This window comes from Micromonospora sp. NPDC005707, from assembly GCF_040631005.1.
Classification (GTDB): Bacteria; Actinomycetota; Actinomycetes; order Mycobacteriales; family Micromonosporaceae; genus Micromonospora.
The window spans coordinates 112,382-168,300 of the sequence record NZ_JBEXYR010000011.1 but is presented as its reverse complement, the minus strand read 5'-3'; the positions used below and the strand labels follow the sequence as shown (position 1 = coordinate 168,300).

The following is a 55,919-nucleotide window of genomic DNA, read 5'->3' as shown; positions in this document are numbered from 1 at the left end:
CCCGCCGGCTCACCGCCACCTCGAACGCGGTGCCCTGGGGGGTGTAGCGGAAGACGTTGCCGATCACCGCGTCCAGCGCCGCGGCCAGCTCGGCCCGGGGGACCGGCACCGGGATCCGCAGCTGCGCGCCGACCACCCGGTGCGGCCGGTTCTGGTCGCCGGCCAGGGCCGACCAGAAGACCATCCGGTCCCGGACCACCTCGCTGACGTCGCAGGTCGCCGGCCCGGTCTCCTGGCTGACCGCCTTGCGGGTCGTCGTGATCAGCTGGTCGACCTCGCCCTCCAGCGTCACGATGGCCTGCCGGATCCGCCGGATGCCGCGGCGGCGGTCCAGCTCCGCCTCGCTGAACGTGCCGATGCTGGTGTCGTCGGACTCCAGCGCCTCGGCGTCCAGCCGCAGCGCGGTCAGCGGCGTCCGCAGCCGGTGCGACAGGTCGGCGACGAGTTCCCGCTCGTCGGCGCGGAGCGCGACCAGCCGCTCCGCCATCCGGTTGAACGCGTGCCCGGCCTCGGCCAGCTCCCGCGGCCCGGTCGGCTCGACCCGCACGCCCAGCTCGCCGTCGCCGACCGCGAGGGCCGCCTTCACCAGCTCGCCGGTCGCGTCGACGGCCCGGGCGGCCACCCGGTCGACCACGATCACCGCGGCGCCGACCAGCGCCAGCGCCACCGCGAGCAGCAGCAGCCACCGCCCACCGCCGCCGGCGTCGAGCACCTCGTCGGGAACGAAGACCTCCACCACGGCGACCCGGTCGCCGAGCACCACCGGGTCCAGCCGGAGGACGCCACCGGGCACGTCGGTGACCACCGAACGCCGCTCGGCGGCGGCCCGGTCCAGCGCCGCCGCGTCGGCGCGGCCCGCGCTCTCGTCGACCCCGATCCCGTGTACGACGGGCCGCAGCGCCGCGTCGTCGTCGCTGGCCGCCACGGCCCGCCGGACGATCTCCGGGTCGGTGCTGACCGCGAGCGCCCCGGTGACCAGCGCGCTGCGCCGGGCCGCGTCGGCCAGCTTCTCCTCCCGCGCCTGGTCGGACAGGGTGATCCCGAGCGGGATGAGGAAGGCGAGCGCGACGAGGCTGCACATGCCGGCCGTGAGCCAGGCCAGCGCCGGCCTCAGTCCGGCGCCACCAGCCGGAAGCCGACCCCCCGCACGGTGCGCAGGTAGCGCGGCTTCGCCGCGGACTCGCCCATTTTGCGGCGGAGCCAGTAGAGGTGAACGTCGATGGTCTGGTCCTCGCCGACCGAGGGCTGCCGCCATACCTCCTCCAAGAGTTCCCGCCGGGACACTACCCGGCCGGGACGTGCGGCGAGATACGCCAGCAGGTCGAATTCCTTGCGGGTCAGGGCCAGGGGTTCGCCGTCCAGCACGGCGCTGCGCTCGCCCACGTCCACCCGCAGGCCGCCGACCGTGTGCACGGCCGGCTGGACGGTCCGGCTGGCCCGGCCGGCCCGGCGCAGCACGGTGGTGATCCGCGCGTCCAGGTGGGCGCCGGTGAAGGGCTTGACCATGTAGTCGTCGGCGCCCGCCCGGAGCAGCCGAACCACCGACTGCTCGTCGTCGCGGGCGGTCGCGATGATGATCGGCACGTCGGTGATGCCGCGCAGCATGCGCAGCGCGTCGGAGCCGTCCAGGTCGGGCAGGCCGAGGTCGAGCACCACCAGGTCGGGAGTCTCGGCGGCGACCCGGCGCAGCGCGTCCAGCGCCGTGCCGACGGCGTGCACCGCGTGTCCCCGGTCGGTGAGGGACCGCAGCATCGCGCCGCGGACGACGTGATCGTCTTCGACCAGGAGGACGGTTGCCACGTCAGCACCGTACTCGGCGTGGCAAGTTGATCGCGTTGCGGCAGTCCCGCGAACCGGGCAAGCTGGGACGACGATGACGTTCACTCTCTTCCCCGACACCCGCCTCACGCTCGCGCGCGACGCGCTGGCCGGCCTGTCCGTCGGCGACGCCCTCGGCGCGCGGTTCTTCGTGCCGGGCAGCGCGGTCGCCGCCTGGGCCGACGCGCTGCCGCCCGGCCCGTGGCCGTGGAGCGACGACACCGAGATGGCCTGCTCGGTGCTCACCGTGCTGGCCGCGCACGGTCGGGTGGACCGGGACGCCCTCGCGCTCGCCTTCGCGGCCCACTACGACCCGGCCCGCCGCTACGGCGCCGGCGCCGTGGAACTGCTCGAACTGATCCGCGCCGGCACGCCGTGGCCGGTGGCCGCCGCGTCCGCCTTCGACGGGCAGGGCTCCTGCGGCAACGGCGCGGCCATGCGGGTGGCCCCACTCGGCGCCTGGTACGCGGACTCCACCCGGCGCGCCGCCGACCAGGCCCGCGCCTCCGCCGAGGTGACCCACGCCCACCCCGAGGGGATCGCCGGGGCGGTCGCCGTGGCGGTGGCCGCCTCGCTGGCCGCCCGGGCCCGGCTGGACGGGGACCGGCCCGAGCCGGCCCGGCTGCTCACCGTGGTGGCCGGCGCCCTCGACCCGGCCGGCGAGGTGCACCGGGGCGTACGCCGGGCCGCCGCGCTGCTCGGCCACCCGGCCGGCGAGGTCGCCGAGACACTGGGCAACGGCTCCCGGGTGACCGCGCAGGACACCGTCCCCTTCACCCTCTGGGTCGCCGCCACCCACCTGCACGACTATCCGGCGGCGATCCGCGCCTGCGTGCAGGCGGGCGGGGACGTGGACACCACGGCGGCGATCGTCGGCGGCGTGGTGGCCGCCCACACCGGGGTCGGCACGCCGGGCGGTGTCCCGGACGGCTGGCTCGCCGCCCGTGAACCCCTCCCGCCCTGGCTCGCCGCCCCCGCCTGACCTCCTCACGCACCCCGCCGGTCGTCGCCAGGGCCCGCTCGCCGCGTTCGCCGCCAGCGGCGCGCCCGTGCGGTTCGCGCGGGCCGAGCTCCACGCGGCCGTGTCGGCTTCGGATCTTGGCGAGTTGTCGTTCGTTCCGAACGGTAGGTCGCCAAGATCGCCGGGCGTGGCGCGCTCAGCGGGAGGCCGTGGAGGTCAGGGGTGCGGTTTCGGCGGTGGTGGAGTGGGGTTCGGCGGGGTCTTCCTCGGGGGCGTCGTTGTCGGTCGGGGTGGGGGAGTCGGGCGGGAGGGTGAGGGTGTCGCGCTTCCGGCGGCTGAGCAGCCAGCCGATCGCCGCGCCGCCGGCCAGCCCGGCGAGCAGCCCGCCGCCCAGCAGCAGGTCCGCGCTCGGTCCGCCGTCGTCGGCCCGTGCCGCGGCGGCCGCCTCGGCCGGCGCCTCGGCGACCGGTTCGCCGTGGCCGGCGTGCGCGGCGGCGCCCGCCAGCGAGGGCAGCAGGGTGACCGTCGGGGCGGGGTGTGCGCCGCCGGGCGGATCGGCCCAGCGGACCACGGTGCCGTCGGCGTAGGTCTGGATCACCGTGAAGGTGAGCTTGTCGGTGGCCGGCATCGGACCCATGCCGAGCGACAGCCGGGCCGGCCCGCCCGAGCCGCCGGGCATCCGGATCCAGGCCACCGAGTCGGTCACCTGGTTCAGCTCGGAGGAGTGGATGCCCGCGACCGGCTGGTCCAGGGTGCGGGTGGTGATGGTGGGCGCCCAGTCGGGCACGGAGAGCGGGTAGACCTCGCCGATCGGGGCGTCCGCGGGCATCCGCAGCTCGATCCGGCTGGTCCGGCTGCCGGCCCGCTCCTCGGGCAGCACCACGGCCAGTTCGATGGCGTCGCCCTGGTGCACCTGGGCGGGTGAGGTCGTGAGGGTCACCTCGGCGGCGCTCGCGGCGCCGGGCCAGCCCAGCGTGCCGCCGACCGTGGCGGCCAGCAGCGCGGTCGCCCACCACCGGCCCCGACGGGTCATCGTCATGGTCGTCCCCATCCGTGTCGACACGGCCGGCAACCGGCTCCGGCCTCACCCGGTAGTTCGGGCGGGAAGGCGGAAAGGTTCAACGCCGGACGGAACTGATCGGCCGGGGGAGCGCGGCGTCGCCGACGGCGCGGGTCCGGGCGACCGATAGCATCGCAGGAGCCGGTACCCGGCACCCTTCGAACCCGTTCGACGGAGCCGGTACCCGGCACCTTCGAGCCCGTTCGACGACAGGAGTCACCGTGTCCGCACCCCGTACCCCCGTCGTGGCCGACCCCGTCGTCGTCGCCGCCGGGACGACGGCGGCCGACGCGGTGGCCGCGGCCGGGCTGCCGATGAGCGGCCCGAAGGCCATCGTGGTGGTCCGCGACCCGCAGGGCGTGCTCCGCGACCTCGACTGGAAGCCGGCCGAGGAGATCGCTGTCGAGCCGGTGGCCCTCGACACCCCGGACGGGCTGAACGTGCTGCGCCACTCCACCGCGCACGTGCTGGCCCAGGCCGTGCAGGACGTGTTCCCCGAGGCCAAGCTCGGCATCGGCCCGCCCATCGAGAACGGCTTCTACTACGACTTCCAGGTGGCCAAGCCGTTCCAGCCGGACGACCTGGCGAAGCTCGAGAAGCGGATGCAGGAGATCGTCAAGTCCGGCCAGCGGTTCCGCCGGCGCCGCTTCAGCAGCCTCGACGAGGCGCGCGGCGAGCTGGCCGCCGAGCCGTTCAAGATGGAGCTCATCGAGGTCAAGGGTGAGGGGCTGGACTCCTCCGAGCTGATGGAGGTGGGCGGCGGCGAGCTGACCATCTACGACAACCTCGCCGCCAACGAGGACAAGGTCTGCTGGTCGGACCTGTGCCGCGGCCCGCACCTGCCGAACACCCGGCTGATCGGCGCGTTCAAGCTCATGCGCTCGGCCGCCGCCTACTGGCGGGGCTCGGAGAAGAACCCCCAGCTCCAGCGGGTCTACGGCACGGCGTGGCCGACCCGGGACGAGCTCAAGGCGTACCTGCGGTTGCTGGAGGAGGCCGCCCGGCGCGACCACCGCAAGCTCGGCGCGGACCTGGACCTGTTCAGCTTCCCCGACGAGATCGGTTCCGGCCTGGCGGTCTTCCACCCCAAGGGCGGTGTGCTCAAGCGGGTGATGGAGGACTACGTCCGCACCCGCCACATCGAGGAGGGCTTCCAGTACGTCGGGACCCCGCACATCTCGAAGGAGGGCCTGTTCCACACCTCGGGCCACCTGCCGTACTACGCCGACGGGATGTACCCGCCCATGGAGCTCGAGGGCGCGGACTACTACCTCAAGGCCATGAACTGCCCCATGCACAACCTGATCTACCGGTCGCGCGGGCGGTCCTACCGCGAGCTGCCCATGCGGCTGTTCGAGTTCGGCTCGGTCTACCGCTACGAGAAGTCGGGCGTGGTCCACGGGCTGACCCGGGTGCGCGGCCTGACCCAGGACGACTCCCACTCCTACTGCACCCGGGAGCAGGCCCCGGCCGAGATCAAGCACCTGCTCAACTTCGTGCTGAGCCTGCTGAAGGACTTCGGCATCGACGACTTCTACCTGGAGCTGTCGACCCGCGACGAGGCCCGGCTCGACAAGTTCGTCGGGTCCGACGAGGACTGGGCGACGGCCACCGCGGTGCTGGAGCAGTGCGCCCGGGAGACCGGGCTGGACCTGGTGCCGGATCCGGGCGGCGCGGCCTTCTACGGCCCGAAGATCTCCGTCCAGGCCAAGGACGCCATCGGCCGCACCTGGCAGCTGTCGACCATCCAGTACGACTTCAACCAGCCGAAGGGCTTCGGGCTGGAGTACCAGGCGGCCGACGGCACGCGGCAGCAGCCCGTGATGATCCACTGCGCCAAGTTCGGGTCGATCGAGCGGTTCATCGGGGTGCTCACCGAGCACTACGCGGGCGCGTTCCCGGCGTGGCTCGCCCCGGTGCAGGTGGTCGGCATCCCGATCCGCGAGGACCACACCGACTACCTCCAGGACTTCGTCACCACCCTGCGCAAGCAGGGCATCCGCGCCGAGGTCGACGCCGGTGACGACCGGATGCAGAAGAAGATCCGCAACGCCCAGCAGCAGAAGATCCCGTTCATGGTGATCGCCGGTGACGACGACGTGGCCGCCGGCACGGTCTCCTTCCGCTACCGCGACGGGTCGCAGCGCAACGGCGTGCCGATCGAGGAGGCGGTGGCCCACGTGCGGGACGTCGCCGAGTCCCGCACCAACTCCGGCCCGTCGGCGGAGGGCACGCCCAACACCTGAGCCACCCGTCCCCCACCCGGCCGGTCCGGCCGGGTGGGAGACGGCCCGGTGACCGTAGGATCGGCGTGTGACTGGGGCGGAACGGCACTTCGACGGCGCCGGCAGCGGCGGCGAGAACGGTCTGGCGGACGGGCTGGAGCGGCTCTGGACGCCGCACCGGATGACCTACATCTCGGGCGGGGACCGGCCCGAGGGCGGCTACGAGAAGCCGACCGGCTGCCCGTTCTGCCTCGCCCCCGGCCGGCCGCCGGACGAGAGCCTGGTGGTGGCCCGGGGCGAGCACGTCTTCGCGGTGCTCAACCTCTACCCCTACAACCCGGGGCACCTCCTGGTCTGCCCCTACCGGCACGTGGCCGACTACACCGAGCTGGACGCGCCGGAGACGGCCGAGCTGGCCGCGTTCACCAAGGACGCCATGCGGGTGGTCCGGCACGTCTCCAGCGCGCACGGGTTCAACCTGGGCATGAACCAGGGCGGCGTCGCCGGCGCGGGCATCGCCGCGCACCTGCACCAGCACGTGGTGCCGCGCTGGGGCGGCGACGCGAACTTCATGCCGGTGATCGGCCGCACCAAGGTGCTGCCGCAACTGCTCGCCGACACCCGGGACCTGTTCGCCAAGGCCTGGCCGGCCTGACGGCCGGGGGCGGCCCCGGTCCGACCCCGGCAGTACGATCTTGGGCATGGCCCTGCTGCACCGCGCCGAACTGCGCCCCTCGAAGCTCGACCTGCTCGCCGCCTGGCTGCCCGGCCGGCCCTGGTTCACCGGCGACCCGGGTGCGGAGATCACCCGCGTGGCGGCCTACCGGTTCGACGACCCGGCCGGCGAGGTCGGCATCGAGACCATGCTGGTCCGGGCCGGCGACGGGCCGGTCCTCCAGGTGCCGCTCACCTACCGGGCCGCGCCGCTGCCCGGCGCCGAGCGGTGGCTGGTCGGCACCACCGACCACTCCGTGCTCGGCCCGCGCTGGGTGTACGACGCCTGCGGCGACCCGGTCTACCCGCCGGCCCTGGCCGCCGCCGTCCTCGCCGACGCCGGCCAGGCGGAGGAGTACTTCGAGGTCGACGGCCGGCGCGAGGTGCGCACCGCGAGCATGACCCTCGCCGGCACCCGGTCCGGGAACCCGTCGGCCTTCGACCTGGTCGACGAGGTGGTCGACGGCGACCCGACCCTGATCCGCGCCGGTGGCGCGGAGCTGGCCCTGGTCCGCCGGCCGGCCCCGGCCGACGCCCCGGCGCCCGCCCGGCTGACCGGCTCCTGGTCCGGGCAGGCCGACCCGGTGCTGCTGGCGTACGCCCGCTGACCGTCCGCCGGCCGGCCCGGCACCCGGGGTGAGGAAGCGGCCCACGGGTCCGGGGAAGGTGGCAGGATGCGGCGATGGCAGTCAGCACGCGGCCGTTGGGCCGCAGCGGCATCGCGGTCAGCGCCCTCGGCATGGGCTGCTGGGCGATCAGCGGCCCGTGGGCCGAGGGCGCCCGGCCGCTGGGCTGGGGCGCCGTGGACGACGCGGAGTCGATCCGGGCGGTCCGCCGCGCCCTCGACCTCGGGGTGACGCTCTTCGACACCGCCGACACGTACGGCGCCGGGCACGGCGAGCGGATCCTCGGCCGGGCCCTCGCCGGCCGGCGCGACGAGGCGGTGATCGCCACGAAGTGGGGCTACACGTTCGACGAGCGGGCCCGGCAGGCCACCGGGGAGGATGCCTCACCGGAGTACCTGCGGCGGGCGGTCGTCGACTCGCTGCGCCGGCTGGACACCGACCGGATCGACCTCTACCAGCTGCACCTCGCCGACCTCCCGGTGCCCCGGGCCGAGGCGCTGATCGGCACCCTGGAGGACCTGGTCGCCGACGGCCTGATCCGCGCGTACGGCTGGAGCACCGACCGGGCCGACCGGGCGGCGGCCTTCGCCCAGGTCGCGCGGGGCGCCGCCGCCGTGCAGCACGGCCTGTCGGTGCTCCGGGACGCCCCGGCCATGCTGGCCGCCTGCGAGAAGCACGACCTGGCCAGCCTGGCCCGGGGGCCGCTCGGGATGGGGCTGCTCACCGGCAAGTACACCCCGGAGTCCACGCTGCCCCGCGACGACGTGCGCGGGAACGCGCCGAACTGGCTGGAGTGGTTCCGCGGCGGCCGGCCCGCCCCGGAGTGGCTGCGCAGGGTCGCCGCCGTCCGGGGCGCGCTGACCGCGGACGGCCGGACCCTGGCCCAGGGCGCGCTCGGCTGGATCTGGGCGCGCAGCGGCCGGGCCGTGCCGATTCCCGGCGCCCGCACGGTCGCCCAGGTGGAGGAGAACGCCGCCGCGCTGGACCGCGGCCCGCTCGCCCCCGACCAGTTCGCCGAGGTGGAGCGCCAGCTCGCCGCCCTGCGCGCGGCGGCCATGCGCGACGCCGACCGCCCGCACTGGTCGATGCCGCCGGTGCCCGCGGCCCGCCCCTGACCCGCCGGGTCAGGCGCGGTTGCCGGCCTCCTTGCGGACCTGCTCGGCGAGGTGGGCGGGCATCGGCTCGTAGCGGGCGAACTCGCGGCGGAAGGTGCCGGTGCCGGCGGTCATCGAGCGCAGCTCGACCGCGTAGCGCAGCAGCTCGGTGGCGGGGACCTCGGCCTTGACCAGGGTGCGCCCCTCGGCGTCCGGGTCGGGCTCGGTGCCGAGCACCCGGCCGCGCCGGCCGGACAGGTCGCCCATCACCGCGCCCACCGACGAGTCGGGCACCCGGACGGTCACCTCGTCGACCGGCTCCAGCAGCGTGGGCTGCCCCTTCTCGGCGGCGTCCCGCAGGGCGAGGGCGCCAGCGGTCTGGAACGCCGCGTCGGAGGAGTCGACGCTGTGCGCCTTGCCGTCGAAGAGGGTCACCCGCAGGTCCACCACCGGGTAGCCGCCGACCAGGCCGCGATCCATCTGCGCCCGGACGCCCTTCTCCACCGACGGGATGTAGTTGTGCGGCACCGCGCCGCCGACCACCTTGTCCACGAACTCGAAGCCGGCGCCCCGGGGCAGCGGCGTGACCTCGATGTCGCAGACCGCGTACTGGCCGTGGCCGCCGGACTGCTTGACGTGCCGGCCGTGGCCCCTGGCGGCGGCCGTGAACGTCTCGCGCAGCTCCACCCGGACCGGCTCGGTCTCCAGCTCCACCCCGCCGGCGCGCAGCCGGTCGAGCACCACGTCGGCGTGCGCCTCGCCCATGCACCAGAGCACCAGCTGGTGGGTCTCGGCGTTGCGGTCCAGCCGCAGGGTCGGGTCGCCGGCGACCAGCCGGGCCAGGTTGCGGGCCAGGGCGTCCTCGTCGGCCCGGCTCTTCGCCACGATGGCCACCGGCAGCAGCGGCTCCGGCATCTCCCACGGGGCGATGAGCAGCGGCTCCTCCTTGGCGGAGATGGTGTCGCCGGTCTCCGCGCTGCCCGACTTGGTGATCGCGCAGATGTCACCGGCCACCGCGGTGGTCACCTCCCGCAGCGTCGCGCCGAGCGGGCTGTAGATGTGGCCGACCCGCTCGTCGGCGTCGTGGTCGGGGTGGCCGCGCTCGGCCATGCCGTGACCGGACACGTGGACCGCCTGGTCGGGGCGGAGCGTGCCGGAGAAGACCCGGACCAGCGAGACCCGCCCGACGTGCCGGTCCACCGTCGTCTTGACGACCTCGGCGACCAGCGGGCCGTCGGGGTCGCAGGCCAGCGGCGGCCGGGGCGAGCCGTCCACCCCGGTGACCGCGGGCAGCTCGTGCTCCAGCGGTGACGGGAACGCCGCCACCAGCCCGTCCAGCAGCGCGTCCAGCCCGACGCCGGTCTCCGCGCAGACCGGCACCACCGGGTAGAAGTGGCCGCGGGCGACCGCCGTCTCCAGGTCGGTGATGAGCACCTCGGTGTCGATCTCCTCGCCGCCGAGGTAGCGGTCCATGAGGGTCTCGTCCTCGCTCTCCGCGATGATCCCCTCGATCAGCTCGTTGCGGGACTCCAGGATGGCCGGCAGGTGCTCCGGGTCCGGCTCGCGTACCGCCGCCGGCAGGCCCTGGGAGTAGTCGAACACCCGCCGCGTGATCAGCCCCATGAGGCCGGCGACCGACTCGCCGTCGTCGCCCAGCATCGGCAGGTAGAGGGGGAGCACGTTGTCGCCGAAGACCCGCTGGCAGAGGGCCACCGCCTCGTCGAAGTCGGCGCGCGGGTGGTCCAGCCGGGTCACCGCGACGGCGCGGGGCATGTCCACCGCGGCGCACTCCTCCCAGAGCGCGGCCGTGGCGGCGTCCATGCCGTCGACGGCGGAGACCACGAACAGCGCCGCGTCGGCGGCCCGCAGCCCGGCGCGCAGCTCGCCGACGAAGTCGCCGTACCCGGGGGTGTCCAGGAGGTTGACCTTGACGTCGCGGTGCAGCAGCGGGGCACAGGCCAGGCTCACCGAGCGCTGCTGGCGCACGGCGGCGGGATCATGGTCGCAGACGGTGGTGCCCTCGGTGACGTTGCCGGCCCGGCCGATCGTGCCGCTGGCCGCGAGCAGCGCCTCGACCAGAGTCGTCTTGCCCGCTCCGGAGTGCCCGACGAGCACCACGTTGCGAACCCTGCCGGGCTCGGTCACCACCGGCGCGCCGCCGGTGACACCCTTCTCCTGATTCTTCTGCGCCATCGCGGCGCACCTCCCTCAACCGGTGGTGGTGGCGACCGCCGCGCGCGACGGGGAAGCGGCCCGGGCGGGCACCGCGGCGATATCTTCCGGTGATCTCCTGGACGACGGGTAGGCGGACGGGTGATCCGGTGAGCTGGCTCACCTCCCACGCTCGATCTCACACCTGTAACCGGGCCGACACAAGAGCGCCAGGCGGGTCGGGACGACCGGCTGTGTCCCCGACCGCTGCCGGCCGTTATCGTGGGACCCCCATGGCGAAGATCTTCCAAGTGACGGCCCGCGCGGGCATGACCCGCGTCGTGGAGCCGGTCGCGCGCGGCCTGCTCCGCGCCGGTGTGTCCCCCAACGCGGTCACCGTGACCGGCACCGTCGGCGTGCTCGTCGGCGCGCTCGGCTTCGGCGCCCGCGGTCACCTGGTCGCCGGTGCGCTGATCGTCACGGTCTTCGCGCTCACCGACCTGCTCGACGGCACGATGGCCCGGATGAGCGGCGGCTCCACCCGGTTCGGGGCCTTCCTCGACTCGAGCATGGACCGGATCGCCGACAGCGCCGTCTTCGGCGCGGTCGCCTACTGGCTGGCCAGCCAGCACGACCACTCCGGGGTGGCCGCCGCGCTGCTCTGCCTGGCCGCCGGTGGCCTGGTCTCCTACGTCAAGGCCCGCGCGGAGGGGCTCGGGATGACCTGCAACGTGGGCATCGCCGAGCGCACCGAGCGGCTGCTGATCGTCGGGGTGGGCGGCCTGCTCACCGGCCTCGGCGTCCGGCCGGCCCTGGAGATCGCGCTCTGGCTGCTCGCCGCCGTCTCGATCTTCACGGTCGGGCAGCGGATGGCCCACGTGTACCGGCAGGCGCAGCTGGTCGGCCGGGAGTGAACCTCACCGAGGCGGGCTACGTCGCCGGCTGGCGGCTGGTCCGCGCGCTGCCCCGGCCCGTGGTGGCCGCCGCCTTCCGGGCCGGCGCCGACCGCGCCCACCGCGGCAACGGCCGGGGTACGCGCCGGCTGCGCGCCAACCTGCGCCGGGTGGTCGGCCCCGACCTGCCCGAGGCGGAGCTGGACCGGCTGGTCCGCGACGGCCTGCGGTCGTACGCCCGGTACTGGCTGGATGCGTTCCGCCTGCCGAGCCTGAGCCGGCGCGAGATCCTCGCCGGGTTCCACCTCGACGGCCAGGAGAAGCTCGCCGCCGACGTGGCGGCCGGCCGGGGCGCCGTGGTCGCCCTGCCGCACGCCGGCAACTGGGACGCCGCCGGCGCCTGGGTGGCGGCCACCGGCTGGCCGATCACCACGGTCGCCGAGCGGCTCAAGCCGGAGGGCCTCTACGAGCGCTTCCTCGCCTTCCGGCAGGGCCTCGGCATGGAGATCCTGCCCACCTCCGGCGGCGACCGGCCGGCGTTCGACGTGCTGGTGGACCGGCTGCGAGCGGGCGCCGTGGTGCCGCTGCTCGCCGACCGGGACCTCTCCGCCCGCGGCGTGGACGTGGAGTTCTTCGGCGGCCGGACCCGGATGCCGCCCGGCCCGGCCCTGCTGGCCATCCGCACCGGCGCGCCGCTCTACGTGGCCTCGCTGTGGTACGAGCCGGACGGCCCCCGTGCCGCCCTGGAGGGCCCGCTGGAGCTGCCCGAGGAGGGCAGCGCCCCGCTGGACGCCCGGGTGCGCGCGGTGACCCAGCGGATTGCCGACGGTCTGGCGGCGGGCATCGCCCGGCATCCGGAAGACTGGCACATGTTGCAGCGGATGTGGCTGGACCAGCGCGCCGACGGCAGCGTGTCGCAGTCGCCGGCCACCACCGGGACGATCTGAGGGAGCGGGGCGCAATGCGGATCGGCATCGTGTGCCCGTACTCCTTCGACGTCCCGGGCGGGGTGCAGAACCACGTCATGGACCTGGCCGAGGCGCTGCTCGGGCTCGGCCACGAGGTGAGCGTGCTGGCCCCGGCCGACGAGGACGCGGCGCTGCCGCCGTACGTCGTGTCGGCCGGGCGGGCGGTGCCGCTGCCGTACAACGGCTCGGTGGCCCGGATCGCCTTCGGCCCGGTCTCCACGGCCCGGGTGCGGCGCTGGATCACCCGGGGCGACTTCGACGTGCTGCACGTGCACGAGCCGCTGACCCCCAGCCTGTCGATGCTGGCCGTGCTCTGCGCGCGGGGCCCGGTGGTGGCCACCTTCCACACGGCCATGACCCGGTCGCGGGTGCTGTCCGCCGCGCAGGGGGTGCTCCAGATCCTGCTCGAACGGATCACCGCCCGGATCGCGGTGAGCGCGCTGGCCCGCAAGGTCCAGGTCGAGCACATGGACGGCGGCGCCGTGGAGATCCCCAACGGGGTGGCGGTGGCGAAGTTCGCCGGCGTCGAGCCGTTGCCCGGCTGGCCGGGGGAGTGCGCGCCGGCCAGCGGCGGCACGCTCGGCTTCCTGGGCCGGTTCACCGAGCCGCGCAAGGGCTTCCCGATCCTGCGCGACGCCTTCGTGGCGCTCGCCCCGCACCGCCCGGGCCTGCGCCTGCTGGTCGCCGGGCCGGGCGACGCCGAGGACCTCTACGGGCAGTTCCCGGCCGACCTGCGGGACCGGGTGACCTTCCTCGGCATGGTTTCCGAGGCCGACAAACCTCGCATGCTGCGCAGCCTGCACCTCTACGTCGCACCGAACACCGGCGGGGAGTCCTTCGGGATGATCCTCACCGAGGCGCTCGCCGCCGGCACCACCGTGGTGGCCAGCGACCTGGACGCGTTCCGCCGCGTGCTGGACGGCGGGCGGGCCGGCCGGCTCTTCCCGACCGGGGACGCGGCGGCCCTGCGTACCGCCCTGGTGGACCTGCTCGACGACGCGGGGCAGCGGGCCGGGCTGACCGCAGCCGGCGACCAGGTGGTCGCGAATTTCGACTGGCCCGTGGTTGCCCGGCGCGTTCTGGAGGTATACGCAGCGGCGATCGAGGCCACCGACGGCCGGGTCATGGACCAGGAATGGGCGGGGCTGGGCTGAACCCGGTGGCCGGTGGGGCCGCTGTGACGAGCGCGTCGACCGGTGCCCGCGCCGGCCGGGCGGGATGAGGAGCAGCACTACGATGCCGGGCATGTGGTGGGTGGTGGGCGCGGCCCTGGTGCTCGGGCTGGTCTCGGCGTACCTGATCTGGACCGCCGGCCGGGTCGAGCGGCTGCAGGCCCGCGCGGAGTCGGCGGCCCGGGCGCTCGACGCGCACCTGCTGCGGCGCGCGGCGGCCGCCGCCGTGCTGGCCGAGCAGCGCTACGGCGTGGAGCTGTACTCGGCCGCCCGGATCGCCCTGGACGCCGTGGGGGAGGAGCGGGAGGCCGCGGAGAACGACCTCACCCGGCAGCTGCGCACGGTGGAGCTGGACCCGGCGGACCCGGCCTGTGAGGCGGTGATCGCGGCCAGCCGGCGGCTGGCCCTGGCCCGGCAGGTGCACACCGACCTGGTCCGCGACGCCCGGGCGGCCCGCGGCCGCCCGCTGGTACGCCTGCTCCGCATGGGACGTGGGCGGGAGTGGCCCCGCTACTTCGACGTCGACGACCCCACGCTCACCCCGCGGGCGGACGTCACCACGGGCTGAGCGGCCAGGGCCCCGACCCCCGGTGACGCCGACCACAGAGCAGGCCACCGGGGGTCTGATTGGCTGTCGGACCGGCGTTGACCCCGTCGTAGCCTTTCCCCAGCCACCCCCGAGCACGTCCAAGGAGCGATGACCCGTGCCCGAATCCACCTCCCCGAACACCGACGCCAACCCCGTCGTCGGCACCGCCCGCGTCAAGCGGGGGATGGCCGAGATGCTCAAGGGCGGCGTGATCATGGACGTGGTCACCCCCGAGCAGGCCAAGATCGCCGAGGACGCCGGCGCCGTCGCCGTCATGGCGCTGGAGCGGGTGCCCGCCGACATCCGCGCCCAGGGCGGCGTCTCCCGGATGAGCGACCCGGACATGATCGACGGCATCATCAGCGCCGTCTCCATCCCGGTGATGGCCAAGGCCCGGATCGGCCACTTCGTCGAGGCGCAGGTCCTCCAGTCCCTCGGCGTCGACTACGTCGACGAGTCCGAGGTGCTGACCCCGGCCGACTACGAGAACCACATCGACAAGTGGGCGTTCACCGTCCCCTTCGTGTGCGGCGCGACCAACCTGGGCGAGGCGCTGCGCCGGATCACCGAGGGCGCCGCCATGATCCGCTCGAAGGGCGAGGCCGGCACCGGCGACGTCTCCAACGCCACCACCCACATGCGGAAGATCCGCAAGGAGATCCGCCGGCTCCAGACGCTGCCGGCCGACGAGCTGTTCGTGGCCGCCAAGGAGCTCCAGGCGCCGTACGAGCTGGTCAAGGAGATCGCCGAGACCGGCAAGCTGCCGGTCGTGCTGTTCACCGCGGGCGGCATCGCCACCCCGGCCGACGCGGCCATGATGATGCAGCTCGGCGCCGAGGGCGTCTTCGTCGGCTCCGGCATCTTCAAGTCGGGCAACCCGGCCCAGCGCGCCGCCGCGATCGTGAAGGCCACCACCTTCCACGACGACCCGGACGTGCTGGCCAAGGTCTCCCGCGGCCTGGGCGAGGCGATGGTCGGCATCAACGTCGACGAGATCCCGCAGCCCCACCGCCTGGCCGAGCGCGGCTGGTGACGGTGACCGGACGGGGCCCGGCCGGGCCCCGTCCGCCGAGCGAGAGGAGCGGGGAGTGACCACACCCGTCATCGGTGTGCTCGCCCTCCAGGGCGACGTGCGCGAGCACCTCGCCGCCCTGGCCGGCGCCGGCGCGGACGCCCGTCCGGTGCGCCGCCCGGCCGAGCTGGACGCGGTCGACGGCCTGGTGATTCCGGGCGGCGAGTCGACCACCATGAGCAAGCTCGCCGACATCTTCGAGATGCGCGAGCCGATCGACAAGCGGATCGCCGGCGGCATGCCGGTCTACGGGTCCTGCGCCGGCATGATCATGCTGGCCGCCGAGGTGCTCGACGGCCGACCCGACCAGCGCGGCTTCGCCGGCATCGAGATGACCGTCCGGCGCAACGCGTTCGGCCGGCAGGTCGACTCGTTCGAGGCGCCCGTGGAGATCACCGGGGTCGCGGGCGAGCCGTTCCACGCGGTCTTCATCCGGGCCCCCTGGGTCGAGCGGGTCGGCGCGGGCGTCGAGGTGCTCGGCCGGGTCACCGACGACGACTCCAGGTCGCCGCGCGGCGTCCGACGCGCCGAGCCGGAGTCGTCGTCCGGGCCGGCCGCCGACCGGATCGTCGCGGTGCGGCAGGGCCACCTGCTGGCCACCTCCTTCCACCCGGAACTCACCGGCGACCTGCGGTTGCACCGCTACTTCGTGGATCTCGTCCGGGCCGCCGCCTGACCGCACGCGGCGCCGCCCCGGGTGCGGGTGTGACATGCGGGGACGCCGCCTCGGTAGGATTGCGGCGGTTCGGCAGGGCTCACCGCCCGCCGCCGCCCCCCAGCCGACCGCCCGGCGGTCCCGGTTCGGCGCGGGCGCGGACAGTCGACGCAGGCGTGGGTCAACAGACGGAGGTATGAGATGTCCGGCCACTCAAAGTGGGCGACCACCAAGCACAAGAAGGCCGTCATCGACGCCAAGCGCGGCAAGATGTTCGCCAAGCTGATCAAGAACGTCGAGGTGGCGGCCCGCACCGGCGGCGGGGACCCCGCCGGTAACCCGACCCTCTACGACGCCATCCAGAAGGCGAAGAAGAGCTCGGTGCCGAACGACAACATCGACCGCGCCGTCAAGCGCGGCTCCGGCCTGGAGGCCGGCGGCGCCGACTGGCAGACCATCATGTACGAGGGCTACGGCCCGAACGGCGTGGCGATGCTGATCGAGTGCCTCACGGACAACCGCAACCGGGCGGCGACCGAGGTGCGCACCGCGCTCACCCGCAACGGCGGCTCGCTCGCCGACGCCGGCTCCGTGTCGTACATGTTCTCCCGCAAGGGCGTGGTGATCGTCCCCAAGGAGGGCACCACCGAGGACGACGTCATGATGGCCGTGCTCGACGCGGGCGCCGAGGAGGTCAACGACCTCGGTGAGGCGTTCGAGGTGGTCTCCGAGCCGACCGACCTCATCCCGGTCCGCACCGCCCTGCAGGACGCCGGCATCGAGTACGAGTCGGCCGAGTCCTCCCTCATCCCCAGCGTCAACGTGCCGCTGGACGAGGAGGGCGCGCGCAAGATCTTCAAGCTGATCGACGTCCTCGAGGACTGCGACGACGTGCAGAACGTCTACGCCAACTTCGACGTCTCCGACGAGGTCATGGCCGCCGTCGGCTGACGGCCCCGACGGGTGGTCTCGCGCCGGGCGATCGTGTCGCCCGGCGCGAGATCCGTTCCACGGCTGCCGCGCTCAGGCCACGGTCTCCCGCGACCGCCAGGCCGTACGGATCGACGTGCGGCCGTTGGTGCGCAGCAGCGCGCCCTCGTAGACGCGGGCCCCGGCGAGCAGGAAGCCGGCGGCCGCCGCCAGCAGCAGGACGAGCGCCACCGCCGGCTCCCAGGCGGCCGCGTCCCCGGTGAACAGCCGCAGCGGCATGGCCGTCGGCGCCGAGAACGGCAGGTAGGACAGCACCCGCATGGCGGTCGTGTTGTCGTGCAGGAAGATCACCGCGAAGAACGGCAGCATGACGGTGAGCTGCACCGGCATCGACACGCCACCGATGTCCTCGAGCCGGTTGACCAGCGCGCCGGCCGCCGCCCACATGGCCGCGATCAGCACGAAGCCCAGCAGGAAGAACGGGACGAACCAGCCGATCGCCGGTGCCAGCAGGGAGAGCAGCCCGGTGTCGTCGCCGAACGTCATGCCGGCCACCGCGACGAGCGCGACCAGGGCGATCTGACCGAGGGCGAGGAGCGTGCCGGCGACGAGCTTGCCGGCGAGCAGCGCCCGTACCGGCACCGCGGCGACCAGGATCTCGACGATCCGCGTCTGCTTCTCCTCGATGATGCTCTGCGCGATCTGCACGCCGAAGCCCTGCGACGTCACGAAGAAGATGAACGCGAACGCGAACGGCACCAGGAAGGCCACCGCCGGGTCCACGGCGTCCGGGTTCAGCAGCCGGACCTGGGGTCGCGTGCTCAGCGCGGCCACCACGTCGTCCGGCGCGTCGTCCATCGCGAGCACGGTCGGGCCGGCGACGACCGCGGCGTCCACGTCACCGTCGTGGACGGCCTGCTCGGCGGCCCGGTCGTCGGGCACGACCCGCACCTTGAGGCCGGCGGCCCGCAGCGGCTCGGCGGCCTGCGCGGTCACGGCCACGCTCGACGGGCCGCCGGCCAGCACCGCCGGCAGGATGGTTCCCGCCGCGGCGAGCAGCAGGAAGAACACGGTGCTGATCAGGAAGGTCCGGTCGCGCAGCTTGACCCGGATCTCGCGGGCCGCGACCAGGCGGGTGGCCTGCAGGGTGTTCACTGGGCGACCTCTCGGAAGATCTCGGTGAGGGAGGGGCGGACCGGGCGGAACGCGCGGACCGGGCCGCGGGCCAGGGCCGCCCGCAGGACGGGTTGCTCGTCGGCGTCGGTGGCGAGGTCGAACACGGCGCGGGCGCCGTCCAGGTCGACGAGGGTCACCCCGGGCTGGTCGCGCAGCCAGCCGGCGTCGGTCTCCACCACCAGCTCGAACCGGGGCGCGGTGTACGTCCGCCGCAGCTGCTCCCGATCACCGGCGGCCCGGATCACCCCGTCCGCGATGATCACCAGGTCGTCGCAGAGCCGCTCCACCACGTCGAGCTGATGGCTGGAGAAGAGCACCGGGACACCGGCGGCGGCCCGCTCGCGCAGCACCCCGACGACGGTGTCGACGGCCAGCGGGTCGAGGCCGGAGAACGGCTCGTCCAGCACCAGCACCTCGGGCTCGTGCACCAGCGCGGCGGCGATCTGGGCGCGCTGCTGGTTGCCCAGCGAGAGGGTCTCCAGCAGGTCGTCGCCACGCTCGGCGAGACCCACCTGCTCCAGCAGGGCGTCCGTGGCGCGCCGGGCCGCCGCGGGAGCCATCCCGTGCAGCAGGCCCAGGTAGGTCACCTGTTCCCGGACGCTCATCTTGGGGTAGAGGCCACGTTCCTCCGGCATGTAGCCGAAGCGCCGGCGGGCCTCCCCGGTCAGCGGCGCACCCTGCCAGGTCACCCGGCCGGCGTCGGCGGCGAGGACGCCGAGGATGATCCGCATGGTGGTGGTCTTGCCGGCGCCGTTGCCGCCCACGAAGCCGGTCATCCGGCCGGCCGCCACGTCGAAGGACACGTTCCTGAGCACCTGACGGTCGCCGAAACTTCGGTCGACGCCGTCGAGGCGGAGCACATCGGTCACGGCGACCACGCTAGAGCCGCGATCTTGGGCTGCCGTCCGTCCCGGGGTGGAGATCCGGCGTCCCCCCGACGGCGGAGCCGGTCACCCGCCGGGCCGCACCACCCCCTGCTCGTACGCGAAGACCACCGCCTGGACCCGGTCGCGCAGGCCCAGTTTGGCGAGCACCCGGCTCACGTGGGTCTTCACCGTGGCCTCCCCGAGGTGCAGCTGGGCGGCGATCTCGGCGTTGCTCGCGCCCCGGGCGAGCAGGACGAGGACCTCCCGCTCCCGGGGGGTGAGCTCGTCGAGCGGCGCGCCACCCGCCGCCACGCCACCCACCGCCACGCCACCCGCCGCCACGCCACCCGCCCATGTGCCGCCCGGCCGGGCGAAGGTGGCGATCACGCGCCGGGTCAGTTCCGGGGCGAGCAGCGCGTCACCCCGGGCCAGGACCCGGATCGCCTCGACGAGCGCCTCCGGGGTGCCGTTCTTCAGCAGGAAGCCGCTGGCGCCGGCCTGGAGGGCGGCGAACAGGTAGTCGTCCCGGTCGAACGTGGTGAGGATGAGGACGGCCGGCGTGCCGGGGGAGCCCGGCGCGGTGATCTGCCGGGTCGCCTCCAGCCCGTTCATGCCGGGCATCTCCACGTCCATCAGCACGACGTCCGGGTGCAGCGCCCGGGTCATGCTCACCGCGCGCTCGCCGTCGGCCGCCTCGCCGACCACCGCCAGGTCGTCCTCCACCTCGAGGATGACGCGGAACCCGGTACGCACCAGGTGCTGGTCGTCGGCGAGCAGGACCCGGATCGGCCGGTCCACGTCGGGCCCGGTCATGCCGCCTCCGCCAGGGCGACCGCCAGCGGGAGGCGGGCGCGGACGCGCCAGCCGCCGCCGGCCCGGGGGCCCGCCTCCAGCTCGCCGCCGTGGGTGGCGACCCGTTCGCGCATGCCGACCAGGCCAAGCCCGTCGGCGTTCGCCGGGTGGGTGGACCGTCCGTCGTCGGTCACGTCGACCTCGACCTCCCTGGCCAGGTAGCGGATCCGCACGTCGAGCGCGCCCGCGCCGGTCGCGTGTCTGAGCACGTTCGTCACGGCCTCCTGGACGATGCGGTACGCCGCCTGGGACACCGACTCCGGCAGCGGCACCGGGTCGCCGTACACCCCGAGGGTGGCCCGCAGCCCGGCGTCGCGCGCCCGCTCCACGACCGCGGCGACCCGGTCGATCCCGGCAGGCGGCCCGCCGGGATCGGGGGCGTTGTCACCCGCGCGGAGCACGCCGAGCATGCGGCGCAGCTCGTCGACCGCCGTGCGGGCGGTGTCCTCGATCGCGGTCAACGCCGTCCGGGCCTTGGCCTGGTCCTTGTCGAAGACCCGCCGCGCCGCCGACGCCTGCACCCCCATCACCGACACGTGGTGGGCGACCACGTCGTGCAGCTCGCGGGCGATCCGCACCCGTTCGCCGATCACCGCCCGCCCGCGCGCCTCGGCCTGGGAGCGGCGCAGCTCCTCCGCCCGCTGTATCAGCTCGTGCTGGCGGCGGGCGGCCAGCCACGCGGTCTCCCCGAAGAAGTACGCGAAACCGAAGACGAGCCCGTTGACCAGCACCCCGGTCACGATGGCCGCGAGCACCGGCGGCACCGGGCCGGCCGCGCGGGCGAACGCGTCCGGCGGGATGCTGCCGATGCTGACGGCGTAGTACACGCCGAGCCAGGCGAACATCGTGGCGATGATCCCGATGCGCAACCGGCGGGCCAGCCTGCGGTCCGGCCCCCAGGCGCCGAGCGAGTACAGCGCGGCGAACAGGGACCAGGCGGAGAGCTGCGTCTCCGGGGCGGAGCGGGCCTGGGCGGCGATGAAGGCGGCCGACACGACGAGGGTGGTGGTGGCCGGGAACCGCCGTCGCCAGATCAGCGGCAGCGTCACCGCGACGGTCCAGAAGACCTGCTCCGGCCAGGACGGCGGCGGACCGAGCAGGAACGCGCCGGTGCTGTGGGTCAGGGTGAGGCTCAGCAGGGCCAGCACGGTCACGGCCAGCCCGCCGTAGAGGTCGAGGCGCAGGTGCTCCGGTGCGGGCGTGGGCCGGCGCCAGGTGTCGGCCGTCGTGGTGGTCACCTGACCAAGACTCTCATCCCGCCGGCCGTCGATGCCCAGGTCCGGACCCGGCGGCCGGGAAACCGGGCTGACCGGCCGGCCGCCGCGCCCGTACCCTGCCGGCATGCTCGTTCCCGACCTGCCGCTGCGTACCGACCGCCTGCTGCTGCGCGCCTTCACCCCCGACGACCTGGCCGTCGTCCGCGACTACCGCGGCCGCCCGGAGGTGACCCGGTTCCTCTACCACGAGCCCTACGACGACGCCGCCGCCCGGGCGGCGGTGGACCGGATGGTGCGGCGCACCGCGCTGCGCGCGCCGGGCGACGTGCTCAACCTGGCCGTCGTCCTGCCGGAGACCGGGGAGTTCGTCGGCGACGTGCTGCTCAGCTGGACCAGCGGGGAGCATCGGCAGGGCGAGATCGGCTACGTCGCCCACCCCGACCACACCGGCCGGGGGTACGTCACCGAGGCGGCCCGGGAGATGCTGCGGCTCGGCTTCGACGGCCTCGGGCTGCACCGGATCGTCGGCCGGCTCGACGCCCGCAACACCGCCTCGGCCCGGGTGCTGGAGCGCCTCGGCATGCGCCGCGAGGCGGACCTGCGGGAGAACGAGTTCGTCAAGGGCGAGTGGACCGACGAGGCCGTGTACGCCCTGCTCGCCCGGGAGTGGCGGGCCCGACCCGCCGACGCCTGAACCGGTGCGGCCCGACACCCGGGGGTATCGGGCCGCACCGGCCGGCGGGATCAGTGCCGGTTGCGGTATGCCCTGATCGCGCTGTCGACGACGTGCCAGACCACGACCAGGACGGTGCCGGTCACCACGATCGTGGCGACGCTGTTCAGGTTCTCCGCGCGTCCGAGCCACTCGAAGCGGTTGACGAAGTCGGGGTTGAGCAGCCGGTCGGTCGACATCAGCCAGATGACCGGCACCGCGAACGCCAGGTCGAGCACCACGTTCACGGCGACCAGCGGCCACGTCCACCGCCCGGCCCGGTACTTGGCGACCTCCAGGCCGATGGTGGCGACGAGCACGGCGATGAGGAACGGCAGCCAGAAGCTCCACAGCGCCGGGTCGAGGATCGGCAGGTTGTCGTCGCCGCCGCCGGGCACGAACGAGTGGAAGTGCTGGATCGGCAGGTAGGCGATGACCAGCACCAGCCAGCCGATCGCGGCGGTGACGTCGACCAGGGTGATCTGCCGGTTGGCCTGCACGTCGGGGAGCTGGTCGACGTTCCACGCCGGCAGGTTCAGCGACGTGTTGGTCCGCTCGAGCACCGCGAAGACCAGCGTGACCCAGAAGGCGATCTGGACCGCGACCTCCAGGGCGGTGGCGACGCCGGCGCCGACCGCGCCGCCGGGATTCTTCCCGTCGGTGGCCTCCAGCAGGCCGACGATGATCCCCACGGTGGCCGGGACGAAGCTGAGCAGCACCTTCATCAGCCGCTCCCAGGCCAGGTAGTAGGTCGGGCCGATGAGCTGGAGGCGCCGGTCGGCGTAGCGGGCGGCGAGCTGCGCCGGGTTGCCCAGCTCGGTGAGGACCTCGCGTTCGGCGGTGTCGGCGTCCCGGCCGTCGGCGCGGCGGCCGTCGATCATGTCCTCGATCGAGCCGCGCAGCTCGGTCTCGATCTCGGCGCGCCGGGCGGCCGGCACCGTCCGGAGGGTGGCGGCGAGGTAACGGTCGGTCAGGGAGCTCATCGGCCCACTCCTTCGATCAGCTGGGTGACGGACGTGTGCACCGCGGTCAGGTCGTCGAGGAGGCGGCCCAGCACCGCTTCGCCGTCGTCACTGGTGCGGTAGAACTTGCGCGGCCGGCTCTCCTCGGTGTTCCACTCGCTGGTGAGCAGCCCCTGCTCCTCCAACCGTCGGAGCAGGGGATAGAGGGTGTTGGCGTCGACCGGAAAGCCGTGGGTGGCCAGGCGTTGCAACAGCGCGTAGCCGTAGTCGGGCCGGCGCAGGGCGACCAGGCTGGCCACCACGACGGTGCCGCGTCGTAGCTCCTGGAGATGGGTCCGAAGGATCTCGTCGCTGACCATGCGACACACGATAGTGTGTGTCACACACTATGCGCAAGCGGCACAGCATCGTGCTCGCCCGCACCATCGGTTCGGAGAGACCCCGGCCACCCTCGGCGCGGACGGTGGAGCCGGCCAGATCACCTCGGTAGGGTGGGTCCGGTCGACTCCGACGCAGCCTTGATCCACACCCCGGGGGGCGCCACGCATGGGCGATTCGTTCGCGCATCTGCACGTACACACCGAGTACTCGATGCTCGACGGGGCGGCCCGGCTCAAGGACCTCTTCGCCGAGGCCGCGCGGCTCGGGATGCCGGCGGTGGCGATCACCGACCACGGCAACATGCACGGCGCGAACGACTTCTACAAGCAGGCCATGGCCGCCGGCGTGAAGCCGATCCTCGGCGTCGAGGCGTACGTGGCGCCGGAGTCGCGCTTCCACAAGCAGCGGGTCAAGTGGGGCCGGCCGGAGCAGAAGAGCGACGACGTCTCCGGCAACGGCGCCATCACCCACATGACGATGTGGGCGGCGAACCGGGACGGCCTGCACAACCTGTTCAAACTCAACTCCCGTGCCTCCATGGAGGGCCACTACGTCAAGTGGCCCCGGATGGACATGGAGCTGATCGCCGAGCACGCCGAGGGCATCATGGCCACCACCGGCTGCCCCTCCGGCGCCGTGCAGACCCGGCTGCGGCTCGGGCAGTTCGACGAGGCGCTCAAGGTCGCCGCCGCCTACCAGGACATCTTCGGCAAGGACAACTACTTCCTGGAGATCATGGACCACGGCCTCGACATCGAGCGCCGGGTCCGGGACGGGCTCACCGAGATCGCCCGCAAGCTCGACATCCCGCCGGTGGTCACCAACGACTCGCACTACACGCACGAGGCGCAGGCCGAGGCGCACGACGTCCTGCTCTGCGTGCAGACCGGCAGCAACGTCGCCGACCCCAACCGGTTCCGCTTCGAGGGCGGCGGCTACTTCGTCAAGTCCGCCGAGCAGATGCGCGGCGTCGACTCGTCCGAGCTGTGGCAGCAGGGTTGCCGCAACACCCTCCTGGTGGCCGAGAAGGTAGACCCGGCCGGGATGTTCGAGTTCCACAACCTCATGCCGCGGTTCCCGATCCCCGAGGGCGAGACCGAGGAGTCCTGGTTCCGCAAGGAGACCTTCGCGGGCCTGGCCCGCCGCTTCCCGAACGGCATCCCCGAGGGCCACGTCGTCCAGGCGGAGTACGAGCTGGGCGTCATCATCCAGATGGGCTTCCCGTCCTACTTCCTCGTGGTCGCCGACTTCATCCAGTGGGCGAAGAGCCAGGGCATCGCCGTCGGCCCGGGCCGGGGGTCGGCCGCCGGCTCGCTGGTCGCGTACGCCCTGGGCATCACCGACCTGGACCCGATCCCGCACGGCCTGATCTTCGAGCGGTTCCTCAACCCCGAGCGCATCTCGATGCCGGACGTCGACATCGACTTCGACGAGCGCCGGCGCGGTGAGGTGATCCGCTACGTCACCGACAAGTGGGGCGAGGACAAGGTCGCGCAGATCGCCACCTTCGGCACCATCAAGGCGAAGGCCGCGATCAAGGACTCGGCGCGGGTGCTCGGCTACCCGTACGCGGTGGGCGACCGGATCACCAAGGCGATGCCCCCGGCCGTGATGGGCAAGGACATCCCGCTGTCCGGCATCTTCGACCCGAAGCACCCGCGCTACGCGGAGGCGGGCGAGATCCGCGGCCTCTACGAGTCCGACCCGGACGTCAAGAAGGTCATCGAGACGGCGAAGGGCATCGAGGGCCTGATCCGGCAGACCGGCGTGCACGCCGCCGGCGTCATCATGTCCGCCGAGCCGATCATCGAGCACATCCCGCTGATGCGGCGCGACGCCGACGGCGTCATCATCACGCAGTTCGACTACCCGACCTGCGAGTCGCTCGGGCTGCTGAAGATGGACTTCCTCGGCCTGCGCAACCTCACGATCATCGACGACGCGGTCAAGAACATCCAGCTCAACCACGGCAAGGAGCTGGACCTGCTGGGCCTGCCGCTGGACGACAAGGCGGCCTACGACCTGCTGGCCCGCGGCGACACGCTCGGCGTGTTCCAGCTCGACGGCGGGCCGATGCGCTCGCTGCTGCGGCTCATGAAGCCGGACAACTTCGAGGACATCTCCGCCGTGCTGGCGCTCTACCGGCCCGGCCCCATGGGCGTGGACTCGCACACCAACTACGCGCTGCGCAAGAACGGGCTCCAGGAGATCACTCCGATCCACCCGGAGCTGGAGGAGCCGCTGCGGGAGATCCTCGCACCCACCTACGGCCTGATCGTCTACCAGGAGCAGGTGCAGCGCGCCGCGCAGATCCTCGCCGGCTACACCCTCGGCCAGGCCGACCTGCTCCGCCGCGCCATGGGCAAGAAGAAGAAGGAGATCCTCGACAAGGAGTTCGTCCCGTTCCGGGACGGCTGCCGCGAGCGCGGCTACTCCGACGAGGCCATCCAGGCCGTGTGGGACGTCCTCGTCCCGTTCGCCGGCTACGCGTTCAACAAGGCGCACTCCGCCGCCTACGGCCTGGTGTCGTACTGGACCGCGTACCTCAAGGCGCACTACCCGGCGGAATACATGGCGGCGCTGCTCACCTCCGTCGGCGACGACAAGGACAAGATGGCGCTCTACCTCTCCGAGTGTCGCCGGATGCGCATCCAGGTCCTCCCGCCGGACGTCAACACCTCGGCCGGGCCGTTCACCCCGGTCGGCGAGGACATCCGGTTCGGCCTGGCCGCCGTGCGCAACGTCGGCGCGAACGTGGTGGCGGCGATCATGCGGTGCCGCGAGGAGAAGGGCGACTACGCCGACTTCTACGACTTCCTGTCCAAGGTGGACGCGGTGGCCTGCAACAAGAAGACCATCGAATCGCTGATCAAGGCGGGCGCCTTCGACTCGCTGCGGCACAGCCGCAAGGGTCTGCTCGCCGTGCACGCCGACGCCATCGACGCGTACGCCGACGTCAAGCGCAAGGAGGCCGTCGGCCAGTACGACCTGTTCGGCGCCGGCTTCGGCGACGTGGACACCGGCGGCAGCACCACGGTGATGCCGGTCATCGGCGAGAGCGAGTGGGACAAGCGGGACAAGCTCGCCTTCGAGCGCGAGATGCTCGGCCTGTACGTCTCCGACCACCCGCTCTTCGGCCTGGAGCACGTGCTCGGCGCGGCGGCGGACACCACCATCACGGCGCTCTCCGAGGAGGGCAGCGTTCCCGACGGCGCGGTGGTCACCCTGGCCGGCATCCTCTCCGGGGTGCAGCGCCGGGTCACCAAGCAGGGCCGGGCCTGGGCGTCAGCCACCCTGGAGGACCTGGCCGGCGGGGTGGAGACGCTGTTCTTCCCGAACACCTACGAGGTGATCGGGCAGTACATCGCCGAGGACGCCATCGTCGTGGTGAAGGGCCGGGTGGACCGCCGCGACGACACCCCGCGGATCATGGCGATGGACATGCAGATGCCCGACATCAGCAGCAACCCGGCGAACAAACCGGTCACCCTCACCATCCCGGTGCACCGCTGCACGCCGCCGCTGGTGGAGAAGCTCAAGGAGACCCTGGTGCTGCATCCGGGCGACACCGAGGTGCACGTCAAGCTGCTCAACGGCGGCAAGACGACCACGCTGCGCCTGGGCCCGTTCCGGGTGGCGGCCACGACCGCGCTGATGGGTGACCTGAAGAGCGTCCTCGGCCCGGCCAACGTGAGCTGACCCGCCGCGGCGGGCCAGCTCAGGGCCGGTGGCCGCCCAGCACGTCGGCGGCGGCGTCGGAGGTCTCCAGCACCACGGTGTGGTAGCTCTCGATGCGCGACAGGATCGCGTCGCGGGGGCCGTCGCGCCACGCGTCGCTGCCGTAGAAGGCCGACTCCTGCTCGTCCCGCACCGCCAGGGCCGCCCGATCCACCCCCGTCGTCAGGTCGGCCGGTACTCCACCTCGGGGCGGCCCGGCGTCCCGTAACGGGGGGCGCGGACCGCGCGGTCGGCGGAGACCAGGTACTCCAGGTAGCGCCGGGCGGTCACCCGGGAGATCCCGGTGCGCCGGCCGACCTCGGTGGCGGACAGGCCGCCGTCGCCCAGGGCGGCCAGCACGGTGTGCAGGGTCTGCTCGTCCAGGCCCTTGGGCAGGGTGTGCCGGGTCGCCCCGCGCAGGGTGGCGAACATCCGGTCCACCTCGTGCTGGGCGCCCACCTCGCCGTCGGCGAGGGCCTGCCGCCGGTACTCGGCGTACCGCTCCAGCTTGTCGCGGAACGCGGCGAAGGTGAACGGCTTGAGCAGGTAGTGGGTCACCCCGAGGGACACCGCGGTGCGGACCACGGCGAGGTCCCGCGCCGAGGTCACCGCCAGCACGTCGACGCTGCTGCCCGCCGCCCGCAGGGCCCGGCACACGTCCAGGCCGTGCAGGTCGGGCAGGCGGAAGTCGAGCAGGACCAGGTCCACGTCCGTGCCGCCGCGCTGGCGCAGCGCCGCCATCGCGTCCCGCGCGGTGTGCGCCACGCCGACCACCACGAAGCCCGGAACCCGTTCGGTGTACGCCTTGTGCGCCTCGGCCAGCAGCGGCTCGTCCTCGACCACCAGCACCCGGACGTCGCTCATCGGGCCACCCGCGGGACCGGCAGCCGGACGGTGAACAGGGTCTCCCCGTCGTCGGTGCGGGCCACCTCCGCGGCGCCGCCGTGCCGGCGGACCACCTGCCCGACCAGCGCCAGGCCGAGGCCCCGGCCGGCGCTCTTGGTGGACCAGCCGCGCCGGAACGCGTCCGCCACCCGGTCCGGGTCCAGCCCGGGGCCGCTGTCGCCGACCCGGACCACCAGCTTGTCGTCGACCGTGCCGACGAAGACCCGGACCCGGCGCGGCGGCGGGGCGCCGGCGACCGCCTCGAGGGCGTTGTCGACCAGGTTGCCGACCACGGTGAGCAGGTCGGTGCTGGGCAGCGGGCTGTCGTCGAGCCTGCAGTCCGGCTCGACCACGAGGTCCACGCCGCGCTCGCCGGCCTGCGCCGACTTGCCGAGCAGCAGGGCGGCCAGCGCCGGTTCGGTCACCGCACCGACCACCCGGTCGGTGAGCTGCTGGGCGAGCGCCAGGTCGCGGGTGCCCAGCCGGACCGCCTCGTCGGTGCGGCCCAGCTCCACCAGGGTGAGCACGGTGTGCAGCCGGTTCGCCGACTCGTGGGTCTGCGCCTGCAGCGCCTCGGTGAGGGCGCGGACCGAGTCCAGCTCGCTCGCGAGGTTGCGCAGCTCGGTCTGGTCGCGCAGGGTCAGCACGGTGCCGAGCACGGCGCCCTCGAAGCGGGTGGTCCGCTGGTTGGCCACCAGCACCCGGTCGCCGGCCAGGACCGGCTCGTCGTGCGCGTCCCGGCCGGAGGCGAGCAGCTCGGCCACCGCGGGCGGCAGGTCGATCCCGCTGACCGGCCGGTCGGTCACGGCCGCGTCGTCGGCCAGCCCCAGCAGGCGGCGGCCCTCGTCGTTGACCAGCGCCACCCGGCGGTCCCGGGTCAGCACCAGCAGCCCCTCGCGGACGGAGTGCAGGACCGCGTCGTAGTACTCGTACATCCGGGTCATCTCGCCCGGCCCGAGGCCGTGCGTCTGCCGGCGCAGCCGGCGGCTGAGCAGCCAGGACCCGGTGGCCGCCAGGGCCAGGGCGGGTGCGGCGGCGCCGAGCAGCACCGGCACCTGGGCGAGCAGCTTCCGGTTGATCGCCCGGGTGGTGATGCCCACCGAGACCAGCCCGATGATGCGGTGCTGGTCGTCGTACACAGGGACGACCGCGCGCACCGACTCGCCGAGCGTGCCGACGTTGGTGACGGTGAACGGCTCGCCGGAGAGCGCCGGGCCGATGTCGCCGATGAACGGCTGCCCGATGAGCTCGGGGCTCGGGTGCGAGTAGCGGGTCCGGTCCGGGGCCATCACCACCACGAAGTCCGTTCCGGTGGCCACCCGGGTGGCCTCCGCGTACGGCTGGAGGGTGGCCGGCGGGTCGGCGGTCGTGAGGGCCGCGCCGACGTTGGGGGAGCCGGCGACGGCCTGCGCCACGGCCAGCACCTCGTCCTTCGCGGCCTGCTGGGAGTCGCTGCGGGCCAGCCAGACGGCGCCGGCCGCGCCGGCCAGCACGAGCAGCGTCACCACCACCGCCTGGAGGGCGAAGAGCTGCCCCGCGATGCTCCACTGCCGTCGGGCCACCGATCCCCTCCTCCCGCCCCGGTCGTCCCGCAAGTCTGGCGCACCCGCCCGGTCCGGTTTCGGCCGCGAGCCGCGGGGGTGAACAGAATGAACGCAACCGTGCCCTGCGCTGAGACGGGCGTCACATTGTCGGCATGGACACCACCACCACATCCACCCCCGACGCCGCCCGGCCCGCCCGCCGGGACCGGACCCGGTACCTCTACCTGGCGGTCATCGTGGCCGTCCTCGCCGGCATCGCGGTCGGCCTCGCCGCGCCCGAGGTCGGCAAGGAGCTCAAGCCGCTGGGCACCGGCTTCGTGAACCTGATCAAGATGATGATCAGCCCGGTCATCTTCTGCACGATCGTCCTCGGCGTCGGGTCCGTCCGGCAGGCGGCCCGGGTCGGCAAGGTCGGCGGGCTCGCGCTCGGCTACTTCCTGCTCATGTCGACGGTGGCGCTGGCCATCGGCCTCGTGGTCGGCAACATCGTGCATCCGGGCTCGGGCCTGAACCTCGGCCCGGAGGTGGCCGACGCGGGCAAGTCCGCCGCCGGCGGCGAGAGCGGCGACACCGTCGAGTTCCTGCTCGGCGTCATCCCGACCTCGCTGTTCTCCGCGCTGACCGAGGGCTCGGTGCTCCAGACCCTGCTCGTGGCCCTGCTGGTCGGCTTCGCCGTCCAGGCCATGGGGCGGCGCGGTGAGCCGGTGCTGCGCGCCGTGGAGGTGATCCAGCGCCTCGTCTTCAAGGTGCTGGCGATGATCATGTGGGTGGCTCCGATCGGCGCCTTCGGCGCGATCGCCGCGGTGGTCGGCGCGACCGGCGTGGACGCCCTGACCAGCCTGGCCCAGATCATGCTCGGCTTCTACGCCACCTGCCTGATCTTCGTGATCGTGGTGCTCGGCACCCTGCTGCGGCTGGTGTCCGGTGTCTCGATCTTCTCCCTGCTGCGTTACCTGGGCCGGGAGTTCCTGCTGATCCTGTCCACCTCGTCGTCGGAGTCGGCGCTGCCGCGGCTGATCGCCAAGATGGAGCACTTCGGCGTCAGCAAGCCGGTCGTCGGCATCACCGTGCCGACCGGCTACTCCTTCAACCTCGACGGCACCGCCATCTACCTGACGATGGCCGCGCTGTTCATCGCCGACGCGCTGGGCAAGCCCATGGCGATCGGCGAGCAGATCGGCCTGCTGGCCTTCATGATCATCGCCTCGAAGGGCGCGGCCGGCGTGACCGGCGCCGGCCTGGCCACCCTGGCCGGCGGCCTCCAGTCGCACCGCCCGGACCTGGTCGACGGCGTCGGGTTGATCGTCGGCATCGACCGGTTCATGTCCGAGGCCCGGGCGCTGACCAACTTCGCGGGCAACGCGGTGGCCACCGTGCTGGTCGGCACCTGGACCGGCGAGTTCGACCGGGCGCAGGCCCGCGCGGTGCTCAGCGGGCAGCGCCCGTTCGACGAGGCCACCATGCTCGACGACGAGGCGGCTGACGACGCCCCCGAGCCGGTTCCGGCGCCGCGACCGGCCACCCCGGCCGACGCGCCGGCCTGACCCGACCGCCGAGCCCGGCCCGCCGGACCCCCCGTCCGGCGGGCCCGGTCGGCGGGGCGCGGCGGGCCTGGACCGGTGTGACCTGGACCGGTGTGACCTGGACCCGGCGTGGTCGGCGAGGTCGGGCCGGCATGGCGGCGGGCCGGACCGGCGTGTCGGCGGGGACCACGAGGCGGGGATTGGCCGTCCCGGTAGCCGGCGGTGATCGTTAGCGTCGGTGGCATGGATGTGGAGCAGGCGCAGAAGCTGTGGCAGCCGGAGCCCGGTTGGCTGAACACCGCCAGTTACGGGCTGCCGCCCGAGCCGGCGTGGCAGGCGTTGCAGGACGCCCTGGCCGACTGGCGGGTGGGCCGGATCTCCTGGGAGGGCTGGGGTGTCGCCGCCGAGCGGGCCCGCGCCGCGTTCGCCCGGCTGGTCGGTGTGGCCCCGACGGACGTGACGATCGGCAGCACGGCCTCGCAACTGCTCGCCCCGGTGGCCGCCGCGCTGCCGGCCGGCGCGACGGTGGTCGCCCCGGAGGTGGAGTTCACCTCCAACCTGTTCCCGTGGCTGGTGCAGCAGGAGCGGGGTGTCCGGGTCCGGACCGTGCCGCTCGCCGGCCTGGTCGACGCGATCGACAGCGACACCGACCTGGTCGCGTTCAGCCTCGTGCAGTCCGCCGACGGCGCCGTGGCCCCGTACGAGACGATCGTCGCGGCGGCCCGGGCGCACGGCGCCCTCGTCGCGGTCGACGCCACCCAGGCCGCCGGGTGGCTGCCGTTCGACGGGGGGCTGGCCGACGTGGTGGCGGTGGCCGCGTACAAGTGGTTGATGGCGCCGCGCGGCGCGGCCTTCGGCTACCTGGCCCCGGCGCTGCGGGAGCGGCTGCGGCCCGACGCCGCCGGTTGGTACGCGGGGGCCGACCCGCACTCCTCCTACTACGGCCCCCCGCTGCGGCTGGCCGACGACGCGCGGCGCTTCGACATCTCGCCGGCCTGGTTCAGCTACGTGGGTGCGGCCCCCGCCCTGGAACTGCTCGCCGAGATCGGGTTGCCCGCCGTGCACGCCCACGACGTGGCCCTGGCCAACCGGTTCCTGGCCGGGCTGGGCCGCCCGCCCGGCGACAGCGCGATCGTCGCCGTCGAGGTGCCGGGCGCGCAGGAGAAACTGGCCCGGGCCGGGGTGCGGGCGGCGGTCCGCGCCGGGCGGGTCCGGGCCGCGTTCCACCTCTACACCACCGAGGAGGACGTCGACCTGGCCCTGACGGCGCTGACCGGCTGAGGCGAGGTGACGGTGGCTCCCGCCCCGGGACCGGGCGGGAGCCACCGCCGGCTCAGGCCAGGTGGCCGCCGATCTTCGTGTAGCCGCGCAGCAGGTCCCGGGAGATGATGAGCCGCTGCATCTCGTCGGTGCCCTCGAAGATCCGGTACAGCCGGACCTGGCGGTACCAGCGCTCGATCGGCAGCTCCCGGGTGTAGCCCATGCCGCCGTGGATCTGGAGCACCCGGTCGACCACCCGGTTGACCATGCCGGCGCCGTAGAGCTTGCCCATCGACGAGGCGTGCCGGGGGTCCAGGCCCTGGTCGACCGTCCACGCCGACCTGAGCACCAGCCAGCGGGCCGCCTCCAGCTCGGTCTCCGAGTCGGCGATCATCCACTGGATCGCCTGGTTCGTGCCGATCTTCGCGCCGAAGGTCTCCCGGGTGTTGGCGTGGTCGATCGCCATCTGCAAGGCCCGCTCGGCGATGCCGATGGCGTGCGACGGAATGGTGTAGCGGCCCTTGCCGATCCACTCCATGCCGAGCGTGAAGCCCTGGCCGATCTCGCCGAGGATGTTGCGGTGCGGCACGCGTACGGCGTCGAAAATCAGCGACGCCGGCCCGCCCTCGCCCATGGTCTGGATGAACTCCGACCGCCAGCCCATCGCCCGGTCCACCAGGAACGCGGTCGCGCCGCCGTTGCGGGCGCCCTTCTCCGGGTCGGTCACCGCCACCACGATGGCGAAGTCGGCGTCGTTGCCGTTGGTGATGAACGTCTTCTCGCCGTCGAGGACCCAGTCGTCGCCGTCCCGGCGGGCGCGCAGCTTGATGTTCGCCGCGTCCGAGCCGGCGCCCGGCTCGGTGATCGCGAAGCAGGAGATCCGTTCCCCCTCGATGGTGGGGAGGAGGAACTCCCGCTTCTGCTCCTCGGTGGCGCGGAACAGGATGTTGTCCGCCTCGCCGCCGAAGCGGAACGGCACGAAGGAGCGGCCCAGCTCGGTCCAGATCAGCGACTGGAGCACCGCGGGCAGGTCCATCCCGCCGTACTCCTCGGGGGTGGCCAGGCCCCAGAAGCCGAACTTCTTCGCCTTGAGCTGCAACTCGCGCAGCTCGGAGCGGTCCAGGCCGGGCTGGTGGGCGCGCTCGCGGCGCAGCACCTCCTGCTCCAGCGGCAGCACCTCGCGGGTGACGAAGGCGCGCACGGTGTCCCGGACGGCCCGTTCCTCGTCAGACAGTGCGAAGTCCACGATGCTCCCTCGGTCGGCGTGGCGACGGTCCGCCGCGGGCGGCGGCGGTCGCTCTTAAACTAGCGGTGTAAGTTTTCATCCGTCCAGACCCCTCCTCCGACCGTCGCGGTGAGGCTCCGCGGCCCTGCCCCGGTTAGGGTGCGTGAGCAGGTGTTCCGACGGGGGAGGCGGCGTGGCGGGATTCGACCGGCGAGGGGCGCGCGGCGGAGGCGACGGCCCGGCGTGGGCGGCCTGAGGTGCCCCGTCCCCGCCAGGCCCTGCTCAGCCGGGACCGGATCGTCGAGACCGCGCTCGCGCTGATCGACGCCGACGGCCTCGGCGCGCTCTCCACCCGCCGGCTGGCCGCCGCGCTCAACGTGCAGGGCCCCTCGCTCTACAACCACTTCGCCACCAAGGACGAGATCCTCGACGCGGTGGCCGACAGCGTCACGGCGTCCGTCGACGTCACCGTCTTCGACCGGTACGACTGGGTCGAGGCGCTGCGCCGCTGGGCCCGGTCCTACCGGCAGGCCCTGGCCGTCCACCCGAACATCGTCCCCTATCTGGCGCAGGGGCCGGGTCGCCGGCCGGCCGCGCTGGCCATGGCCGACGCCGTCTACGGCGGCCTGGTCCGGGCGGGCTGGCCGCCGGCCCGGGCCACCCACATCGGGGCCGCGATGCGCTACTTCGTGGCCGGCTCGGCGCTCGGCTCGTTCGCCCGCGGCTTCGTCGAGGACCCGGAGCTGTACGCGGCCCACCCGCACCTCAACCAGGCGCACCGGCTGCGCGGCCACCAGCGCAGCGTCGACGAGGGCGCGTTCATCCTCGGCCTCGACGCGTTGCTGCACGGCCTCGCCGCCGAGTACGCCCGGACCGTGACCCCCCTGGAACCCGGAACCGGTCCGGGGTAGCGTCAAAACTCCCACTGCTAGTTTCCCGCCCCCGAAGGGACGCCATGGATCTCGCCGACGCGCCCCCCGCCCTGCTGGTCCGCCGCCATCTGCACGTCGCCGGTGACTGGGTCGACCCGGCGGACGGCGGGACCATCCCGGTGGAGAATCCGGCCACCGGCGACGTCGTCGGGCAGGTCCCCGCCGGCACCCCGGCCGACGTCGACCGCGCCGTGGCCGCCGCCCGGGCCGCGTTCCCCGGGTGGGCCGCCACCGCCCCCGCCGAGCGGGCCGCCCACCTCGACCGGCTGCACACCGCGCTCGCCGCCCGCGCCGACGACATCGCCCGCACCGTCGCCCTCGAACTGGGCACGCCGCTCAAGCTCGCCACCCGGGTGCAGGCCGGCCTGCCGCTGACCGTGCTGCGCGGCATGGTCGACCTGGCCGGCCGCCCGCCGGCCGAGCGGACCGTCGGCAACTCCCTCGTGGTCCGCGAGCCGGTCGGCGTGGTCGGCGCGATCACCCCGTGGAACTACCCGCTGCACCAGGTGGTCGCCAAGGTGGCGCCGGCCCTCGCCGCCGGCTGCACGGTGGTGCTCAAGCCCAGCGAGCTGACCCCGCTGACCGCGTACCTGCTGTTCGACGCGGTCGCCGAGGCCGGGCTGCCGCCCGGGGTGGTCAACCTGGTGCCGGGCACCGGGCCGGTGGTCGGCGAGGCCCTGGCCGCCCACCCCGACGTCGACCTGGTCTCGTTCACCGGCTCCACCGCCACCGGCCGGCGGATCGCCCACCTGGCCGCCGACCGGATCGCCCGGGTCGCCCTCGAACTCGGCGGCAAGTCCGCCAACGTGATCCTCGCCGACGCCGACCTGCCCACCGCCGTGAAGGTCGGTGTCGGCAACGCCCTGCTCAACTCGGGCCAGACCTGCACCGCCTGGACCCGCATGCTGGTCCACCGCGATCGCTACGCCGAGGCGCTGGACCTGCTGGCGGCGGCCGTGGCCGGATACCGGTTGGGCGACCCGTTCGACCCGGGCACCCGGCTCGGCCCGCTGGTCTCCGCCGCCCAGGCCGAGCGGGTCCGCGGGCACGTCGACCGGGCCCTCGCCGACGGCGCCCGGCTCGTCGCCGGCGGCCCGGACGCGCCGCTGCCGCCGCGCGGGCACTTCGTCGCGCCCACCGTCTTCGCCGACGTGGACCCGGACAGCGCGCTCGCCCAGGAGGAGGTCTTCGGTCCGGTGCTCGCGGTCATCCCGTTCGCCGACACCGACGAGGCGGTCGCCATCGCCAACAACTCCCGGTACGGGCTGGCCGGCGCGGTCTGGTCCGCCGACGAGGAGGCGGCGCTCGGCGTGGCCCGGCGGCTGCGCACCGGCCAGGTGGACGTCAACGGCGGCGCGTTCAATCCGCTCGCCCCGTTCGGCGGCTACAAGCAGTCCGGCCTCGGCCGCGAGCTGGGTGGCTACGGCATCGAGGAGTTCACCGAGCTGAAGGCGATCCAGCGGTGAGGGCGCTCGTGGTCCGCGGCCGGGGCGCCACCCCGGCCGTCGAGGAGGTACGCCTGCCCGCCCCCGGCCCCGGCGAGCTGCGGGTCCGCATCCGGGCCGCCGGCATCTGCCACTCCGACCTGGCCATGGTGGACGGCACGGTGGCGCCCGCGTACCCGCTGGTGCTCGGGCACGAGGCGACCGGCGTGGTGGCCGAGGCCGGCCCCGGCACCCGGCTGGCCGTGGGCACGCCCGTGGTGCTCAACTGGGCCCCCGCCTGCCGCGCCTGCTGGCACTGCCGGCACGGCGAGCCCTGGCTCTGCACCGCCAACACCGGGGCCTCGGTGGCCCGGGGCGAGACCGCCGACGGCGGCCCGCTCCACGTCACCCTGGGGCTCGGCGCGCTCGCCGAGGAGGTGGTGGTGCCCGAGCGGGCCGCCATCGCGGTCCCGGCCGGCCTGCCGCCGGAGCAGGCCGCGCTGCTCGGCTGCGCCGTGCTCACCGGCACCGGCGCCGTCCGCAACACCGCCCGGGTCGCCCCCGGCGAGTCGGTCGCGGTGATCGGCCTCGGCGGGGTCGGCCTGGCCGTGCTCACCGCCGCCAGGCAGGCGGGTGCGGGCCCGATCCTCGCCGTCGACGTGGCCGAGGCGAAGCGGGATCTCGCCCTCGCCGCGGGCGCCACCGACTTCCTCCGCTCCGACGACACCCTCGCCAAGGAGGTCCGGGCGCGCACCGAGGGGAGGGGCGTCGACCACGCCTTCGAGTGCGTCGGCCGGTCCGTCACCATCCGGGCCGCCTGGCGGTCGACCCGGCGCGGGGGAGCGGTCACCGTGGTCGGCATGGGCGGCAAGGACGACCTGCTCAGCCTGTCGGCCTTGGACATCTTCCACTCGGCCCGCACCCTGCGCTCCTCGGTCTACGGCTCCTCCGACCCGGACCGGGAGGTGCCGGAGCTGGGCGGCGCGCTTGCCGGCGGCACCCTGGACCTGGCTCCGCTGGTCAGCGGCGCCATCGGGCTGGAGGAGGCGCCCGCGGCGCTGGACCGGCTGGCCCGGGGCGAGGGCGCCCGCTGGGTGGTCACCTTCCCGGACTGACGCCGTCGCCCCCGATCAGCGCGGCGAAGCCGTCGAGCAGCCGGCGCAGGCCGAAGTCGAAGACCGTCTCCAGGTCCAGGTCGACGCCGCCGCTGGTCAGGGCGTCCATGGTGGCCAGCCCGCCACCGGCCATCACCTGCTGGAACATGGCCTGCTGCCGGTCGACCCACTGGTCGTGGGTGAGGCCGGTGTCCTGCACCGCCTGCGCGCCCATCTCCAGGTTGGTCGCGATGCCCTTCACGTAGGCCATCAGGGTGATCGCCACGTGCCAGCGCACCTGCCGGTCCAGGCCCAACCCGGCGGTGGCCCGCAGGGCCATGTCGGTGTGCGCCATGCCGTGCGGCAGCGGCTGCGGCCGGGCGATCGAGATGACGTGCGGCACCCAGGGGTGCCGCCGGTAGACGGCCCACTGCGCCCGGGCGAGCAGATCCAGCCGGGCGCGCCAGCCCGCCGGCTCGGTGGCCGGCAGCGGGGCGTCGGCCAGCACCGCGTCGGCCATCGCCAGGATCAGCTCGTCGCGGCCGCGCACGTGCCGGTAGAGCGACATGGTGGCCACGCCCAGCTCGGCGGCGATCTGGCGCATGGACACCGCGGCCAGGCCGCCTTCGTCCGCCAGCGCGACCGCCGTGCGCAGCACCCGCTCCCGGCTCAGCTCCGGCTCCGCCCGCCTCGACTCCCGCCGTGGCTCCGCGACGACGGTGCCGGCGCCCGGCCGGGTCAGCACCAGCCCCTCGGCGCGGAGCAGGGCGAGCACCCGGGTCGCGGTGGCGATGGCCACCCCGTGCTCGCGGGTGAGCTGGCGGGCCGAGGGCACCCGGTCGCCGGGCCGCAGCTCGCCCAGGTCGATGCGGCGGCGGATCTCCGCCGCGATCCGCCGGTACGGCGGCTCCTGGCCCTGACCGTGCTGCGACATGCCGGCAGCGTACTAGTACACCCGCCCGGCGGGATGCCCCGGAACGGGGAGCGTACTAGGTCACGGGAAGCGCCTGGGGCGCCCGGACCCTAGCGTCCTACCCGCACCTGATGGACGGTGTACGCGCGATCTCGGGAGAACACCATGAACGACAAGACCGTGCTCATCTCCGGCGCCGGCGTGGCCGGCCCGGCCCTCGCCTTCTGGCTGCGCCGGCACGGCTTCGCCGTGACCGTGGTGGAACAGGCCCCCGGGCTGCGTCCCGGCGGGCAGGCGGTCGACGTGCGGGGGGCCGCCCGCGAGGTCGTCGACCGGATGGGGCTGACCGCCCGGATCCGGGCCGAGACCGTCCGGGAGCAGGGCATGGCGTACGTCGACGAGCGGGGGGAGACGCGCGCCCGGCTGCCGGTGCACGCCTTCGGCGGGGAGGGCATCGTCGCCGACATCGAGATCGAGCGCGGCGACCTGGCCCGGCTGCTCCACGAGGCGACCCGCGACGACGTCGAGTATGTCTTCGACGACTCGATCGAGACGCTGGACCAGACCGGGGACGGGGTGCGGCTCACCTTCGCCCGCTCCGCCCCGCGCACCGTCGACCTGGTGGTCGGCGCGGACGGCTCGCACTCCCGCACCCGGGCGCTCGCGTTCGGCCCCGAGTCGGCGTACGTCCGGCCGCTCGGCGCGTACCTGGCCTACTTCTCCACCCCGTATCGGGACGAGACCGGGTGGTTCCTGCTGCACAACGCGCCGGGCGGCCGGGTCGTCGGCACCCGCCCGACCCGGGACGGCCGGACCGCCGCGTTCTTCAGCTTCCGCTCCGGCGAACTCGACGTGGACCGGCGGGACCCGGCCGCCCAGCAGCGGCTGCTCGCCGAGCGCTTCGCCGACGTCGGGTGGCGCGCCGCCGACCTGCTGGCCGCCGCCCCGGCCGCCGGCGACTTCTACTTCGACCGGTACGGCCAGGTGCGGATGGAGTCGTGGAGCGCCGGGCGGGTGGCGCTGCTCGGCGACGCCGCCTGGTGCCCGTCCCCGCTCACCGGGCAGGGCACCAGCCTCGCGCTGGTCGGCGCGTACCTGCTGGCCGGCGAGCTGGCGGCGGCGCGGGGCGACCACGCGGTGGCCTACCGCCGCTACGAGGAGCTGCTGCGCCCGCACGTGACGCGCAGCCAGGAGATCCCGGGCGGCGGCATCTCCGGTTTCCTGCCGGCCAGCCGCGCCGCGATCCGGATGCGCGACGCGTCCATGCGGGCCATGACCTCCCGCCCGCTGCGCGGGCTCGCCACCCGGCTCTTCTTCAGCAAGGCCGACGGGATCGACCTGCCGGAGTACGCGGCCGCCGGGTGACGGTGGCGCCACCACATGTCGACGCCCGCCGATCAGTCGCGATCTCGGCGGACGGGCCCGCCCCCTATGGGGAGCGGGCCCGTCCCATCGGGGGTGAATGTGTGGAGGATCGACATGGCTCGACTCCGCCGGCGCGCCGTAGGTTTCCTGCACGCGACGGCCCTGTGACCCCGGTCACCGACCTGGCCGCCGCGGATGTGGACCTGCGGAGGGTGAGGCGATGGCCGGCCAAGCGATCCTGTCGGCCCGTGGGCTGACCCGGGACTTCCGGGGCTTCCGGGCGGTCGACGGGGTCGACCTCGATGTGGCGCCGGAGACCGTGCACGCCCTCGTGGGGCCGAACGGCGCCGGCAAGACCACCCTGTTCAACCTGCTCACCGGCTTCCTGCCGCCCAGTGCCGGGCGGATCGAGCTGGCCGGGCGGGACGTCACCGGCCTGCCCCCGGAACGGGTCGCCCGGCTCGGCGTGGCCCGCTCCTTCCAGATCACCAGCCTCTTCCCCCAGCTCGGCGCGCGGGAGCACGTCGAGCTGGCCCTCCAGGCGCCCAGCGGGCTGGGCTGGCGGTTCTGGCGTTCGGCGAAGCTGATGCGCCGCTACCGGGACCGGGCCGACGAGCTGCTCGCCATGGTCGGCCTCGCCGAGCTGGCCGAGGCCCCGGCCGAGGCCCTCGCGTACGGGCGCAAGCGCGCCCTGGAGCTGGCCATCGCGCTCGCCCTCGACCCGAAGGTGCTGCTGCTCGACGAGCCCACCGCCGGGATGGGGCTGGAGGACGTGGACCGCACCGTCGACCTGATCGCCCGGGTCCGCGCGGGCCGGACCGTGGTCATGGTCGAGCACAACATGAGCGTGGTGGGCCGGCTCGCCGACACGGTCACCGTCCTGCAGGCCGGCAAGGTACTGGTCGAGGGGCCCTACGAGCAGGTCCGCGCCGACGAGCGGGTCATCACCGCCTACCTGGGAGCCGCCGATGCTGCGCATTGAGAACCTCTCCGCCTGGTACGGCGAGGCCCAGGTGCTGCGGGAGGTGAGCCTGGAGGTGGCCGCCGGCGAGGTGGTCACCCTGGTCGGGCGCAACGGCGCCGGCAAGTCCACGCTGCTGCGCTCCGTCATGGGGCTGCACCCCGGCCAGCGCGGCACGATCAGCTTCGCCGACCGGGACGTCACGAAGCTGCCCGCGTACAAGCGGGCGCGGCTCGGGCTCGGCTGGGTCCCCGACGACCGCGGCGCGTACGCCACCCTGACCGTCACCGAGAACCTGACGCTGCCGCCCCGGGTCGGCCCCGACCCGTGGCCGCTCGAACGGGTCTACGAGGCGTTCCCCGCCCTGTACACCCGCCGGGACTCGGCGGCCACCATGCTCTCCGGCGGCGAGCAGCAGATGCTCGCCCTCGCCCGGGTGCTGCGCATGGGCGCCCGGCTGCTGCTCTGCGACGAGCCCACCGAGGGCCTGTCCCCGCTGCTCGTGCAGCAGGTCGGCGACCTGCTGCGCGAGGCCAAGAAGCACGGCGTGACCGTGCTGCTGGTCGAGCAGAACCTGCACTTCGCCACCGGCGTCGCCGACCGGCACTACCTGCTGGCCGAGGGGCGGATCGCGGAGGCGATGGACAACTCCGAGGTGCGCTCGCGGGAGCGCGAGCTGCTGGCGTACCTCGGCATCTGAAACGACGGCTGACCCGCGTGGACCGCGCGGTACGAAGGGATTTGGACATGCGTAGAAGCGTGGGTGTGGCCGCCGCGTCGGCGGCGGCGATGGTGCTGCTCGCCGGCTGCGGCGGCGGTGGTCCGGCGTCCGGCGGCGACTCGAAGCTGACCGGCGACAAGATCGTGCTGGGGGTGCTCAACGACCAGTCCGGGGCCTACTCGGAGCTGTCCGGGAAGAACTCGGTCAAGGCCGTGGAGATGGCCATCGCCGACTTCAAGGCCAAGTACGGCGACAAGGCCGTCACGAAGAACATCAGCGTGGAGACCGCCGACCACCAGAACAAGCCGGACGTGGCCAACAGCAAGGCCCAGGAGATGTACGACCGCAAGGGCGTCGACGCCATCCTCGACGTGCCGACCTCCTCGGCCGCCCTCAAGGTCGCCGACGTGGCCAAGGAGAAGAAGAAGCTCTACTTCAACATCGGCGCGGCGACCACCGACCTCACCGGTAAGAGCTGCAACAAGTACACGTTCCACTACGCCTACGACACCTACATGCTGGCCCACGGCACGGGCACGGTGACCACCGAGCAGGTCGGCAAGAACTGGTACATCCTCTACCCGAACTACGCGTTCGGTCAGGACATGGAGAAGAGCTTCTCCGCCGCCATCACCGCCGCCGGCGGGCAGGTCGTCGGCAAGGACGGGGCGCCGTTCCCGAACACCAGCGGCGACTACTCCTCGTTCCTGCTCAAGGCCCCCACGCTGAACCCGAAGCCGCAGGTGCTCGGCACCATGCAGGCCGGCGCCGAGCTGGTCAACGTGGTCAAGCAGTACAACGAGTTCAAGCTGCGGGACAAGGGCGTCGGGCTGGCCGTCGGCCTCATGTTCATCACCGACATCCACTCGCTCACCCCGGCCGCGCTCGCCGGCACCACCTACACCGACGCCTGGTACTGGAACTTCGACCAGCAGAACCGGGAGTGGGCCGACAAGTTCCAGAAGGAGACGGGCACCCGGCCGTCCTTCGCCCACGCGGCCAACTACTCCGCGGCCATGCAGTACCTGGAGGCCGTGCAGGCCGCCGGCACCGACGACGCGGACACCGTGGTCAAGGGCCTGGAGGGCAAGGAGGTCAACGACCTCTTCCTGCGCAACGGCAAGATCCGCGCCGAGGACCACCGGGTCATCCACGACGCCTACCTGGCGCAGGTGAAGCCGCAGGCCGAGGTCGGCGAGCCGTGGGACTACGTGAAGATCCTCAAGACCATCCCGGCGGCCGAGGCGTTCCGTGCGCCGTCCGCCGACTGCAAGATGTGACGAGCTGATGTCGGGTTTCCTGCAGAACACGTTCAACGGGCTGGTGGGCGGGGCGTTCTACGCCCTGCTCGCCCTCGGGCTCGCGGTCATCTTCGGCATGCTCCGGGTGGTGAACTTCGCCCACGGCGCCTTCTACATGCTCGGCGCCTTCGGGGCGTACGTGCTGCTCGCCGAGGCGGGTGTGCCGTTCTGGGCCGCGCTGGTGATCATGCCGCTGGCGCTGGGCCTGCTCGGCATGGTGCTGGAGCGGGCGGTGATCCACCGGCTGACCCGGCTCGATCCGCTCTACAACTTCCTGCTCACCTTCGGCCTCACGCTGATCCTGCAGGACCTGGTGAAGTCCCGGTACGGCGTGCAGTCCAGCCCGTACGCCACCCCGACCGAGCTGAGCGGTACGGTCGACTTCGGACTGTTCGAATTCCCCACCTACCGGGTCTTCATCCTCGGCTTCACCGTGCTGCTCTGCGCCGCGGTCTGGTGGGTGCTCGGTCGCACCCGGGTCGGCATGGTGGTCCGGGCCGCCACCGAACGCCCCGAGCTGACCCGGGCCTTCGGCATCGACGTGGGGAAGTGGGTCACCCCGGTGTTCGGCTTCGGCATCGCCCTGGCCGGGCTGGCCGGCGTGCTCGCCGCCCCGATGCGGGCGGTGAATCCGCTCATGGGCGCCGACCTGATCATCGTGGTCTTCGCCGTGGTGGTGATCGGCGGGCTCGGTTCGATCTTCGGTTCGGTCGCCGCCGGCTTCGGCATCGGCCTGATCCAGGCCTGGGGCGAGGCGTACCTGTCGGACTTCCCGATCGTGTCGCAGACCGTCGTGTTCGTGGTGATGGCCGCGGTGCTGCTCTGGCGGCCGGCGGGCCTGTTCGGCCGTGAGGAGGCACCGGCATGACGAGCGCTGTCGACACCCCCGCCGAGGAGTCGGCCCGGCCCGCCCCGCCGTCCGGGCTGCTCACCGTCGCCCGGGCGCCCGGCTGGGTCCGGTACGCGCTGCTCGCCGCCGGCCTGGCGGTTGCCCTCTGGCTGCCGAACGGGCTCTACCCGGCCGTGGCCGTGGACATCCTCTGCTGGGCGCTGTTCGCCGTCTCGGTGGACCTGCTGCTCGGCTTCACCGGGCTGATGTCCTTCGGGCACGCCGCGTTCTGGGGCACCTCGGCGTACGTGACGGGCCTGGTCGCGATCCACGCCGGCCTGCCCTTTCCGGCGGCCGTGCTGGCCGGCGCCCTGGCGGCGGCGCTGCTCGCGCTGCCGATCGGCTATCTCGCGGTCAAGCGCACCGGCATCTACTTCGCCATGGTGACCCTCGCGTTCGCGCAGATGGTCTACTACGTGGCCAACGAGTGGCGGTCGGTCACCCAGGGCGAGAACGGCCTCCAGGGCGTGCCCCGGGAGTTCTTCGGCGCGGACCTCTCCGACGACTACTACTTCTACTACGCGATCCTGCCGATCGTGCTGCTCGGCCTGCTCGCCGCCTGGCGGATCGTGCACTCGCCGTTCGGCCGGGTGCTGGTCGGCATCCGGGACAACCCTTCCCGGGCCCGCGCGCTCGGCTACCCGGTGCACCGCTACAAGCTGACCGCGTTCGTCCTGTCCGGCTTCCTGGCCGGGCTCGGCGGCGGGCTCTTCGCGGTCGGCCACCGGTTCGTCTCGCTGGACGTGCTGCACTGGACCACCTCCGGCAAGGCGGTCATCGTGGTGGTGCTCGGGGGCATCGGCACCCTCTGGGGCGGCGTGCTCGGGGCGGCCCTGGTGGTCCGGCTGGAGGACTGGCTGTCGTTCTCCGGCTTCGAGGCCATCGGCCTGGTCACCGGCGGGATCTTTGTGCTGGTCGTGCTGCTGTTCCGGCGTGGTGTCTGGGGCACTACCGCCCACCTTGTCCGGCGCTGGTCCGCGGCTCGACGGGGCCGGTCCGGCTGACTGTGACACGGGGTGGTCGATCGATGACTGTCAGCGACGTGGGGTGCCGGACGGCGGTACCCCACGTCGCCCGGCCTGGGCTAGGATCCAATCCACTATGATCATCCAGCGTATCCGCGGGCTCGTCACCGAGACCCCGCCCGAGCGGCCGGCGCCACCGCGGGCCACCCTCCCGGCCTGGCTGCTCTTCCCGGGCCTCGTGGTGCTGGCGGGCTCCCTCGCGGCATACGTCAGCTTCGTCCGGGATCATCCGCTGCGGGCCACCGACTTCAAGATGTACCTCGGCGCCGCGCACGCGTTCCTGGACGGCGAGCCGGTCTACCAGCTCGGCTACACCTCGCTGGGGCTGCCCTACACCTACCCGCCGGTCACGCTGCCGTTCATCACGCCGCTGACCTGGCTCGACCCTCGCACGTCCCTGCACGTCTGGGGCGCCCTGGGGCTGGTGGCGATGTTCGCCGCGCTGTACTTCACCACGGGAATGCTCGGCTACCGCGGCGTCCAGGGCCGGCTGGGTGTGGCCGCCGCGGCGCTCGCCCTGGTGGTCTGGACCGAGCCGCTGCAGCGCAACATCGACCTCGGTCAGATCAACATCTTCGTGCTGCTGCTGGTCGTGGCGGACCTCTCCCGGCCGGACCGCAGTCGCTTCAAGGGCATCGGCGTGGGTGCGGCCACCGCGCTCAAACTGCTTCCCGGCCTGTTCGTGGTCTACCTGCTGCTGACCCGCCGGATCCGGGCGGCCGTCGTGGCGGCGGCCACCTTCGCCGGGCTCACCGTGCTGGGCGCGATCATCCAGCCGGGTGGCTCGTACGACTACTGGCTCACCGGTCGGGCGTTCGACTCCAGCCGGGTGCTCATGACGCTGGGGCCGCGCTACGGCGGTAACCAGTCCCTGCAGGGAGCCATCGCCCGGCTGCTCAAGATCGAGGAGCCGAACAACGTCTGGTGGATGATCTCCGTCGTCGTCGTCACGGTGGCCGCCCTCGCCCTCGCCGTCGCCCTGCAGCGCCACGGCGAGGAGACCATGGCGATGGTCGTGGTGGGCCTGGCGATGCTGGTCATCTCGCCGGTGAGCTGGTCGCACTACTGGCTCTGGATCGGCCCGATGGTGCTGGTGCTCGTCGACCTGGTGCGGCGTGCGGGCGGCGTGGCGCGCGTGATCGCCGGCGTGGTCGCGGTGGCCGCGGTACTGCCGTTCCTCATGTGGCCGGGTCCGACCCGGACCGGAGAGGTCATCCCGCTCGGCCTGATCTGGAAGTCGGGTCGGCTGGAGGGCGCCGCGCAGGCACTGGCGCTTGACGCCTACACCGGCACCGCGCTGGTACTCTTCGCGCTCGCCGGGCTATGGCTGCTGTACCAGCGGCGCGCTGTCCGCCCGGCGCCGATCGCGCCGGAGCGCGTACCGGCTTGACCCGGCCCGTCGGGCCGGCCGCCCCCAACCGCCCCGATCTCCAGGAGACGTCGATGACGCAGGCGACGGACGAACGTGCCGCAACGGTTTCGGCACCCGAGCCGGTTCGCCCCGGCCCGCCGGTCGAGCCGGACGCCACGACGCCCGGTACGAGCGCGACCGGCCCGCGGCGGCCGCGGCTGCTGGTCCTCGACGGGCTGCGCCTCGGCGCGGCGGTCATGGTGGTCGCGTACCACCTCGTCGGGGACAAGCTCGGCGCCTGGCAGGACCCGTCCGCGGCGGCGGCCTTCGGCCCGCTGCACACCGTCTCCCGGTACGGCTTCCTCGGCGTGCAGCTGTTCTTCATCATCAGTGGCTTCGTGATCTGCATGAGCGCGTGGGGCCGACGGGTCGGTGACTTCTTCGTCTCGCGCGTGGTGCGGCTCTACCCGGCCTACTGGTTCGCGGTGCTGCTGGCGACCGGGGTGCTCCTGCTGGTGCCGCTGAAGCGGAGGCCCGAGGTCCGGGACGTGCTGGCCAACCTGACGATGATGCAGGACTTCCTCGGCGTCGCGCACCTCGACCTGTCCTACTGGACGCTCACCATCGAGATGGTCTTCTACCTGCTGTTCGCCGTGCTGGTCGCCCGTGGCCTGAGCTACCGCGGCGTGGTCGCCTTCTGCGCCCTCTGGACCGTCGCCTCGCTCGTCGTGCCGAAGTTCGGCAACCCGTGGCTCACCGCGGTGATCGCCGCCAACCACTCCAGCTACTTCATCGCGGGCGTCGCGCTCTATCTCATCCACCGCTTCGGCCCGAACCTGCTGCTCTGGTCGATCGTCGGGCTGTCCCTGCTGGTCGCGCTCACCCGGCTGCCCGGCCTCGCCCGGGCCCGTGAGGTCGGCTACCTGCCGTCCGCCGTGATCGTCACGTTCTTCGTCGTCGTGATGGCGGCGGTCGCCCTCGGCCACTTCGGCTGGGTGCGCTGGTCCTGGGTGGCCACGGCGGGGGCGCTGACCTATCCGCTCTACCTCGTCCACCAGACGGTCGGGCTTGCCGTCATCGACCGCGCCCAGACCCACCTGTCGCCGTGGCTGCTGCTCGGCGCGTTGTTTGCGGGGCTGCTGCTCGCCGCGTGGCTGATCCACCGGTTCATCGAGCGGCCCGTCGCCCGGTGGATGAAGCCGCGGCTGAGCGCCGCGGTGCGGCAGGCCCGCGAGGCAGGCTGATCCGACCGCTCTCACGGCGGCGCGCGGGCCGGTGGCCCGTGGCGCCGCCGTGCCATGCTGCGCGGCGAACCGGGGCGTGACCTGGCGCACATTCGATACGAACCGGTTCCGTATCGAAACCCTCTCACCTACGCTCGACTGCGTTACGAGTCTGTCCCGTATCGTATTTTGACGCGGGTGAGCCGGGGGGAGAACCCGAGTGGAACCGCACGAGAACACCGGACACCCGAGGAGGTGGGCGATCCTGGGGGTGCTGGTGATCAGCCTCCTCGTGGTCGTCCTCGACAACACCATCCTCAACGTCGCCCTGCGTACCCTCGCCGACCCGGTGCACGGCCTCGGGGCCAGCCAGGGCGAGCTGGAGTGGGCGATCAACTCCTACACCCTGGTCTTCGCCGGGCTGCTCTTCACCTTCGGCGTCCTGGGGGACCGCCTCGGTCGCAAGCGCTTCCTCATGGTCGGCCTGGCCCTGTTCGGCCTGGCCTCGCTGCTCTCCGCGTACGCGCACGACCCGGGCCAGCTGATCGCCACCCGCGCGCTCATGGGCGTCGGCGGCGCGGCCATCATGCCGGTGACCCTGTCGATCATCTCCAACGTCTTCGACCCGCGGGAGCGGGCCAAGGCGATCGGCGTCTGGGCCGGCGCGGTCGGCCTGGCCGTGGCCATCGGCCCGGTGCTCGGCGGCGCCCTGCTCGAGCACTACTGGTGGGGCTCGGTCTTCCTGATCAACGTGCCGGTGGTAGTGCTCGGCGTGGTGCTCGTCGCCACCCTCGTCCCGGAGTCCCGCGACCCCCGGCCGGGTCGGGTCGACCTGCTCGGCGTGCTGCTCTCCGTGGTCGGCCTCGTCGCACTCACCTACGGCATCATCGACGGCGGCGAGCACGGGTTCGACCGGGCGCAGGTGTGGCTCGCGGTCCTCGGCGGGCTCGCGGTGCTCGGCTGGTTCGTCGCCCACGAGCTGCGCAGCGACCACCCGTCGCTGGACGTCCGGCTGTTCCGGGTGCCCCGGTTCGCCGCCCCGGTCGCGCTGGTCGGCCTGGTCTTCTTCGCCGCGATGGGCGTGATGTTCTTCGGCGCGTTCTACCTCCAGCTGGTCCGCGGCTACAGCCCGCTGGAGAGCGGCCTGCTCTTCCTGCCCTTCGCCGCCGCGCAGCTGATCTTCGCGCCGCGCAGCGCCGCCATGGTCCGCCGCTACGGGGGCCGGGCGGTCGCCGGGGTCGGGCTGCTGCTCACCGCCGCCGCGCTCGGCGCGTTCGTGCTCATCGACGCCGACACCCCGATCTGGATCTTCTCGGCGCTGGGCTTCGTCCAGGGCGCCGGCATGGCCAACATCATGCCGCCGGCGACCGAGTCGATCATGTCGGCGCTGCCCCGGGAGAAGGCCGGCGTGGGCTCGGCCGTCAGCAACACGGTCCGCCAGGTGGCCGGTGCGCTCGGCGTGGCGGTCCTCGGTTCGGTGCTCTCCGCGGTCTACCGCAACGACGTGGCCTCGACCCTGTCCGGCCTGCCCGCACCGGTCCGCGACGCGGCCCAGGAGTCGATCTCCGGGGCGTACGCGGTCGCCGGCCGGCTCGGGGCCGGCGCGCCCCGGCTCATCGACGCGGCGAACGACTCGTTCGTCTCGGCGATGCACTGGGCGGCGGGGATCTCCGCGCTGGTGGCGCTGCTCGGCATGGGCATCGTGCTGCGCTGGATGCCGGGCCGTCCGGTGATCGAGACCGAAGCGCAGCCGGCCGCCGAGCCGGAGTTGGCCGGAACCGCATAGGTTCGGCGACAATGTCTGACATGACTTCCATGGCTGATGCTCCGCGGTCGCCCGGGCGACCGCGGAGCGTCCGCGCGGACGAGGCGATCGTGGAGGCCACCCTCGACCTGCTCGCCGAGGGCAGCACGCTCGAGGCGCTCTCCATCGAGGCGATCGCCGCCCGCGCCGGGGTGGGCAAGGCCACCATCTACCGTCGCTGGTCGGGCAAGGACGCGTTGCTGATGGACGCGCTGGGCCGGCTCAAGGGGGTGCCACCCCAGCCCGCCGGGCGTTCCGTCCGCGACGACCTGGTGCTGCTCGTCGGCGCGGTCGGTCACAACGTCGACCCGCGGGCCGCGAAGATCATGCCGTGCCTGGTGCCCGAGGTGAACCGCAGCCCCGACCACTTCCAGCTCTACCAGAACATCGTCGCGCCCCGGCGGAAGCTCATGCGTGAGGTGCTGCGCCGCGGGGTGGACAGCGGCGAACTCCGCGCCGACCTCGACGTCGAGCTGGCCATGGCGCTGCTCAGCGGCCCGATGCTGCTCCAGCGGGTGCTGCGCTGGCACCCCGAGTTGGACGACCGGATCCTGCCCGAGCGGGTCGTGGACAGCGTCCTCGAAGGCCTCCGCGCCCGCTGACGACCGCGGGGGCGGGTCAGGTGGCCGGGGTGCGCAGGCGGTGCAGGCGCAGGGCGAGCTGCACCTCCAGGGCGCGCTCCGGCTTCTGCCAGTCCGCGCCGAGCAGCTGACCGACCCGCTCCAGCCGCTGCGTCACCGTGTTGACGTGCACGTGCAGCAGCTCCGCCGCCCGGGCGAGGCTGCCACCCACCCCGAAGTACGCCTCCAGCGTCTTCACCAGCGCGGTGCCCCGGCGGGCGTCGTAGTCGACCACCGGCCCCACCGTGGCGGTGAGGAAGCGGGCCACGTCCCGGTCGCCCGGGTCCCCGACGGCGCCCAGCAGCAGCCCGACGAAGCCCAGCTCGGCCGTGCTCGCCCCCTGCCCGGCCCGGCCCAGCGCGCCCAGCGCGGTCAGGCACCGCTCCGCCTCGGCGAACGTGGTGGCCAGCGAAGCCGGGCCGGCCGACGGCCCGCTCGCCCCGGCCGTCACCGGACGGCCGGTCACCCGGGACAGGTCCCGGGCCACGGCCCGCGCCGCGCCGCCCGCGTCCCGGCCGGGCAGCATGAGCACCACCCGCCCGTCGCGCGCCGCGGCCAGGCCGCCCCGCGTCGAGGCGTACGTGGTGGCCCAGGAGAGCACCCGCTGCCGGGCCGAGCCGGTGGCGGCGAACGCGTCGTCGCCGACCGCCACCAGCACGTGCGGGGCGTCCAGGTCGACACCGAGCCGGCGGGCCCGGCTGCGCAGCGCGTCGGTGTCCCGCAGCGGCCGGGCGATCAGGTCGTCCAACAGCTCGCCCCGGACCCGGCCCTCTGCCTCCGCCACCGTCCGGCGGAACAGCAGCAGCAGCGCCGTGACCAGCGCGGCCCGCTCCAGGATCCGCTGGTCGGCGTCGACGAGCTCGCCGTCCGGGCGCAGCACCAGCGCGCCCAGGTTCTCCGCGCCGGCCACCACGGCGGCGTACCAGAGCGGACCCCGGCGGACGCTGCGCCCCTCGGTGCGGGACGCGGCCACCGCCTCGACGATGTCCGCCCGGTCCGGCTCCTCGATCTCACCCACCCGGGCCAGCCGCCGCCCCTCGGCGTCCAGCGCCAGCAGCGCCCCGCCGAGCACCTCGGTGACCGCGGCCGCCACGTCCTCCATCCCGCCGCCGCGCACCACGAGGGCGGTCATCCGGTCGTGGGCGGCGGCGGCGCGCTCCACCGAGCTGCTGTGCGCCCGGATCGTGCTGTTCGCCGCCGACAGCTCCTCCAGCGCCGACCGGGTCTCCAACAGCAGCCGGGCCGTGTCGATCGCCACCGCGGCGTGCGCGGCCAGCGAGACCAGCAGCGACACCTCCTCCCGGGCGAACGGCCGGGCGGAACGGTTGGCCGCGTAGAGCACGCCGATCACGCTCGACCCCAGCCGCAGCGGGACGCCCAGGATGGCCACCAGGCCCTCCTCGCCCACCCCGCCGTCGATCTCCCCGGTGTGCCGGAACCGCTCGTCCTCCTGGTAGTTGGAGGTGACGTACGGGGTGCCGGTCTGCGCCACCAGGCCGCCCAGGCCGTCGCCCATCTCCAGCCGCAACCGCTGGAACCGGGCCGAGATCGAACCGTCGGTGACCCGCATGTACGTGTCGCCGCGCTCGTCGTCGTTGAGCGTCATGTACGCCACGTCGGTGCCCAGCAGGATCCGCGCCCGGTGCACGATGGCCCGCAGCACGTCGTCCAGGTCGCGCAGCCCGGCCAGGTCGCTGGCCGTGTCGTACAGGCCGGAGAGCTCGGTCTCCCGGCGGCGCCGCCGCTCCAGCAGCGCGCGGACCCGCAACGCCACCAGCTTCGCCTGCTCCAGCTCGGCGAGACGCTCGGCGGGCAGGCCGGCGGCGCGGGCGGCGACCAGCGGGCCCTCGAACTCGACCGCGGCGGCCTCCCGCGCCAGCAGCTCCAGGAACTCGACCGGCGACGACATGACCGACATTGTGCGCGAGGCCACTAGTTGGCCGTCCAGCCCCCGTCGAGGGCGATCGACGCGCCGGTGATGAACGCGGCGGGCGGCGAGCACAGGTACGCCACCAGCTCCGCCACCTCCTCCGGCTCGATCAGCCGCTTGATCGCCGCCCGGGCCAGCATGATCTTCTCCACGACCTCGTCCTCGCCGATGCCGTGGCTGGCCGCCTGGTCGGCGATCTGGCTCTCCACCAGCGCGGTCCGCACGTACGCCGGGTTGATGCAGTTGGCGGTCACCCCGTGCGGGGCGCCCTCCAGCGCCACCACCTTCGACAGCCCCTCCAGGGCGTGCTTCGCCGAGACGTACGCCGCCTTGAACGGCGAGGCGCGCAGCCCGTGTACCGAGGAGATGTTGACGATCCGGCCCCACCCGTTCGCGTACATCCGGGGCAGCGCCCGGCGGATCAGCAGGAACGGCGCCTCCACCATCACCCGCTGGATGTACTCGAACCGCTCGACGGGGAACTCCTGCACCGGGGCGACGTGCTGCAGGCCAGCGTTGTTGACGACGATGTCCACGTCGACGTCGAGCCGGTCCACCGCCTCGACGTCGGCCAGGTCGATGCCCTCGGCCCGGCCGCCCGCCTCGGCGGCCACGGCCTTGGCCGCCTCCACGTTGCGGTCGACCACCAGCACCGCCGCGCCGGCCGCCGCCAGCCGCAGGGCACAGGCCCGTCCGATGCCGCTGCCACCACCGGTCACCAGCGCGGCGCGACCGGAGAGGTCGACGTTCACGACGTGGGGGACCGCCACGGGTTCTGCCGTCATGGCGCAAGAAGTTACGAGCTGTGTGGCCGGCGGCACATGGGGCGGCGACACATACTCGACCGCTTCAGTGTGTGGCGCGGATCGCGTCCGCCGGCTCCCGGCGTGTCCGCTCGGCCGGGCCCCGGGGCGCACCAGTAGGGTGTCGAACACACGTACTGCTGGGGCTCGGGGAGGAGGCGGCGTGCGCGTGCTGGGCGTCGACCCGGGGCTGACCCGGTGCGGGGTCGGCGTGGTCGAGGGCGTGCCGGGCCGTCCCTGCACCCTTGTCGCCTACTACGTGGTCTACACCGACCCCGGGGACGACCTGCCGTTGCGCCTGCTGCACCTGGACCGCTCGCTCACTGACCTGGTCGCCGAGCACCGGCCCGACGCCGTGGCCGTCGAGCGGGTCTTCAGCCAGCACAACGTCCGCACCGTGATGGGCACGGCCCAGGCCAGCGGGATCGCCGTGCTCGCCGGGGCGCGGGCCGGGCTGCCCGTGCAGACCTACACGCCCAGCGAGGTGAAGGCGGCGGTGACCGGTTCCGGCCAGGCCGACAAGGCGCAGATGACCGCCATGGTCACCCGGCTGCTGCGGCTGCCCGAGCCGCCGCGCCCGGCCGACGCCGCCGACGCCCTGGCCCTGGCCATCTGCCACGTCTGGCGCGGCGGCACCCGGTCCAAGCTGGCCGCCGCGGCGCAGCGGGCACGACGAGGAGGAGCGGCATGATCGCCAGCGTGCGCGGCACGGTGACCGCGACGGGTCCGGACCACGCCGTGGTGGAGGTGGGCGGCATCGGCCTGGCCGTGCAGTGCGCCCCCGGCACCCTCGCCGAGCTGCGGGTCGGCCAGCCCGCCCGGCTGGCCACCAGCCTGGTGGTCCGGGAGGACTCGCTCACCCTCTACGGCTTCGCCGACGACGACGCCAAGCAGCTCTTCGAGCTGCTCCAGACCGCCAGCGGGGTGGGGCCGCGGCTGGCCCAGGCGGTGCTCGCCGTCCACACCCCGGACGCGATCCGCAAGGCCATCGCCAACGCCGACACCGCCGCGCTGACCCGGGTGCCCGGCATCGGCAAGAAGGGCGCCGAGCGGCTCGTGCTCGAACTGCGGGACCGGATCGGCCCGGTGCCGGTGGGCGCCGACGGCGCGGCCGGGGTGACCGCCGGCGCCTGGCCGGAGCAGGTCCGCCAGGCGCTGGTCGGGCTCGGCTGGAGCGCCGCCCAGGCCGAGCAGGCGGTGGCCGCGGTCGCGGAGACCGTTGACGGGGAGACCCCGCCCGTGCCGGTCCTGCTCAAGCAGGCCATCCGCCTCCTGGGCCGCACGCGATGAGCAACGACAATCTCGTCTCGGCGTACGTCAGCGACGCGGAACGGGACGCGGAGGCCAGCGTCCGGCCCCGGCGGCTGGAGGAGTTCATCGCCCAGCACCGGGTGCGCGACCAGCTCGACCTGCTGCTGCAGGGCGCCATGCGGCGCGGCTCCCCGCCCGACCACATCCTCCTGTCGGGGCCGCCTGGCCTGGGTAAGACCACCCTGGCCAACATCGTGGCCGCGGAGCTGGGTTCGGGGATCCGGGTGACGAGCGGGCCGGCGATCGAGCGCTCCGGCGACCTGGCCGCCATCCTGACCAGCCTGGCCGAGGGTGACGTGCTCTTCATCGACGAGATCCACCGGATCGCCAAGCCGGCCGAGGAGCTGCTCTACAGCGCCATGGAGGACTTCCGGGTCGACGTGGTGGTCGGCAAGGGTCCGGGGGCGACCGCCATCCCGCTCGACGTGGAGCCGTTCACCCTGGTCGGGGCGACCACGCGGTCCGGCCTGCTCACCGGCCCGATGCGGGACCGGTTCGGCTTCGTCGCGCACCTCGACTTCTACTCCCCGGCCGACCTTGAGACGCTGCTGCACCGGTCCGCGCGGATCCTCGGCGTGCCGATCACCGCCGACGGGGCGGCGGAGATCGCCGGCCGGTCCCGGGGCACGCCCCGGATCGCCAACCGGCTGCTGCGCCGGGTCCGCGACTTCGCCGAGGTCCGCGCCGAGGGGGTGGTCAACCTGGAGACCGCCCAGGCGGCCCTGACCGTCTACGACGTCGACGCGCTCGGCCTGGACCGGCTGGACCGGGCGGTGCTCACGGCCCTGGTCGACTCGTTCCGGGGCGGTCCGGTGGGGCTCTCCACCCTCGCCGTGGCGGTGGGGGAGCAGCCGGACACGGTCGAGGAGGTGTGCGAGCCCTTCCTGGTCCGGGCCGGGCTGCTGGCGCGCACGCCGCGCGGCCGGGTCGCCACGGCGGCCGCCTGGCACCATCTGGGGCGTACTCCGCCGAATGGTACATTTGGTGCGGATGCCGCTCCGGTGCCCGATCTGTTCTCGGCGCAGACCGATCAGCCGTGATCCGAACGTGATCTGTGCCGCATTCGGTGTTCTCAGGTGCAGGGATTAGACTTCGCCGCGGTTTGTACAGGACGTGAGAAGTCGCCTCCGCTCCGGCACCCCACCGGGGGGAGCAGAGGCCAATGGGAAGGTCGACAACCGTGCAGAACCTTGCAGCAGGTGGCGGAGGGGCCGGCGGTCTGACGCCGATCCTCATGATCGCTCTGCTCTTCGGCGTCATGTACTTCATGATGATCCGCCCGCAGCAGAAGCGTCGCCGTGAGGCCGAGCAGATGCAGTCCGCGCTCGGCGTGGGCGACGAGGTGGTCACCATCGGCGGGCTCTACGGCACGGTGACCGGGGTCGAGGACGAGACCGTCCTCATCGAGGTGGCCCCGGGCGTGCAGACCCGGTACGCCCGCCCGGCGATCGCCCGCGTGGTCAAGCGGGTCGAGGTTCCGGAGGCCGAGACGATCTCCGAGGAAGCCGAGTCGGTCAAGGAGTGACACCGGCCCCGGACGGGGCAGCGGATTCACTCACACAAGTGGATAGTTGGGTCGGCGTCCGACGCCGGCACGCGGGGAACCCCGCGCGACGCCGCCGCGTCGTGCGCCGGGGAGGCGTGCCGTCCGGCGGCGCCGACCCCCGGAGCAGTCGGGCGGACACCCCCGGCCCGACAATCTCGCCGCTGCCGAAGCGGCGCGACCGTACAGGGAGACAGGACAGCCGTGGCACCACCTCAGGGACAGATGCGCCCCGGACGGCAGCTCGCCGTTCTCGGGTTCATCTTCGTCGTCCTCTATCTTTTGGTGTTCTTCTCGGGCGGCGCCAGCGGTGGCTGGAAGGATCGGCTGGAGCCACGGCTCGGCCTGGACCTCGTCGGCGGCACCCGGCTGACGCTCGAGGCCACCAACACCGTGGACGGCAAGCCCCCGACCGCCGCCAACCTGGAGGAGGCGCGGCAGATCATCGAGAACCGGGTCAACGCCTTCGGCGTGGCCGAGGCCGAGGTGGTCACCGAGGGCAACCGGAACATCGTCATCTCCCTGCCCGGCCAGAACCGGGACCTGACGGACGTCGGTGAGGCCGCCGAGCTGCGGTTCCGCAAGGTGCTCAAGGCCACCGACGGCAGCGGCGCCGCCGCCGCGCCGGCCCCGACCGCCAGCGCCACCCCGGCTCCCTCGGGCAGCGCCACCCCGACCTCGTCGGGCAGCGCCACCCCCAAGCCCTCCGGCAGCGCCTCGCCCAAGGTGACCTCGTCGCCGAGCGCTGGCGGGCAGGGCGGCATGGCCCCGACGCCGAGCGCCAGCGCCGCCGCGCCGACCCCGTCGGCGACGCCGAGCGCCGCCGCGCCGAGCCCGAGCGCCAGCGCCGAGCCGGTGCCGCAGAGCGTCGAGCAGCAGCGCAAGGCCATCGAGCAGAAGGTGGGTGCGGCCGCCTGGGCCGCCGCGTCCGGCCTCCAGGCGCCGGCCGACCTGACCGCCGACCCGTCGCTGGCCGACAAGCTCAAGCCGTTCGGCACGCTCTCCCCGCAGGAAGTCGCGGTGCTGCCGGTCGGGATGCAGTTCAACGTCCCGACGATCACCTGCGCCCAGCTCGACGACCGGCCGGCGGCGTCGATCAAGGACGAGAACCAGCAGGCGGTCGCCTGCGAGTCCGGCGCCAAGTACCTGCTCGACAAGGCCAAGGTGCTGGGCACCGACGTCAAGAACGCCTCCGCCCAGCTCGACCAGACGAGCTCCTGGGTGGTCAGCCTGAACTTCACCGGCAAGGGCCAGGAGAAGTGGACCGCGCTGACCCGCGAGGCGTTCACCAACGAGGGTCAGGCCTGCGACCAGACCGCGCTCGGCTCGGACGGCAAGTGCCGGGTCGCCGTGGTGCTGGACAACGAGATCGTCTCGTCCCCGGAGATCCAGGGCGTGCTGACCGGTGACTCGCAGATCACCGGCAGCTTCGACAACAAGAGCGCCAACGCGCTGGCCAGC

At 73.5% G+C, this 55,919-nt stretch carries 51 protein-coding genes (2 of these 51 running past the window's edge); 34 read left to right on the top strand and 17 right to left on the bottom strand.

The features are described from left to right. Together ABZ452_RS22745 and ABZ452_RS22740 are read right to left on the bottom strand one after the other, a co-directional pair. Window positions 1-1,081, bottom strand: partial view of a HAMP domain-containing sensor histidine kinase gene (locus tag ABZ452_RS22745; protein WP_357946228.1) — the 5' portion only. It extends 308 nt beyond the left edge of the window; 1,081 of the gene's 1,389 nt are visible here — the first part of the coding sequence; its start codon is at window positions 1,079-1,081; its stop codon lies off the left edge, out of view. Between the two features lie 29 nt (window positions 1,082-1,110). Further along, a complete protein-coding gene (locus ABZ452_RS22740; protein WP_089155714.1) occupies window positions 1,111-1,800 on the bottom strand; it encodes a response regulator transcription factor in 690 nt (229 codons plus the stop codon). Between the two features lie 73 nt (window positions 1,801-1,873). Here ABZ452_RS22740 and ABZ452_RS22735 point away from each other — a divergent pair, with 73 nt between their 5' ends. Beyond that, window positions 1,874-2,800: an ADP-ribosylglycohydrolase family protein gene (locus ABZ452_RS22735; protein WP_357946226.1), complete on the top strand. Its 927-nt coding sequence runs from the start codon at window positions 1,874-1,876 to the stop codon at window positions 2,798-2,800. Between the two features lie 175 nt (window positions 2,801-2,975). Here ABZ452_RS22735 and ABZ452_RS22730 read toward each other — a convergent pair whose 3' ends face one another. Continuing rightward, complete coding sequence (locus ABZ452_RS22730; RefSeq protein ID WP_357946224.1) at window positions 2,976-3,818, bottom strand: DUF1775 domain-containing protein; 843 nt, start codon at window positions 3,816-3,818, stop codon at window positions 2,976-2,978. 242 nt (window positions 3,819-4,060) lie between these two features. On the opposite strand from ABZ452_RS22730, the gene thrS reads away from it, so the two are divergent. The 4 genes from thrS (at window position 4,061) to ABZ452_RS22710 (ending at window position 8,519) form a co-directional block, all read left to right on the top strand. Then, entirely contained in the window at window positions 4,061-6,085 is a 2,025-nt protein-coding gene (gene thrS / locus ABZ452_RS22725; RefSeq protein ID WP_357946222.1) for a threonine--tRNA ligase, read from the top strand. Window positions 6,086-6,206: 121 nt separating this feature from the next. After that, window positions 6,207-6,719 carry an HIT domain-containing protein gene (locus ABZ452_RS22720; protein WP_357946322.1) on the top strand — a complete coding sequence of 171 codons (513 nt, stop codon included), beginning with the start codon at window positions 6,207-6,209 and terminating at the stop codon, window positions 6,717-6,719. A 46-nt stretch (window positions 6,720-6,765) separates the two neighbouring features. Further along, on the top strand, window positions 6,766-7,386 hold the full coding sequence (locus tag ABZ452_RS22715; RefSeq protein ID WP_357946219.1) for a hypothetical protein: 621 nt from the start codon (window positions 6,766-6,768) through the stop codon (window positions 7,384-7,386). Between the two features lie 74 nt (window positions 7,387-7,460). Beyond that, window positions 7,461-8,519, top strand: a complete 1,059-nt coding sequence (locus tag ABZ452_RS22710; RefSeq protein ID WP_357946217.1) for an aldo/keto reductase — start codon at window positions 7,461-7,463, stop codon at window positions 8,517-8,519. A 9-nt stretch (window positions 8,520-8,528) separates the two neighbouring features. Here ABZ452_RS22710 and ABZ452_RS22705 read toward each other — a convergent pair whose 3' ends face one another. Beyond that, window positions 8,529-10,691, bottom strand: coding sequence for an elongation factor G-like protein EF-G2 (locus ABZ452_RS22705; protein WP_357946214.1), 2,163 nt, complete (start codon window positions 10,689-10,691; stop codon window positions 8,529-8,531). Between the two features lie 251 nt (window positions 10,692-10,942). On the opposite strand from ABZ452_RS22705, the gene pgsA reads away from it, so the two are divergent. From pgsA to ABZ452_RS22670, 7 genes are all read left to right on the top strand, one after another. Then, on the top strand, window positions 10,943-11,563 hold the full coding sequence (gene pgsA / locus ABZ452_RS22700) for a phosphatidylinositol phosphate synthase (RefSeq protein ID WP_357946211.1): 621 nt from the start codon (window positions 10,943-10,945) through the stop codon (window positions 11,561-11,563). Continuing rightward, window positions 11,560-12,489, top strand: coding sequence for a phosphatidylinositol mannoside acyltransferase (locus ABZ452_RS22695; protein WP_357946208.1), 930 nt, complete (start codon window positions 11,560-11,562; stop codon window positions 12,487-12,489). Before pgsA ends, ABZ452_RS22695 begins: the two co-directional genes overlap by 4 nt. A 14-nt stretch (window positions 12,490-12,503) precedes the next feature. After that, window positions 12,504-13,664 (top strand): glycosyltransferase family 4 protein, encoded by a 1,161-nt coding sequence (locus ABZ452_RS22690; protein ID WP_357946205.1) that lies wholly within the window; start codon window positions 12,504-12,506, stop codon window positions 13,662-13,664. 82 nt (window positions 13,665-13,746) lie between these two features. Then, entirely contained in the window at window positions 13,747-14,250 is a 504-nt protein-coding gene (locus ABZ452_RS22685; RefSeq protein ID WP_357946202.1) for a hypothetical protein, read from the top strand. Window positions 14,251-14,386: 136 nt separating this feature from the next. Next, entirely contained in the window at window positions 14,387-15,304 is a 918-nt protein-coding gene (gene pdxS / locus ABZ452_RS22680) for a pyridoxal 5'-phosphate synthase lyase subunit PdxS (RefSeq protein WP_357946199.1), read from the top strand. A 55-nt stretch (window positions 15,305-15,359) separates the two neighbouring features. Continuing rightward, a complete protein-coding gene (gene pdxT / locus ABZ452_RS22675) occupies window positions 15,360-16,019 on the top strand; it encodes a pyridoxal 5'-phosphate synthase glutaminase subunit PdxT (protein WP_357946196.1) in 660 nt (219 codons plus the stop codon). A gap of 180 nt (window positions 16,020-16,199) precedes the next feature. Then, window positions 16,200-16,949: a YebC/PmpR family DNA-binding transcriptional regulator gene (locus ABZ452_RS22670; RefSeq protein WP_151464323.1), complete on the top strand. Its 750-nt coding sequence runs from the start codon at window positions 16,200-16,202 to the stop codon at window positions 16,947-16,949. A gap of 72 nt (window positions 16,950-17,021) precedes the next feature. Here the strand turns inward: ABZ452_RS22670 and ABZ452_RS22665 are convergent, their stop codons facing one another. The 4 genes from ABZ452_RS22665 to ABZ452_RS22650 all read right to left on the bottom strand — a co-directional run bounded on the left by ABZ452_RS22665 (window position 17,022) and on the right by ABZ452_RS22650 (window position 21,060). Next, window positions 17,022-18,083, bottom strand: coding sequence for an ABC transporter permease (locus ABZ452_RS22665; RefSeq protein WP_357946192.1), 1,062 nt, complete (start codon window positions 18,081-18,083; stop codon window positions 17,022-17,024). Continuing rightward, entirely contained in the window at window positions 18,080-18,973 is an 894-nt protein-coding gene (locus tag ABZ452_RS22660) for an ATP-binding cassette domain-containing protein (RefSeq protein ID WP_357946189.1), read from the bottom strand. The genes ABZ452_RS22665 and ABZ452_RS22660 overlap by 4 nt, the downstream gene beginning before the upstream one ends. Before the next feature lie 81 nt (window positions 18,974-19,054). Beyond that, window positions 19,055-19,783: a response regulator transcription factor gene (locus ABZ452_RS22655; RefSeq protein WP_357946186.1), complete on the bottom strand. Its 729-nt coding sequence runs from the start codon at window positions 19,781-19,783 to the stop codon at window positions 19,055-19,057. Further along, a complete protein-coding gene (locus tag ABZ452_RS22650; RefSeq protein ID WP_357946183.1) occupies window positions 19,780-21,060 on the bottom strand; it encodes a sensor histidine kinase in 1,281 nt (426 codons plus the stop codon). Before ABZ452_RS22650 ends, ABZ452_RS22655 begins: the two co-directional genes overlap by 4 nt. 103 nt (window positions 21,061-21,163) lie before the next feature. Between ABZ452_RS22650 and ABZ452_RS22645 the strand changes: the two genes are divergently transcribed. Beyond that, on the top strand, window positions 21,164-21,733 hold the full coding sequence (locus ABZ452_RS22645; RefSeq protein WP_357946180.1) for a GNAT family protein: 570 nt from the start codon (window positions 21,164-21,166) through the stop codon (window positions 21,731-21,733). Window positions 21,734-21,783: 50 nt separating this feature from the next. Here ABZ452_RS22645 and ABZ452_RS22640 read toward each other — a convergent pair whose 3' ends face one another. Both ABZ452_RS22640 and ABZ452_RS22635 read right to left on the bottom strand, forming a co-directional pair. Continuing rightward, on the bottom strand, window positions 21,784-22,734 hold the full coding sequence (locus ABZ452_RS22640) for a permease prefix domain 1-containing protein (protein WP_357946177.1): 951 nt from the start codon (window positions 22,732-22,734) through the stop codon (window positions 21,784-21,786). Next, window positions 22,731-23,072 (bottom strand): PadR family transcriptional regulator, encoded by a 342-nt coding sequence (locus ABZ452_RS22635; RefSeq protein WP_357946174.1) that lies wholly within the window; start codon window positions 23,070-23,072, stop codon window positions 22,731-22,733. Before ABZ452_RS22635 ends, ABZ452_RS22640 begins: the two co-directional genes overlap by 4 nt. 187 nt (window positions 23,073-23,259) lie before the next feature. Between ABZ452_RS22635 and dnaE the strand changes: the two genes are divergently transcribed. Next, entirely contained in the window at window positions 23,260-26,793 is a 3,534-nt protein-coding gene (gene dnaE, locus ABZ452_RS22630; RefSeq protein ID WP_357946171.1) for a DNA polymerase III subunit alpha, read from the top strand. 19 nt (window positions 26,794-26,812) lie between these two features. On the opposite strand, the gene ABZ452_RS22625 is transcribed toward dnaE, so the two are convergent. The 3 genes from ABZ452_RS22625 to ABZ452_RS22615 are packed head-to-tail and all read right to left on the bottom strand — an operon-like array spanning window position 26,813 to window position 29,258. Beyond that, entirely contained in the window at window positions 26,813-26,986 is a 174-nt protein-coding gene (locus tag ABZ452_RS22625) for a hypothetical protein (RefSeq protein WP_357946168.1), read from the bottom strand. A gap of 8 nt (window positions 26,987-26,994) precedes the next feature. After that, a complete protein-coding gene (locus tag ABZ452_RS22620) occupies window positions 26,995-27,675 on the bottom strand; it encodes a response regulator (protein ID WP_357946165.1) in 681 nt (226 codons plus the stop codon). Further along, on the bottom strand, window positions 27,672-29,258 hold the full coding sequence (locus ABZ452_RS22615; protein WP_357946162.1) for a sensor histidine kinase: 1,587 nt from the start codon (window positions 29,256-29,258) through the stop codon (window positions 27,672-27,674). Before ABZ452_RS22615 ends, ABZ452_RS22620 begins: the two co-directional genes overlap by 4 nt. A 134-nt stretch (window positions 29,259-29,392) precedes the next feature. On the opposite strand from ABZ452_RS22615, the gene ABZ452_RS22610 reads away from it, so the two are divergent. Both ABZ452_RS22610 and ABZ452_RS22605 read left to right on the top strand, forming a co-directional pair. Continuing rightward, window positions 29,393-30,784, top strand: a complete 1,392-nt coding sequence (locus ABZ452_RS22610; protein WP_357946159.1) for a cation:dicarboxylase symporter family transporter — start codon at window positions 29,393-29,395, stop codon at window positions 30,782-30,784. A 222-nt stretch (window positions 30,785-31,006) separates the two neighbouring features. Then, window positions 31,007-32,044: an aminotransferase class V-fold PLP-dependent enzyme gene (locus ABZ452_RS22605; protein WP_357946156.1), complete on the top strand. Its 1,038-nt coding sequence runs from the start codon at window positions 31,007-31,009 to the stop codon at window positions 32,042-32,044. 52 nt (window positions 32,045-32,096) lie between these two features. Here the strand turns inward: ABZ452_RS22605 and ABZ452_RS22600 are convergent, their stop codons facing one another. Next, window positions 32,097-33,269: an acyl-CoA dehydrogenase family protein gene (locus ABZ452_RS22600; RefSeq protein WP_357946153.1), complete on the bottom strand. Its 1,173-nt coding sequence runs from the start codon at window positions 33,267-33,269 to the stop codon at window positions 32,097-32,099. Between the two features lie 236 nt (window positions 33,270-33,505). On the opposite strand from ABZ452_RS22600, the gene ABZ452_RS22595 reads away from it, so the two are divergent. From ABZ452_RS22595 to ABZ452_RS22585, 3 genes are read left to right on the top strand one after another with little or no spacing between them, the layout of a single operon-like run. Then, window positions 33,506-34,159, top strand: a complete 654-nt coding sequence (locus ABZ452_RS22595) for a TetR/AcrR family transcriptional regulator C-terminal domain-containing protein (RefSeq protein ID WP_357946151.1) — start codon at window positions 33,506-33,508, stop codon at window positions 34,157-34,159. 44 nt (window positions 34,160-34,203) lie between these two features. Continuing rightward, on the top strand, window positions 34,204-35,646 hold the full coding sequence (locus tag ABZ452_RS22590; RefSeq protein WP_357946148.1) for an aldehyde dehydrogenase family protein: 1,443 nt from the start codon (window positions 34,204-34,206) through the stop codon (window positions 35,644-35,646). Further along, entirely contained in the window at window positions 35,643-36,719 is a 1,077-nt protein-coding gene (locus tag ABZ452_RS22585) for a zinc-binding dehydrogenase (RefSeq protein WP_357946145.1), read from the top strand. Before ABZ452_RS22590 ends, ABZ452_RS22585 begins: the two co-directional genes overlap by 4 nt. Here the strand turns inward: ABZ452_RS22585 and ABZ452_RS22580 are convergent. Beyond that, window positions 36,703-37,632, bottom strand: coding sequence for a GntR family transcriptional regulator (locus ABZ452_RS22580; protein WP_357946143.1), 930 nt, complete (start codon window positions 37,630-37,632; stop codon window positions 36,703-36,705). The genes ABZ452_RS22585 and ABZ452_RS22580 overlap by 17 nt on opposite strands. A 144-nt stretch (window positions 37,633-37,776) precedes the next feature. Here ABZ452_RS22580 and ABZ452_RS22575 point away from each other — a divergent pair, with 144 nt between their 5' ends. The 10 genes from ABZ452_RS22575 (at window position 37,777) to ABZ452_RS22530 (ending at window position 48,853) form a co-directional block, all read left to right on the top strand. After that, on the top strand, window positions 37,777-38,976 hold the full coding sequence (locus tag ABZ452_RS22575; protein WP_357946140.1) for an FAD-dependent monooxygenase: 1,200 nt from the start codon (window positions 37,777-37,779) through the stop codon (window positions 38,974-38,976). Window positions 38,977-39,196: 220 nt separating this feature from the next. Then, window positions 39,197-39,958: an ABC transporter ATP-binding protein gene (locus tag ABZ452_RS22570; RefSeq protein WP_262283812.1), complete on the top strand. Its 762-nt coding sequence runs from the start codon at window positions 39,197-39,199 to the stop codon at window positions 39,956-39,958. Further along, window positions 39,945-40,637 carry an ABC transporter ATP-binding protein gene (locus ABZ452_RS22565; RefSeq protein ID WP_357946138.1) on the top strand — a complete coding sequence of 231 codons (693 nt, stop codon included), beginning with the start codon at window positions 39,945-39,947 and terminating at the stop codon, window positions 40,635-40,637. The genes ABZ452_RS22570 and ABZ452_RS22565 overlap by 14 nt, the downstream gene beginning before the upstream one ends. Before the next feature lie 47 nt (window positions 40,638-40,684). Further along, on the top strand, window positions 40,685-41,938 hold the full coding sequence (locus tag ABZ452_RS22560) for an ABC transporter substrate-binding protein (RefSeq protein WP_357946136.1): 1,254 nt from the start codon (window positions 40,685-40,687) through the stop codon (window positions 41,936-41,938). A 7-nt stretch (window positions 41,939-41,945) separates the two neighbouring features. Next, window positions 41,946-42,827 carry a branched-chain amino acid ABC transporter permease gene (locus ABZ452_RS22555; RefSeq protein ID WP_357946134.1) on the top strand — a complete coding sequence of 294 codons (882 nt, stop codon included), beginning with the start codon at window positions 41,946-41,948 and terminating at the stop codon, window positions 42,825-42,827. After that, a complete protein-coding gene (locus tag ABZ452_RS22550) occupies window positions 42,824-43,852 on the top strand; it encodes a branched-chain amino acid ABC transporter permease (RefSeq protein WP_357946132.1) in 1,029 nt (342 codons plus the stop codon). Before ABZ452_RS22555 ends, ABZ452_RS22550 begins: the two co-directional genes overlap by 4 nt. A 97-nt stretch (window positions 43,853-43,949) precedes the next feature. Then, window positions 43,950-45,263 carry a glycosyltransferase 87 family protein gene (locus ABZ452_RS22545; protein WP_357946130.1) on the top strand — a complete coding sequence of 438 codons (1,314 nt, stop codon included), beginning with the start codon at window positions 43,950-43,952 and terminating at the stop codon, window positions 45,261-45,263. 53 nt (window positions 45,264-45,316) lie between these two features. Then, window positions 45,317-46,468 carry an acyltransferase gene (locus ABZ452_RS22540; RefSeq protein WP_357946128.1) on the top strand — a complete coding sequence of 384 codons (1,152 nt, stop codon included), beginning with the start codon at window positions 45,317-45,319 and terminating at the stop codon, window positions 46,466-46,468. A gap of 199 nt (window positions 46,469-46,667) precedes the next feature. Then, window positions 46,668-48,233, top strand: a complete 1,566-nt coding sequence (locus ABZ452_RS22535) for an MFS transporter (protein WP_357946126.1) — start codon at window positions 46,668-46,670, stop codon at window positions 48,231-48,233. Between the two features lie 11 nt (window positions 48,234-48,244). Continuing rightward, a complete protein-coding gene (locus ABZ452_RS22530; RefSeq protein ID WP_357946123.1) occupies window positions 48,245-48,853 on the top strand; it encodes a TetR/AcrR family transcriptional regulator in 609 nt (202 codons plus the stop codon). 16 nt (window positions 48,854-48,869) lie between these two features. Here the strand turns inward: ABZ452_RS22530 and ABZ452_RS22525 are convergent, their stop codons facing one another. Beyond that, entirely contained in the window at window positions 48,870-50,789 is a 1,920-nt protein-coding gene (locus tag ABZ452_RS22525; RefSeq protein WP_357946121.1) for a helix-turn-helix domain-containing protein, read from the bottom strand. 14 nt (window positions 50,790-50,803) lie between these two features. Beyond that, entirely contained in the window at window positions 50,804-51,586 is a 783-nt protein-coding gene (locus tag ABZ452_RS22520; RefSeq protein WP_357946119.1) for a 3-hydroxybutyrate dehydrogenase, read from the bottom strand. 181 nt (window positions 51,587-51,767) lie between these two features. On the opposite strand from ABZ452_RS22520, the gene ruvC reads away from it, so the two are divergent. The 5 genes from ruvC to secD form a co-directional block, all read left to right on the top strand. Then, window positions 51,768-52,295 (top strand): crossover junction endodeoxyribonuclease RuvC, encoded by a 528-nt coding sequence (ruvC, locus tag ABZ452_RS22515; protein ID WP_357946117.1) that lies wholly within the window; start codon window positions 51,768-51,770, stop codon window positions 52,293-52,295. After that, a complete protein-coding gene (ruvA, locus tag ABZ452_RS22510; RefSeq protein WP_357946114.1) occupies window positions 52,292-52,894 on the top strand; it encodes a Holliday junction branch migration protein RuvA in 603 nt (200 codons plus the stop codon). Before ruvC ends, ruvA begins: the two co-directional genes overlap by 4 nt. Then, a complete protein-coding gene (gene ruvB, locus ABZ452_RS22505; protein ID WP_357946112.1) occupies window positions 52,891-53,955 on the top strand; it encodes a Holliday junction branch migration DNA helicase RuvB in 1,065 nt (354 codons plus the stop codon). The genes ruvA and ruvB overlap by 4 nt, the downstream gene beginning before the upstream one ends. A gap of 122 nt (window positions 53,956-54,077) precedes the next feature. Further along, a complete protein-coding gene (yajC, locus tag ABZ452_RS22500; RefSeq protein ID WP_254331064.1) occupies window positions 54,078-54,440 on the top strand; it encodes a preprotein translocase subunit YajC in 363 nt (120 codons plus the stop codon). Window positions 54,441-54,662: 222 nt separating this feature from the next. After that, window positions 54,663-55,919, top strand: partial view of a protein translocase subunit SecD gene (gene secD, locus ABZ452_RS22495; RefSeq protein ID WP_357946108.1) — the 5' portion only. The gene runs 666 nt beyond the window's last position; the window shows 1,257 of its 1,923 coding nt (coding positions 1-1,257); the start codon lies at window positions 54,663-54,665; its stop codon lies beyond the right edge, outside the window.

What these genes read in the sequence shown, in the direction of transcription:
- ABZ452_RS22550 (WP_357946132.1), top strand. Translation starts at nt 42,824, where the DNA reads ATGACGAGCGCTGTCGACACCCCCGCCGAGGAGTCGGCCCGGCCCGCC.
- ABZ452_RS22735 (WP_357946226.1), top strand. Translation starts at nt 1,874, where the DNA reads ATGACGTTCACTCTCTTCCCCGACACCCGCCTCACGCTCGCGCGCGAC.
- ABZ452_RS22525 (WP_357946121.1), bottom strand. Translation starts at nt 50,789, where the DNA reads ATGTCGGTCATGTCGTCGCCGGTCGAGTTCCTGGAGCTGCTGGCGCGG.
- ABZ452_RS22570 (WP_262283812.1), top strand. Translation starts at nt 39,197, where the DNA reads ATGGCCGGCCAAGCGATCCTGTCGGCCCGTGGGCTGACCCGGGACTTC.
- ABZ452_RS22520 (WP_357946119.1), bottom strand. Translation starts at nt 51,586, where the DNA reads ATGACGGCAGAACCCGTGGCGGTCCCCCACGTCGTGAACGTCGACCTC.
- ABZ452_RS22610 (WP_357946159.1), top strand. Translation starts at nt 29,393, where the DNA reads ATGGACACCACCACCACATCCACCCCCGACGCCGCCCGGCCCGCCCGC.
- ABZ452_RS22655 (WP_357946186.1), bottom strand. Translation starts at nt 19,783, where the DNA reads ATGACCGGGCCCGACGTGGACCGGCCGATCCGGGTCCTGCTCGCCGAC.
- ABZ452_RS22620 (WP_357946165.1), bottom strand. Translation starts at nt 27,675, where the DNA reads ATGAGCGACGTCCGGGTGCTGGTGGTCGAGGACGAGCCGCTGCTGGCC.
- ruvB (WP_357946112.1), top strand. Translation starts at nt 52,891, where the DNA reads ATGAGCAACGACAATCTCGTCTCGGCGTACGTCAGCGACGCGGAACGG.
- ABZ452_RS22670 (WP_151464323.1), top strand. Translation starts at nt 16,200, where the DNA reads ATGTCCGGCCACTCAAAGTGGGCGACCACCAAGCACAAGAAGGCCGTC.
- ABZ452_RS22685 (WP_357946202.1), top strand. Translation starts at nt 13,747, where the DNA reads ATGCCGGGCATGTGGTGGGTGGTGGGCGCGGCCCTGGTGCTCGGGCTG.
- yajC (WP_254331064.1), top strand. Translation starts at nt 54,078, where the DNA reads ATGGGAAGGTCGACAACCGTGCAGAACCTTGCAGCAGGTGGCGGAGGG.
- ABZ452_RS22640 (WP_357946177.1), bottom strand. Translation starts at nt 22,734, where the DNA reads ATGAGCTCCCTGACCGACCGTTACCTCGCCGCCACCCTCCGGACGGTG.
- ABZ452_RS22580 (WP_357946143.1), bottom strand. Translation starts at nt 37,632, where the DNA reads ATGTCGCAGCACGGTCAGGGCCAGGAGCCGCCGTACCGGCGGATCGCG.
- ABZ452_RS22575 (WP_357946140.1), top strand. Translation starts at nt 37,777, where the DNA reads ATGAACGACAAGACCGTGCTCATCTCCGGCGCCGGCGTGGCCGGCCCG.
- ABZ452_RS22730 (WP_357946224.1), bottom strand. Translation starts at nt 3,818, where the DNA reads ATGACGATGACCCGTCGGGGCCGGTGGTGGGCGACCGCGCTGCTGGCC.
- ABZ452_RS22530 (WP_357946123.1), top strand. Translation starts at nt 48,245, where the DNA reads ATGTCTGACATGACTTCCATGGCTGATGCTCCGCGGTCGCCCGGGCGA.
- ABZ452_RS22560 (WP_357946136.1), top strand. Translation starts at nt 40,685, where the DNA reads ATGCGTAGAAGCGTGGGTGTGGCCGCCGCGTCGGCGGCGGCGATGGTG.
- ABZ452_RS22555 (WP_357946134.1), top strand. Translation starts at nt 41,946, where the DNA reads ATGTCGGGTTTCCTGCAGAACACGTTCAACGGGCTGGTGGGCGGGGCG.
- ABZ452_RS22565 (WP_357946138.1), top strand. Translation starts at nt 39,945, where the DNA reads ATGCTGCGCATTGAGAACCTCTCCGCCTGGTACGGCGAGGCCCAGGTG.
- ABZ452_RS22645 (WP_357946180.1), top strand. Translation starts at nt 21,164, where the DNA reads ATGCTCGTTCCCGACCTGCCGCTGCGTACCGACCGCCTGCTGCTGCGC.
- ABZ452_RS22715 (WP_357946219.1), top strand. Translation starts at nt 6,766, where the DNA reads ATGGCCCTGCTGCACCGCGCCGAACTGCGCCCCTCGAAGCTCGACCTG.
- ABZ452_RS22590 (WP_357946148.1), top strand. Translation starts at nt 34,204, where the DNA reads ATGGATCTCGCCGACGCGCCCCCCGCCCTGCTGGTCCGCCGCCATCTG.
- ruvA (WP_357946114.1), top strand. Translation starts at nt 52,292, where the DNA reads ATGATCGCCAGCGTGCGCGGCACGGTGACCGCGACGGGTCCGGACCAC.
- ABZ452_RS22635 (WP_357946174.1), bottom strand. Translation starts at nt 23,072, where the DNA reads ATGGTCAGCGACGAGATCCTTCGGACCCATCTCCAGGAGCTACGACGC.
- ABZ452_RS22710 (WP_357946217.1), top strand. Translation starts at nt 7,461, where the DNA reads ATGGCAGTCAGCACGCGGCCGTTGGGCCGCAGCGGCATCGCGGTCAGC.
- ABZ452_RS22545 (WP_357946130.1), top strand. Translation starts at nt 43,950, where the DNA reads ATGATCATCCAGCGTATCCGCGGGCTCGTCACCGAGACCCCGCCCGAG.
- pgsA (WP_357946211.1), top strand. Translation starts at nt 10,943, where the DNA reads ATGGCGAAGATCTTCCAAGTGACGGCCCGCGCGGGCATGACCCGCGTC.
- ABZ452_RS22690 (WP_357946205.1), top strand. Translation starts at nt 12,504, where the DNA reads ATGCGGATCGGCATCGTGTGCCCGTACTCCTTCGACGTCCCGGGCGGG.
- ABZ452_RS22705 (WP_357946214.1), bottom strand. Translation starts at nt 10,691, where the DNA reads ATGGCGCAGAAGAATCAGGAGAAGGGTGTCACCGGCGGCGCGCCGGTG.
- dnaE (WP_357946171.1), top strand. Translation starts at nt 23,260, where the DNA reads ATGGGCGATTCGTTCGCGCATCTGCACGTACACACCGAGTACTCGATG.
- ABZ452_RS22540 (WP_357946128.1), top strand. Translation starts at nt 45,317, where the DNA reads ATGACGCAGGCGACGGACGAACGTGCCGCAACGGTTTCGGCACCCGAG.
- ABZ452_RS22605 (WP_357946156.1), top strand. Translation starts at nt 31,007, where the DNA reads ATGGATGTGGAGCAGGCGCAGAAGCTGTGGCAGCCGGAGCCCGGTTGG.